The 57,671-nt window shown below is 40.9% G+C and carries 53 protein-coding genes and 7 tRNA genes (1 of these 60 running past the window's edge); 13 read left to right on the top strand and 47 right to left on the bottom strand.

All coding sequences use genetic code 11. From position 1 onward, the window contains the following. Positions 1-64 carry the 5' portion of a hypothetical protein gene (locus FC32_RS04060; RefSeq protein WP_025086690.1) on the bottom strand. Its footprint begins 182 nt before the window's first position, so only the first 64 of its 246 coding nucleotides appear in the window; its start codon is at positions 62-64; its stop codon lies off the left edge, out of view. Between the two features lie 476 nt (positions 65-540). Between FC32_RS04060 and abc-f the strand changes: the two genes are divergently transcribed. Continuing rightward, positions 541-2,004, top strand: a complete 1,464-nt coding sequence (abc-f, locus tag FC32_RS04055) for a ribosomal protection-like ABC-F family protein (protein ID WP_056957283.1) — start codon at positions 541-543, stop codon at positions 2,002-2,004. Positions 2,005-2,135: 131 nt separating this feature from the next. Further along, complete coding sequence (locus FC32_RS10525) at positions 2,136-2,336, top strand: hypothetical protein (RefSeq protein ID WP_155891429.1); 201 nt, start codon at positions 2,136-2,138, stop codon at positions 2,334-2,336. A 7-nt stretch (positions 2,337-2,343) separates the two neighbouring features. Here the strand turns inward: FC32_RS10525 and FC32_RS04050 are convergent, their stop codons facing one another. Next, positions 2,344-3,540: an MFS transporter gene (locus tag FC32_RS04050; RefSeq protein WP_025086689.1), complete on the bottom strand. Its 1,197-nt coding sequence runs from the start codon at positions 3,538-3,540 to the stop codon at positions 2,344-2,346. 155 nt (positions 3,541-3,695) lie between these two features. On the opposite strand from FC32_RS04050, the gene FC32_RS04045 reads away from it, so the two are divergent. Beyond that, positions 3,696-4,076: a VOC family protein gene (locus tag FC32_RS04045; protein ID WP_025086688.1), complete on the top strand. Its 381-nt coding sequence runs from the start codon at positions 3,696-3,698 to the stop codon at positions 4,074-4,076. Positions 4,077-4,157: 81 nt separating this feature from the next. Here FC32_RS04045 and FC32_RS04040 read toward each other — a convergent pair whose 3' ends face one another. The 23 genes from FC32_RS04040 to FC32_RS03935 form a co-directional block, all read right to left on the bottom strand. Further along, positions 4,158-6,638 carry an ATP-dependent Clp protease ATP-binding subunit gene (locus tag FC32_RS04040; protein ID WP_025086687.1) on the bottom strand — a complete coding sequence of 827 codons (2,481 nt, stop codon included), beginning with the start codon at positions 6,636-6,638 and terminating at the stop codon, positions 4,158-4,160. Positions 6,639-6,656: 18 nt separating this feature from the next. Beyond that, positions 6,657-7,127, bottom strand: a complete 471-nt coding sequence (locus FC32_RS04035; protein WP_025086686.1) for a CtsR family transcriptional regulator — start codon at positions 7,125-7,127, stop codon at positions 6,657-6,659. 175 nt (positions 7,128-7,302) lie between these two features. Beyond that, positions 7,303-7,376, bottom strand: a tRNA-Pro gene (locus FC32_RS04030). Positions 7,377-7,430: 54 nt separating this feature from the next. Next, positions 7,431-8,405 carry a Gfo/Idh/MocA family protein gene (locus FC32_RS04025; protein WP_025086685.1) on the bottom strand — a complete coding sequence of 325 codons (975 nt, stop codon included), beginning with the start codon at positions 8,403-8,405 and terminating at the stop codon, positions 7,431-7,433. Positions 8,406-8,478: 73 nt separating this feature from the next. Next, the gene (locus FC32_RS04020; RefSeq protein WP_025086684.1) at positions 8,479-8,859 is read right to left on the bottom strand and encodes a hypothetical protein; all 381 of its coding nucleotides are present in this window, start codon (positions 8,857-8,859) and stop codon (positions 8,479-8,481) included. 71 nt (positions 8,860-8,930) lie between these two features. Beyond that, positions 8,931-10,445, bottom strand: a complete 1,515-nt coding sequence (locus tag FC32_RS04015) for an FGGY-family carbohydrate kinase (RefSeq protein ID WP_035459572.1) — start codon at positions 10,443-10,445, stop codon at positions 8,931-8,933. A 9-nt stretch (positions 10,446-10,454) separates the two neighbouring features. Continuing rightward, on the bottom strand, positions 10,455-11,459 hold the full coding sequence (locus FC32_RS04010) for a hypothetical protein (protein ID WP_025086683.1): 1,005 nt from the start codon (positions 11,457-11,459) through the stop codon (positions 10,455-10,457). 64 nt (positions 11,460-11,523) lie between these two features. Next, positions 11,524-12,480 (bottom strand): NAD(P)-dependent oxidoreductase, encoded by a 957-nt coding sequence (locus FC32_RS04005; RefSeq protein ID WP_025086682.1) that lies wholly within the window; start codon positions 12,478-12,480, stop codon positions 11,524-11,526. Positions 12,481-12,498: 18 nt separating this feature from the next. Next, positions 12,499-13,488 (bottom strand): amidohydrolase family protein, encoded by a 990-nt coding sequence (locus FC32_RS04000; RefSeq protein ID WP_025086681.1) that lies wholly within the window; start codon positions 13,486-13,488, stop codon positions 12,499-12,501. A gap of 17 nt (positions 13,489-13,505) precedes the next feature. Beyond that, complete coding sequence (locus FC32_RS03995; RefSeq protein WP_056957282.1) at positions 13,506-14,960, bottom strand: PTS galactitol transporter subunit IIC; 1,455 nt, start codon at positions 14,958-14,960, stop codon at positions 13,506-13,508. After that, entirely contained in the window at positions 14,941-15,699 is a 759-nt protein-coding gene (locus FC32_RS03990; protein WP_035459568.1) for a hypothetical protein, read from the bottom strand. Before FC32_RS03990 ends, FC32_RS03995 begins: the two co-directional genes overlap by 20 nt. 196 nt (positions 15,700-15,895) lie before the next feature. Next, positions 15,896-16,900, bottom strand: a complete 1,005-nt coding sequence (locus FC32_RS03985; protein ID WP_025086680.1) for a LacI family DNA-binding transcriptional regulator — start codon at positions 16,898-16,900, stop codon at positions 15,896-15,898. A gap of 79 nt (positions 16,901-16,979) precedes the next feature. Further along, positions 16,980-17,468, bottom strand: coding sequence for a nucleoside 2-deoxyribosyltransferase (locus tag FC32_RS03980; protein ID WP_025086679.1), 489 nt, complete (start codon positions 17,466-17,468; stop codon positions 16,980-16,982). Positions 17,469-17,595: 127 nt separating this feature from the next. Then, the gene (locus FC32_RS10900; protein WP_156399005.1) at positions 17,596-17,766 is read right to left on the bottom strand and encodes a hypothetical protein; all 171 of its coding nucleotides are present in this window, start codon (positions 17,764-17,766) and stop codon (positions 17,596-17,598) included. 24 nt (positions 17,767-17,790) lie between these two features. Further along, positions 17,791-18,477 (bottom strand): DUF805 domain-containing protein, encoded by a 687-nt coding sequence (locus FC32_RS03975; RefSeq protein ID WP_025086678.1) that lies wholly within the window; start codon positions 18,475-18,477, stop codon positions 17,791-17,793. 408 nt (positions 18,478-18,885) lie between these two features. Next, complete coding sequence (gene glmS, locus FC32_RS03970; RefSeq protein ID WP_025086677.1) at positions 18,886-20,703, bottom strand: glutamine--fructose-6-phosphate transaminase (isomerizing); 1,818 nt, start codon at positions 20,701-20,703, stop codon at positions 18,886-18,888. A 192-nt stretch (positions 20,704-20,895) separates the two neighbouring features. Continuing rightward, entirely contained in the window at positions 20,896-22,047 is a 1,152-nt protein-coding gene (gene nagA / locus FC32_RS03965) for an N-acetylglucosamine-6-phosphate deacetylase (protein WP_056957281.1), read from the bottom strand. A 15-nt stretch (positions 22,048-22,062) separates the two neighbouring features. After that, positions 22,063-23,229: an AgaS family sugar isomerase gene (locus FC32_RS03960; RefSeq protein ID WP_025086676.1), complete on the bottom strand. Its 1,167-nt coding sequence runs from the start codon at positions 23,227-23,229 to the stop codon at positions 22,063-22,065. A gap of 16 nt (positions 23,230-23,245) precedes the next feature. Continuing rightward, positions 23,246-23,635 carry a PTS sugar transporter subunit IIA gene (locus FC32_RS03955; protein ID WP_025086675.1) on the bottom strand — a complete coding sequence of 130 codons (390 nt, stop codon included), beginning with the start codon at positions 23,633-23,635 and terminating at the stop codon, positions 23,246-23,248. A gap of 63 nt (positions 23,636-23,698) precedes the next feature. Next, a complete protein-coding gene (locus FC32_RS03950) occupies positions 23,699-24,526 on the bottom strand; it encodes a PTS system mannose/fructose/sorbose family transporter subunit IID (RefSeq protein ID WP_025086674.1) in 828 nt (275 codons plus the stop codon). Continuing rightward, the gene (locus FC32_RS03945) at positions 24,513-25,415 is read right to left on the bottom strand and encodes a PTS mannose/fructose/sorbose/N-acetylgalactosamine transporter subunit IIC (protein ID WP_056957280.1); all 903 of its coding nucleotides are present in this window, start codon (positions 25,413-25,415) and stop codon (positions 24,513-24,515) included. Before FC32_RS03945 ends, FC32_RS03950 begins: the two co-directional genes overlap by 14 nt. Before the next feature lie 7 nt (positions 25,416-25,422). Continuing rightward, a complete protein-coding gene (locus tag FC32_RS03940; protein ID WP_025086673.1) occupies positions 25,423-25,908 on the bottom strand; it encodes a PTS sugar transporter subunit IIB in 486 nt (161 codons plus the stop codon). Then, a complete protein-coding gene (locus FC32_RS03935) occupies positions 25,905-27,698 on the bottom strand; it encodes a glycoside hydrolase family 35 protein (protein WP_056957279.1) in 1,794 nt (597 codons plus the stop codon). The genes FC32_RS03940 and FC32_RS03935 overlap by 4 nt, the downstream gene beginning before the upstream one ends. A 296-nt stretch (positions 27,699-27,994) precedes the next feature. On the opposite strand from FC32_RS03935, the gene FC32_RS03930 reads away from it, so the two are divergent. The 3 genes from FC32_RS03930 (at position 27,995) to lacD (ending at position 30,491) form a co-directional block, all read left to right on the top strand. Next, a complete protein-coding gene (locus FC32_RS03930) occupies positions 27,995-28,717 on the top strand; it encodes a GntR family transcriptional regulator (RefSeq protein WP_025086672.1) in 723 nt (240 codons plus the stop codon). Positions 28,718-28,719: 2 nt separating this feature from the next. Further along, a complete protein-coding gene (locus tag FC32_RS03925) occupies positions 28,720-29,424 on the top strand; it encodes a GntR family transcriptional regulator (RefSeq protein ID WP_025086671.1) in 705 nt (234 codons plus the stop codon). An 89-nt stretch (positions 29,425-29,513) separates the two neighbouring features. Further along, the gene (lacD, locus tag FC32_RS03920; protein ID WP_025086670.1) at positions 29,514-30,491 is read left to right on the top strand and encodes a tagatose-bisphosphate aldolase; all 978 of its coding nucleotides are present in this window, start codon (positions 29,514-29,516) and stop codon (positions 30,489-30,491) included. A 155-nt stretch (positions 30,492-30,646) separates the two neighbouring features. Here lacD and adhE read toward each other — a convergent pair whose 3' ends face one another. The 9 genes from adhE to FC32_RS03880 form a co-directional block, all read right to left on the bottom strand. Beyond that, positions 30,647-33,337 (bottom strand): bifunctional acetaldehyde-CoA/alcohol dehydrogenase, encoded by a 2,691-nt coding sequence (gene adhE, locus FC32_RS03915; RefSeq protein ID WP_056957278.1) that lies wholly within the window; start codon positions 33,335-33,337, stop codon positions 30,647-30,649. A gap of 410 nt (positions 33,338-33,747) precedes the next feature. After that, positions 33,748-34,014 (bottom strand): hypothetical protein, encoded by a 267-nt coding sequence (locus tag FC32_RS10955; RefSeq protein ID WP_235722457.1) that lies wholly within the window; start codon positions 34,012-34,014, stop codon positions 33,748-33,750. Beyond that, entirely contained in the window at positions 34,014-34,985 is a 972-nt protein-coding gene (locus FC32_RS03910; RefSeq protein ID WP_235722454.1) for a hypothetical protein, read from the bottom strand. Before FC32_RS03910 ends, FC32_RS10955 begins: the two co-directional genes overlap by 1 nt. A gap of 176 nt (positions 34,986-35,161) precedes the next feature. Further along, the gene (locus FC32_RS03905; protein WP_025086669.1) at positions 35,162-35,377 is read right to left on the bottom strand and encodes a heavy-metal-associated domain-containing protein; all 216 of its coding nucleotides are present in this window, start codon (positions 35,375-35,377) and stop codon (positions 35,162-35,164) included. A 20-nt stretch (positions 35,378-35,397) separates the two neighbouring features. After that, the gene (locus FC32_RS03900; RefSeq protein ID WP_056957277.1) at positions 35,398-37,626 is read right to left on the bottom strand and encodes a heavy metal translocating P-type ATPase; all 2,229 of its coding nucleotides are present in this window, start codon (positions 37,624-37,626) and stop codon (positions 35,398-35,400) included. Positions 37,627-37,706: 80 nt separating this feature from the next. Next, positions 37,707-38,129 carry a hypothetical protein gene (locus tag FC32_RS03895; protein ID WP_025086668.1) on the bottom strand — a complete coding sequence of 141 codons (423 nt, stop codon included), beginning with the start codon at positions 38,127-38,129 and terminating at the stop codon, positions 37,707-37,709. Positions 38,130-38,186: 57 nt separating this feature from the next. After that, positions 38,187-39,002 carry a sugar-phosphatase gene (gene yidA / locus FC32_RS03890; protein ID WP_025086667.1) on the bottom strand — a complete coding sequence of 272 codons (816 nt, stop codon included), beginning with the start codon at positions 39,000-39,002 and terminating at the stop codon, positions 38,187-38,189. Positions 39,003-39,195: 193 nt separating this feature from the next. Further along, positions 39,196-40,047, bottom strand: coding sequence for a mucin-binding protein (locus FC32_RS03885; RefSeq protein ID WP_056957276.1), 852 nt, complete (start codon positions 40,045-40,047; stop codon positions 39,196-39,198). A gap of 495 nt (positions 40,048-40,542) precedes the next feature. Further along, entirely contained in the window at positions 40,543-40,938 is a 396-nt protein-coding gene (locus FC32_RS03880) for a hypothetical protein (protein WP_025088025.1), read from the bottom strand. 241 nt (positions 40,939-41,179) lie between these two features. On the opposite strand from FC32_RS03880, the gene FC32_RS03875 reads away from it, so the two are divergent. Both FC32_RS03875 and FC32_RS03870 read left to right on the top strand, forming a co-directional pair. After that, positions 41,180-42,178, top strand: a complete 999-nt coding sequence (locus FC32_RS03875) for a LacI family DNA-binding transcriptional regulator (protein ID WP_035460296.1) — start codon at positions 41,180-41,182, stop codon at positions 42,176-42,178. 220 nt (positions 42,179-42,398) lie between these two features. Next, positions 42,399-44,297 (top strand): sugar MFS transporter, encoded by a 1,899-nt coding sequence (locus FC32_RS03870; RefSeq protein ID WP_056957275.1) that lies wholly within the window; start codon positions 42,399-42,401, stop codon positions 44,295-44,297. Positions 44,298-44,356: 59 nt separating this feature from the next. Here FC32_RS03870 and FC32_RS03865 read toward each other — a convergent pair whose 3' ends face one another. Continuing rightward, entirely contained in the window at positions 44,357-46,276 is a 1,920-nt protein-coding gene (locus FC32_RS03865; protein ID WP_025088024.1) for a PTS sugar transporter subunit IIABC, read from the bottom strand. A gap of 205 nt (positions 46,277-46,481) precedes the next feature. On the opposite strand from FC32_RS03865, the gene treR reads away from it, so the two are divergent. Further along, on the top strand, positions 46,482-47,180 hold the full coding sequence (treR, locus tag FC32_RS03860; RefSeq protein ID WP_035460298.1) for a trehalose operon repressor: 699 nt from the start codon (positions 46,482-46,484) through the stop codon (positions 47,178-47,180). Positions 47,181-47,200: 20 nt separating this feature from the next. Next, positions 47,201-48,862, top strand: coding sequence for an alpha,alpha-phosphotrehalase (gene treC / locus FC32_RS03855; RefSeq protein WP_025088022.1), 1,662 nt, complete (start codon positions 47,201-47,203; stop codon positions 48,860-48,862). A gap of 50 nt (positions 48,863-48,912) precedes the next feature. On the opposite strand, the gene FC32_RS03850 is transcribed toward treC, so the two are convergent. Next, positions 48,913-50,241, bottom strand: coding sequence for a ClC family H(+)/Cl(-) exchange transporter (locus FC32_RS03850; RefSeq protein WP_025088021.1), 1,329 nt, complete (start codon positions 50,239-50,241; stop codon positions 48,913-48,915). Positions 50,242-50,529: 288 nt separating this feature from the next. Between FC32_RS03850 and FC32_RS03845 the strand changes: the two genes are divergently transcribed. Then, positions 50,530-50,709: a hypothetical protein gene (locus tag FC32_RS03845; RefSeq protein WP_025088020.1), complete on the top strand. Its 180-nt coding sequence runs from the start codon at positions 50,530-50,532 to the stop codon at positions 50,707-50,709. Positions 50,710-50,778: 69 nt separating this feature from the next. On the opposite strand, the gene trxB is transcribed toward FC32_RS03845, so the two are convergent. The 3 genes from trxB to FC32_RS03830 all read right to left on the bottom strand — a co-directional run bounded on the left by trxB (position 50,779) and on the right by FC32_RS03830 (position 52,777). Then, positions 50,779-51,705, bottom strand: coding sequence for a thioredoxin-disulfide reductase (gene trxB / locus FC32_RS03840; RefSeq protein ID WP_056957274.1), 927 nt, complete (start codon positions 51,703-51,705; stop codon positions 50,779-50,781). A 15-nt stretch (positions 51,706-51,720) separates the two neighbouring features. Beyond that, entirely contained in the window at positions 51,721-52,035 is a 315-nt protein-coding gene (trxA, locus tag FC32_RS03835; protein WP_025088019.1) for a thioredoxin, read from the bottom strand. Positions 52,036-52,135: 100 nt separating this feature from the next. Beyond that, positions 52,136-52,777 (bottom strand): ArsR/SmtB family transcription factor, encoded by a 642-nt coding sequence (locus tag FC32_RS03830; RefSeq protein WP_025088018.1) that lies wholly within the window; start codon positions 52,775-52,777, stop codon positions 52,136-52,138. Positions 52,778-52,978: 201 nt separating this feature from the next. Here FC32_RS03830 and FC32_RS03825 point away from each other — a divergent pair, with 201 nt between their 5' ends. Next, positions 52,979-54,307: a glutamate--cysteine ligase gene (locus FC32_RS03825; protein WP_025088017.1), complete on the top strand. Its 1,329-nt coding sequence runs from the start codon at positions 52,979-52,981 to the stop codon at positions 54,305-54,307. Between the two features lie 26 nt (positions 54,308-54,333). Further along, positions 54,334-55,701: a glutamate--cysteine ligase gene (locus FC32_RS03820; protein WP_056957273.1), complete on the top strand. Its 1,368-nt coding sequence runs from the start codon at positions 54,334-54,336 to the stop codon at positions 55,699-55,701. A 64-nt stretch (positions 55,702-55,765) separates the two neighbouring features. Here the strand turns inward: FC32_RS03820 and FC32_RS03815 are convergent, their stop codons facing one another. The 8 genes from FC32_RS03815 to FC32_RS03780 form a co-directional block, all read right to left on the bottom strand. Then, positions 55,766-56,509, bottom strand: a complete 744-nt coding sequence (locus tag FC32_RS03815) for a gamma-glutamyl-gamma-aminobutyrate hydrolase family protein (RefSeq protein ID WP_025088016.1) — start codon at positions 56,507-56,509, stop codon at positions 55,766-55,768. A gap of 73 nt (positions 56,510-56,582) precedes the next feature. Beyond that, positions 56,583-56,798, bottom strand: a complete 216-nt coding sequence (locus FC32_RS03810; protein WP_025088015.1) for a hypothetical protein — start codon at positions 56,796-56,798, stop codon at positions 56,583-56,585. Between the two features lie 273 nt (positions 56,799-57,071). Further along, positions 57,072-57,145 (bottom strand) — tRNA-Pro (locus tag FC32_RS03805). An 8-nt stretch (positions 57,146-57,153) separates the two neighbouring features. Continuing rightward, positions 57,154-57,227, bottom strand: a tRNA-Arg gene (locus tag FC32_RS03800). Between the two features lie 21 nt (positions 57,228-57,248). After that, positions 57,249-57,334, bottom strand: a tRNA-Leu gene (locus FC32_RS03795). 23 nt (positions 57,335-57,357) lie between these two features. Then, positions 57,358-57,429 (bottom strand) — tRNA-Gly (locus FC32_RS03790). Between the two features lie 5 nt (positions 57,430-57,434). Next, positions 57,435-57,510 (bottom strand) — tRNA-Thr (locus FC32_RS03785). A 7-nt stretch (positions 57,511-57,517) separates the two neighbouring features. Continuing rightward, a tRNA-Leu gene (locus tag FC32_RS03780) sits at positions 57,518-57,602 on the bottom strand. Positions 57,603-57,671: the final 69 nt, after the last annotated feature.

Genomic DNA, 57,671 nt, shown 5'->3' with positions numbered 1-57,671 from the left:
TATTAACCGCGGTTTCCCCCAGCATATCTCGAAATAGCTGATAAGTATCATTGTATTTTTCCATTACTATAATTCCTTTAATATAATTGCATCAACAAGCAAATATTATCTCATTCAACAGTTCACCTTATTATAATTTTCTTGTTATTGTTATTTCAAATGACAATTTCATCGTACAATTCAACGAATAAAATTCAAATAAACCTTTTTAAAGCAACAATTTAATCCGTCATTTCCTAAAAAAATGGCAACAACTATATGTCTAAAAATAAAGTTTACTATAGCAGTAAAGTACTTTATCCTAAAAAATTATTGACAATAATAAAAATTACTGCTAATCTCAAATTAATCTTATTTACGAACGGAGGCGTCGCCATTGAAATTCTAAATTCTGCACAACACAAGTTTAACAACTCTGGGAACAAACAGGGTCGGTTTCACTTGGGCAGAATTTAGGTTTTTAGGCTGATGCGCATTGACTCAGTCTGCCCTTGTGCAGACTTTTTTTGTTCCCAAAAAACACTAAGGGGGCAGAAATTTATGACTAATATTTCACTAAAAAATCTTACTTTTGCTTATCCAGGACAAGCACCACTCTTTGAAAATGCCAATTTTGAACTCGATACAACTTGGCGCTTAGGTTTATTAGGACGCAACGGACGGGGAAAAACGACTCTATTTAACATCTTACAAAATAAACTTTCCTATACTGGGCAACTCAATTTGCCTGTTGCGCTAGGATATTTCCCGCAACCGATTGCCGATAAACAACAATTAGCGCTTTATTGCTTAGCCGAAACAGGAACGTTTGAAACTTGGGAATTAAAACGCGAACTTAAGTTATTCGGTCTCTCAGAAGACCTTCTCTGGCGTCCATTTGAAACTTTAAGTAGCGGCGAACAGACTAAACTCATGCTGTGTGCGCTCTTTTGCCAAACAGACCGCTTTTTACTGCTCGATGAACCAACTAATCATCTTGATCAAGCAGGTAGACAAGAATTATGTGATTATCTCAACCAAAAGAAGCAAGGCTTTATCGTAACTAGCCACGACCGAAACTTTTTAAATCAACTGATCGACCATACTTTAGTGATCGAAAAAGCCCAGATCATTTTAGAAAAAGGTGATTTTAGTTCTTATGAGCAACAAAAAAAGCGCCGTGATCAAACCGATCAAGCGCAAAATGAAAAGACCAGACACGAATTGCACCGCCTAAAACAAGCAGCCTTAGTCAAGGAAAACTGGGCTAACCAAGCAGAAAAACAAAAGCAAAATAACGCTCACGCTGACAAAGGCTTTATCGGACACCGTGCTGCCAAAGTGATGAAGCGTAAAACAGCCTTGAGCAATCGTGCCCAAGAACAACTGCGAAAAAAAGAACAACAGCTCGCCAACCTTGAGACCCGTGAAGCGTTGAGCCTAAATTACCAGCCAACTCACCGACAACTGTTAGTGCAAGCAAAAAATTTCAGTTTGGCCTATGAAAAAGAACTCTTTTCTCAGCTGAACTTTGACATTAACGCACACGAGATCGTTGTAGTAAAAGGCAAAAATGGTAGTGGTAAATCAAGCATTTTACAAGCACTCTTGGATAAAAGCACCGCTACTAAAAATGGAAAACTCACGCTTAACACTCCAAATTTCAGTGTGATCGACCAAGATTTCACCACCGAAACAGGGACGCTCAAAGAATTTGCGCAAAAACGCCAACTTGACTACACGCTCCTATTAACTTTGCTCAAGAAATTAGGGCTTGAGCGTCACAGTTTTTCCACGCGAATCGAGCACATGAGCTTAGGCCAACAAAAGAAAGTTCAGTTAGCTGCTAGCCTAGCAACCCCAGCGGAACTTTATCTTTGGGACGAACCGTTAAATTATTTAGACATTTATAACCAAGATCAATTGATCGAACTTTTACACCACGTTCATCCCGCGATGCTGATCATCGAACACGACCAAAATTTCATCAACCAAATTGCTGATAAAGTCATTGAATTAGCCTAAAAAATCCCGCTAGCCAACAAAGCTAGTGGGATTTTTGTGTCCACAACCTAAGTCATTTATACTTTTATTGTATAATTACCCTATAAAACATACCTCCCCGAGCTAATTTTGGACATAGGAAGGTGATCTTAATGTTAGGATTTGTTTTCGTCAAATTATTGTTCGCGACGCTTTTCATCTCAAATATCATTTGGTGTCTCTATTTCATCTACCAATTTTTTTACGTTCGCCACAAATATCGCTTCTTACTACCGCTGACCTTTATTCCCATAATTTTATTATCTGCTCTTGCAGTGTTCTTTGTGATCCACGTTGGCGTTAATACCCCGTGAGCGATTCTCACTCTAAGTCTAAGTCTGAACTGATCTGCTTTGAAAGCAAGACAACCATCGTTACTAATGCCAGTAAAACCGCACTGCCTAAAAGGATCGAACTAAGACCGCACAGTGAGATCAAATATGGAAAACCTAACAACCCCACCGGCTGGGTCGCATTCAACAGCGCATAATAGCTGTTTGAAACCGTGGCGACCTGGTCTTTTTTGATTTTTGTCTGTAAAATGATCCGGGTTGAAATATTATATAAGGGGATCGCAAAGCCTAATAATACAATACCACCATAGACTAACCATTTTACCGTAGACCCAATCAAGCTAAATGCCACTGGAACTAAGACCGAGGCAGCACTAATATACTCATGAATTTTTAAACGCACATCCACAACACGATAAAAAAGCGAGCCCAGTAAAAAACCACTAACAAATAACGTGTTAAACACCCCCAGTAATTTTAAATCGTAAAACACATTATGCGCCAATTCAGCAAAATACACGCTTTGAGGTGCCAAAACGATATTAAAAAGCAACGCCAAATAAAAAACAGGCGCTAAGTAACAATTTTTGCGCAATAATTGTTTGACGACTTTAACTCCATTCCACAATGAACCAAAACTTTCAACTGACTGAGATTCATTTAGAACTTTAGGCTCAACTTTTAAAGCCAAAAATAGAGTTAGTCCCAACAAATATAGCCCTAGATCAAGAGCTAAAAAGATCCCTAAATTAACAACCCACATTGCTAATGTCACGATCAAACCAGAAAATAGGTTAGCACTCGTAACCGCTGTGCTTAACGAAGCATTTAACTTACTCAGTTCTGCACGCGCAAATAGCTCCACCAATAGTCTGGTCAAAATTGGTAAATAATAGCTACTTGCGATTTCATAGCCCAATGACCAAATTACTAACCACCAAAAGTGCTTGAATTCTAAGATCACACTGCCAGTCACGATCAGCATGAAAAAAGCTGTCCATCCCATGGAAAGCAACAATAATCTTTTTAAATTTTTAGTTTGATCAACTTGGTTTCCAATATAAATTGCCAGTAAAACACGGGGCACAAACAGGCAAAATGAATAGATCCCCACATAATTAGCGGACACAAACCATTTAGTGATCAATGTTAGTAAGGCAATATTTGACATTCCCCCACCAAAACTTAAGATAAACTGCGTTAGTAAAATGATTTTACGGTTCATAAGTGCACCTCCCCTTTGTTTGCACTTAATTGTAGTTTTTTATGGCTAAATTACAACTCAACAAATATTCTAAAATCATTAAAACAAAAATTCTCTTCACTTGCCCCACCCTACTACTTATCAAGTATAGTAATTGTAGGAAGGAATGATGCTAAATGAAAATCGAACATGTGGCGCTTTGGGAAAAAGATCTCGAAAAAATGAAAGAATTTTATGAGACTTACTTCAACGTGACTAGCATCAAACGCTATCACAATCCAAAAACTGGTTTTTACTCTTATTTTGTCACTTTCGATTCTGGTAGTCGCTTAGAATTGATGGCAAAACAACATCTCAGTCCACGTATCGCCGACAGTCTTGGCTATGCTCATTTGGCAATCGCAGTCGGGACTAAGGAGGCTGTTAACGCCTACGTTGAAAAATTTTTAGCTGCTGGCTTTCCCCTGTTAAGTGGGCCACGTACGACTGGTGATGGCTACTATGAGGCCGTTATCCAAGACCCTGAAGGCAATTTACTTGAACTTACCACCGATTAAAAATATCCATAAAAAAACAAGCCCCCGTGAATCCCAAACGACTCACGGGGGCTTGTTTAGCTCATAGTCTCATTAAACTGCCTAATTTTTTACTTTCTCAGTGGTTGGCTCTTTGATCGACAAAGTGATCTTGCCTTTCTTAGCTCCAACCGTGACCGTGGCACCGGTGACGATCTTGCCTTCTAGTAAGGCTTCACTCAACCGGTCTTCGATCTCATTTTGCAAAGCACGTCTGATCGGACGCGCACCGTATTCAGGATCAAAACCAGCTTTGGCGACCACATCGATCGCGGCTGGCGTGATTTTTAGTTTCACGTTGCGTTCAGCCACACGGGAAATGATCTCTTTAGCCATCAACTTCACGATTTGGTGTAACTCTTCTTTTTCAAGTGAGTGGAAAATCACAACTTCATCAATCCGGTTCAAAAATTCGGGACGGAAGTTTTTCTTCAAAGCTTCTCTGATCTTAGCAGACATAGCTGCGTAATCATCTAAGGAATTGCCTGCACCAAAACCAACCGATTTTTCATCCCGCAAAGCAGTTGCGCCTAAGTTAGACGTCATGATGATGATCGTGTTTCTAAAGTTGACTTTACGTCCCTTAGAATCAGTCAAATACCCATCGTCTAAAACTTGCAACAAGATATTAAAGACATCCGGGTGAGCTTTTTCAACTTCGTCTAATAAGACGACTGAATAAGGCTTGTTGCGCACTTTTTCAGAAAGTTGCCCACCTTCATCGTAGCCCACATATCCTGGAGGAGCCCCCACTAAACGACTAGTGGAGTATTTTTCCATATATTCGCTCATGTCGACTCTGATCATGGCATCTTCTGAACCAAACATTGCTTCGGCTAAGGCCTTAGCTAATTCAGTTTTACCCACACCAGTAGGTCCTAAGAACATAAATGAGCCGATCGGACGCGTTGGATCACTTAAGCCACTGCGCGAACGACGAATTGCCTTAGCGATCGAGCTGATAGCTTCATCTTGGCCCACGACTCGTTGGTGCAAGATCTTTTCTAAGCCGACCAAACGTTGACTTTCCGATTTAGTCAACTGTGTAACGGGTACCCCGGTCCATTCGGCGACTACACTTGCCACATCTTCTTCACTAACGATAGCTTGGTAATCTTGCTTTTCGTCACGGGCTTCTTGTTCACGGGTCAATTTAGCCACACGATCTTTTAGCTTCAAGACATCTTTGCGTAAGCGCGCTGCGTCATCAAAGTTTTCGTGCAAGATCTCTTCTTCATAGCTATCTGACACTTCTTGGAGTTGTTGTTTTGCCTTACCTAAACGACTGCTCTTTTCAGCATTGATGATCCGTAAACGAGCAGCTGCTTCGTCCATCAGATCAATTGCTTTATCCGGCAAGAAACGCTTGGTGATATAGCGTGAACTTAATTTTACCGAAGCTTCTAAGGCTTCATCACTGATCTTGACTTTGTGGTGTTTTTCGTAACGTGGACGCACACCTTTTAAGATCTCTAGCGTCTCAGCTTGATCTGGTTCTTCGACCATCACAGTTGCAAAGCGCCGTTCTAAAGCAGGGTCGGATTCAACGTATTTTTGATATTCATCTAACGTTGTAGCACCGATTACTTGCACTTCACCTCTCGCAAGCGCTGGTTTCAAAATATTTGAAGCATCGATCGCACCTTCTGCACCACCAGCCCCGATCAAAGTATGCATTTCGTCGATAAATAAGATGACCTTACCGTCACGATAGATCTCTTCTAAGATCCGTTTCAAACGGTCTTCAAATTCACCCCGGTATTTAGTCCCCGCAACAAGTGACCCCATATCAAGCATCATTAACCGCTTGTCTAACAAGTTTTCAGGCACATCGCCACGCACGATTGCTTGGGCTAAGCCTTCAGCAACTGCCGTTTTACCGACACCAGGTTCGCCCAGTAAGACTGGGTTGTTTTTGGTTCGGCGACTCAAAACTTGGATGACTCGTTTGACTTCACTTGTGCGCCCGATCACAGGGTCAGTATCTTCATTGCGCGCGATTGCTGTCATATCACGGGCTAAGCCGTCTAAGGTCTCTGTCTTGGAACGCTTGCTTTCTTCGTTTGCTCGTTTAGCTAAACGTTGACGTTGCCGATCTGTCATGCCTAATTGACGTAACAATAGTTGGCGTAAACGCCGTGTATCAATTTGTAAGCTATACAAGATCCGCGAAGATAAGATATTATCATCATTTAATAAAGCCAATAATAGATGCTCTGTGCCGATCTTAGATGAACCCATCATCATTGCTTGACCCAAAGCATCATTTAAAATTGCTTTAGCCTTAGGCGAGTATGGCAAATAGTTATCTGGCGCTTGGCGTCTTAACGTCCCATAACCCGCTAAACGTTCGATCTCTTCTTTAACATCGACACTGCTGACGAGCGCTTGGCGCAACACTTGTCCGGCCACGCCATTTTCTTCCATGACCAAGGCCAACAACAAATGTTCTGTGCCGATTGCTTGGTGTTTGAAATAATTTGCCTGTTCTTGTGCAAGTAAAAGCACTTGATTGGCACTAGGTGTGTAAGATGTTGAATCCATAAGATTCCCTTCTTTCTATTATTGATCAGCGCAACGCAAACGATTCAAAATACTACTCATGATCTTAGCTCGGATCAGATCCTCTAACTTGTTATCGGATAGTGCTAGCGTACTTCTCTCGATCGCGGCTGCCACTAAATGTGCTTCTTTATGTGTCAATAAGTCATTTTCATAGAGTGTCTGAATGATTTGAAATGCCTTAGTTTCACTAATACTATCACCCACATACTCGATCATCTCATCTAAAATATCGGGATCACTGATCAAATCGACTTTCGCAATTCGGATATAACCGCCTCCGCCCCGCTTGCTTTCGACTAAATAGCCGTTTTGGAGCGTAAATCGCGTCTTGATCACATAATTGATCTGGGAAGGAACACAATCAAATTGATCCGCAACCTCAGAACGTTTGATCTCGATTTGAGAAGCTTCAGCAAGTATGCTTTTTAAATATTGTTCGATTATATCGGAAATATTACGATTTTGCATAAAACTATCCTCAATTTGTTTGACTAACTTTGACTATTATTATAAACGCTCTACTCCATGATTGGCAATGAATTAGCGCAAATTTATCTCTTTAAACTTACTTAAAGATAGTAAAGATCTACCAGAAAACAAAAAGGGTCGCACATAACGCACGACCCTGAGTTGGTAATGATCATCGGGATGACAGGATTTGAACCTGCGACCCCCACGTCCCGAACGTGGTGCTCTACCAAACTGAGCTACATCCCGGAAACAATTACCATTATAATACTTATCTTACGATTCGCAAAGAAAAAAATCTAGCTAACGTTCTTCTGGGTATAATAAGCCCCATTGTTTTCTGATCGCAGTCATCATTTCCATTACATCCCACGTATAATCAAAGTGCATCACTTCAGGTTCACCTGCAAGCGCTTTTTGCATATCGTTTACTTCATAGCGTAAGGCTTGAGCTAAAGAACCTGCCTCGATCACTTCGACCGCGCCATCGGCAGTATAAGTGATCGTTGCCTTAGACCCACGCGGATAATCAAAGATCTCAATGTAGCCCTTATCAAAGGCGATCGTTGCTCGTTTAGGTTGCTTAGCGTGTAACGTCAAAGCCACAGTCGCCATCTCGCCCACATCATTTTGTAATAAGATCCCGGCTTGTTCATCGACCCCACTTGGTGCTAATTTAACTTGGGACATGATCTGAGTGGGCTTTTCTTGCATGAACCACCGCACTAACGACAAGGCATAAACCCCAATATCTAGCAACGCCCCACCAGCTAAGTTAGGGTTAAAGAATCGGTTCGTCATGTCATAGTCTTTGTAACTACCAAAGTTTAACTGCAACATCTTTAACGCCCCTAAACGTCCGCTTGAAATGATCTGGGACAATTCTTGATAGATCGGCATGTGATAAATCGTCATCGCTTCGGCTAAGACTACGTGGTTTTCTTGTGCCAGTTGCTTTGCTTCTGCTAGTTCAGCTGAATTTAAGGTGATCGCCTTTTCACATAAAACGTGCTTACCGGCTTTTAACGCTTGTCTTAAGTATTTGATATGCGTATTATGCGGTGTGGAAATATAAATAATATCCACCTCAGGATCTGAAAAGACATCTTCAATTTGGTCGTAGACTTTTTTGATCCCGTATTTTTGGGCAAACTCTACGGCTTTACTGTGGGTCCGGTTAGCCACACTATAAAGATTTTGCCCATTTTGTTGCATTGCTTGGGCTAATTCATTTGCAATAACGCCACATCCTAAAGTTGCCCAATGATAATTTTTCATTTTATTACCCCCAAAACTCACTTATTTACTTTCGATCGTATCAAAAACAAATTACTAAAACAAAACTTAGCTACTAAGTAACAGCTACCAAGATCACTAAAACTAATAATTGATGAAAGGTCACCCAGCAAAGAAGTGCAAAAATGCTCTTAGAAATAAGCCAATAAAAAGCTGTTTTACCGTACCACAACCGATATTGTGGACTAGTTAATTCATAATATAAACTCCAATAATTAAAAATCAAACCAAGCCCGAGCGCCATAACTATCAATTGCAAGCCCAAACCTAGGTCAAACGAATTTTGTAACAGAGCAGCCACACCCATCACGACTAACATCGTCCAAAAATTGCCCAGCATTAATATTGTCCCCAATTGTAACACAATAAATAACGCACAAAACAAATTGAGGCGACGCCAACTATTTTTTAGGTGTAAATTTACTAGTTCATCCACATACTACTCCCCCTTTTGCCCCAAAGTATACCACCGCAACTAAAAAAAGAGAGCGCAGATGCTCTCTTTAGCTAACGTTCATCAAATTTAGACCAAACTGGTTCTAATGCGGTCAATAAAGCTTGATAAATTTGATATTTTTTCGCATACAATGCATGTTGTTTTTGATTTGGTTCAAAGCGCTCTTTGACCGTGACCATGTGGGAACAGGCCGTTTTAAAATCAGGGTATAGCCCCAGTCCAACCGCACAGGTCAACGCCCCACCTAAGCCTCCTAGCTCACTGGCGGCCACCGTTTCAACGGGGAGCCCAAAAACATCGGCAAACATTTGGACCCATGCCTTTGAATTAGTGGCTCCACCAGAGATACGCACCACGGATGGCGCTGTTTTAGCGACACTTAATAATTCAGTCAGGTGTTGGTAATGTGCAAAGACGATCCCTTCATAGACAGCTCTGATCATCTCCGAACGTGTCGTTTTATTATCAAGTCCCAAAAAACTCGCCTTAGCATCCGTCGAGACATTACTGCCATAAAGAAATGGGAAATAAATGAGTTTGGTAAATGTCGCATCGCTATTTGCCAAAAAAACTTCTAAGTCATCATAGATCGTTTTGCCTTTATCCTTGGCTTGCGCGACTTCTTTTTCCAGCAACAATTTGATCATTAAGGCTAAATTACCTGCTGAAGTTGGACTAGATGCTTCAACGAGCCATTTATCAGTTGGAAAAAGAGAATTCATCAAACCACTTGCTAGAGGTGCTGTTTTTTCACTAGGAAAAGTATTGATATTCCACGTTCCTGCGATCACGCTAAACTTATCCTCAGCTAACACACCCGTGGCTAATGCGCACGCATCAATATCAAATAAACCACTAAATACCGGCGTCCCTGTCACTAAGCCTGTCATTTTTGCCACTTCAGGCGTGATTTTGCCCCGAACATCAGTCGCTTTGATCAATGGAGACATCTTAAGATACATCTCTTCGATCCCAAAAAATTCAAATAACTTTGAATCATAGTGTCCCGTTGCTAGATCAAGGAAATGATTCCCCGAAGCATCCCCGATTTCTTGTTTGATCTCACCCGTCAAAAAATATCCCATGAGATCCTTATTAGCTAAAACACTACCGATCTGGGCGTATTTTTTAGGGTCATGCTTTTTTAACCACGCTAATAACACCGGAGCTTGGCTTGCCATGACGTGTTGTTTAGCATGATCATAAACGGTAGCGACCTTTTTTTCAAATTCTACGGCTAAATCTTTAGCCCGACTATCCGCCGATAAGATCCCATTCATCATGATCTCGCCAGCTTGATCAAGCACATATAAGCCCTTGCCATGGCCCACCGTCACTACCGCACTGATCTGCTCACCAGTCAGCCCTGTCTTTTTTAGCGCTTGTTTGATATTAAGCAAAACATCTTGGCGTAATTGGACCAGATCAAGTTCATGAAAGCCTGGTTTGGGGCTGAGATCTTTGGTCGGAAAAGCTTGGCTGCCTAATTCATTGCCATGATGATCAAAAATGATGATCTTTGTATTAGTCCCACCATTATCAATACTAAGAAAATATTTTTCCATCTAACTCACCTACTCTGCTGGTTCGATCAGATACACGGCAACTTCATTTACTTCACGGTTAGCTGACAAAAGATACTGCTTATCGTCTTTAGCATAGACTAAAATATTACTTGGTCCAACATCTTGTTGGATCACTTGAAAACTCAGATCTTCAGCCGTGATCAACACTAAATCACGTTCACCTTGGCGCCAGCCAAAAATAAAGTACTCATTTTGACCTAATTTTCCACCCCATAAAGCATGCCCAAAAGGTGTTTGTCCTGCTTTTTTAGTCACCGTCTTAAAATCACTGGTGGTCAAGCGCAGATCAGGCCCGTGAAAGCCCTCGACCATGAGATATTCTTCCTTGCCATCCCCATTTAGATCGGCACTAACGATATCTGAGATCTCATGGTCCAAGAGTTGTTCTAATTGCCAAGACTCAGCTTTCGTCGGCCAAGTCAATTTAAAGAGCCCTTGAACTCCCGTGATCAGCGAATAACCATCCATGCGCTTATAACCATGATTTTTTTGTAACGCTAAGTCTAATGCTTCTTTAGTGATCTTTTCGGTCTTCGGATCATATTCGCCCACCCAGATTTTTCCCGGATCAGACCAATCATCTTCGCCTTGTTTACTATTTGCGATCGAACAACCTACATACCAATAGCCTTGGCCATCATCTTTTGGCAACAGATCAAACCGGTGAACGTAAGGAAAGTCCCCGAGCACGGTTTGGTGCCAACCAGCGCCAGTCCAGGTTTCTTTAACGATCCGGCAAGTCTTGGCATTAAAGCCCGGATAAAAGCGTTGCGTTGCCAAGAAATCTAAGGTTCCTGGGATCTGAACTAAAGTCATTGTGCCTCCGACGTCTTCCCACACGAGCTGCTTTTTAAAGTTGTCATCTAGATCGTAGGCATAACACGGTGCGTCTTCTTCGGATGCCACCACCAAAAAATCACGTCCCTGAGCTTTTAAGCGCATCACCGCATAACAGTGATCTAAATTATCGGTAAATATCTTCGTAAATTTCATAATTATTTCCCCCAATTACAAAAACCGCTAGCTGGCTCTAACGGCAACTAACGGTCAAACAAAACTACTTGTTTACTTGATTAAGTGCCTTACCGTCGACTAAATAAGAGATCAAGTTTTCACTTGCTTCTTTAGCGATCGCGGTGCGGGCTTCAAGCGTCCCCGTCCCCGCATGTGGCGCCATGATCACGTTATCTAATTTGCGTAAAGCTTCTGGAATATCTGGTTCAGTCTCAAACACATCTAAGCCAGCGCCGGCGATCTGATGTGTTGCTAGAGCTTCAATCAAGTCATTTTGGTTAACTAGCGCCCCTCTAGCAGCATTGACAAGATAAGCCGTATCTTTCATCTTGCTAAAGACTTCGGCATTGATGATCCCCGCAGTGCTTGGCAAAGCTGGGGCGTGAAGCGTCAAAACATCAGCGCTCGTGATCAAAGTATCAAAATCAACATAGCGCACTCCTAATTTTTGTTCCAAGGCTTCGTCTAAGCGGTGCACATCATTATAAATGACATCCATCCCAAAGACTTGGGCAAATTTTGCGACCTCAGAGCCGATTCGCCCAAAGCCATAAACACCTAAAGTCTTACCTTGTAAGCTCATCCCCATATATTCTTGTTCAGAAACATCGATCCAGTCACCTTCGCGCACGACTTTATCGTAAAAGTACAAACGTCTTGTCGCTGCTAATAACAAAGCAAAAGTCATTTCAGCAGTTGGCACGCGTACCCCTTGTGGACAGTTGGAAACAACGATCCCTTTTTGTTTAGCATACTCAATATCAATGTGGTCAAAACCGACCCCGTTAGCGGTAATGATCTTTAAGTTTTTGCCCGCATCGATCAATTCTTTGTCCGCTTTAGTGCCCATCAAAAGTAACCCATCATATTCTGCCAAATGTTCTAAGATCCATTCCCGCGTTTCGATCTCAGGGTCATAAAAAACGTCAAATGTTTCCCGTAATTTGGTTAGTCCTTGTTCTGGAATGATCCCGGTCACTAAAATATTTGCTTTACTCATTATAAATTACCCCTTTTCTCATTTATTATCTTGTAAAAATGCTACAGCTGGATCGACCGAATCCTTTAAAGCTTGTACATGATCAGGCTTAAAGTAGACTTTAAGTGCATTTTCATACATTACCTGTTCTAATTCTTCAGCCGTAAAGATCTCAGTCTCAGAAAGCCAAGTTGCCAGTTGTTCATAAGTGTTAAATGTCGCTGACCACGGTGAATCAGTTCCCCAAATGATCCGCTTTGCACCTAGGATATCTTTGGCTAACTTCACATCTTTTTGACACCGTGGATAAGGAAAGGCTTCACTTCTTTCCCCTTCAATATCTTGGATCGCCGAAATATCAGTATAAATATTTTCATATGGTGCAAATTGCGTCAAAACATTTTCCAACCGATCCAAATGATCAGCATTAGGAAATGACAAGTGACACACGACAAAATCTAACTTCGGATAACGTTTAGCTAGCGCAACAATCGCTTCTGGTTGATAACTTGTTTGGCTACTATCACCATAATCGACTGTGACGACAAAGCCTGGATAATCGGCTAGATAGTGCATGATCTGTGAAACCTTAGCATGTTCTGCCAAAGAAAATGGTTGGTGGAACCCGTGTAAGCCACCACCTTGGCTGATCTCAAACTTGATCGCTCTAAAGCCTAAGACTTCTACGTGACGCTTGACGATATCTAACGCAAAATCGGCAAACGGATCAACGGCAAAGGCTGCGCTAAACTTGTCTGGATATTGCTTTGCGACTTGGTAAGAATAATAGTTTTGGTAGCCATTAAGTGTGCCTTGAAGTAAGACCGCTTTTTCAATTTGGTTTTCTTTCATTACTTCCAAGTATTTTTCGACTAAAACATCATCTTCGCCCCAACCATCTGGGATCAATTTGATCACTTCACCGTTATCCCAGATCGCATAGCCAGCGCCTAAAGGTGTCAATCTTCCTTGGCATTTTGAGCCTGCCAAAGCCCGCACTAAATGTAAATGACCGTCGATTTTTTTCATTGTATCTTCCTCCATAACTAATATTCGATTTTATCTGAACTACCAGAAAAGCCAGCATTTTTATCCGCCATTTGCTTGAGATAAGTCCAAATTTGTGCCCGATAGCGCCGTAAGCCGAAAAGTAACCCTAAATAGATCACGATACATAAGCCGATCCACAATGGATTTTGCGTGATAAACGCGGCAAAGACGAGCGCGTTTAGGGGACGGGCAACTAAGTTAAAGCTCGTGATCAAGACCACGCCTGCCGGGATCGCTGCCCCATAATGCGAAACTGCTCCTGTATATATTGTACCAAGCCAACTGGATGCATATAACCCTAAAGTAAACCACACGATCCCATTAGCAATAACTTTTAAAATGTTACCGCGCGTTAAAGCCACGATTGATTCGACCATAAATGGTAAGGCGATCAAGTCAACGATCGGCAAAGTTTTGTTGCCCGGTAGTAAAAAGGCAATGACTACCATGATCGGGATCAAGATGACCCCCGAAATGATCGTTGCTGGTTCACCATAACCAACGCCATCATCAACGCCCAAGAACCAGCGCTTTTTGTCGTTTAATTCATCAGTAACTTCACCTTGTTCAGCTGCTTTAGTCTGCCGATTCTTATCGATCTCTTCGGCTAACGGGGTAAAGGCTTTGGCAAACACGCCCGTTACCAATGGGAAGATCGTCATCACGGCGGAAAGCTGGATCGCAAATTGTAGGATCTGCCCCCAAGCCTTGAGATCACCTAAATTGTTCAAATTTCCGATGATTCCAATAATCAAACCTAACAAAGCCCCTAATGTCGTTGGTTCACCGAAAACACCCAATTTATCTTTGAAGGCTGCAGGTGTCATTTTAACTTTGTTGAAGCCTAATAAATTCCATAGGGGATCTAAAATGAGTGCGGGGATAACTTGTTCGATGTTATGCAAAGACGAGACCGTCGCATTTTTAACCCCGTAATAATCAGACCATCGATCGGCTTGAACTTCTGCCAATAAAAGCGCATACAATAACATAAAAAATGATAAGCCTAGTGAAAGCCAGACGTTTTGGGTCACAAAGTAGGCTAACGTGCCCCATAACATAAAGCCAAAATTGTTCCATAAATTCGATGGCATAAAGATCTTGGTGATCCCTAAAGCAAAGATGATCAACTCAAACAATAAGCCAAAGACAAAAAACGTCAACCCGACCGAAGAACCAAACGTTGCTAACGATCCTGCTTGCCAACCGATATCGACCACAGGCAGATCAATCCCCGTATTATCGACCATTTGCTTAATGATCGTAGTTACGACCGGCGTGAACTGGGAAATGATCCAACCAAAGCCCGTCAACCCCACGCCAGCGTAAAAGGCACTCATCATTGCAGTTTTTGGTTTGACCTTTAAAAAGAGCGCAATGATAAAAATCATGACCGGAACGACAACCGACGCGCCAAACGCCGTAAAAAAACTATTTACTGCTTCTAACATTAGAGTCTCCCCCTTTTACTAAATTCAACTCATTAGCCAAGGTCGCTAAGTCACTTTCATATTCAAATCCCAGTTCACTTACCGCCTCAAACTGCGCTACTAACGCTCTCCAATCTAATTCTCCTGCTTCTAGCCCCGTAACTACTAACCCATTAGCTGTCCTTTTGAAATTTTTTAAGTGTAGATATTGCGTCACTAAGTTAAGCTCACTTATGGCTTTTTTGACCGAGACATCAAGCCAACTCCAATTAGCGATGTCAAAACAATAGCTGATATGCGCTAACTGCGCTTTTGTGATCAAGGCGAAAAATTCTGTTGTTTTGGCTAAATCACTATTTGCCTTAGTTTGGTCATTTTCAAGGCGTAACTCAAAACTACCGTCTAAAAATGGGGCTAACAATTCTGCTAATTCTACTGCGGTCAAATTACCAAAATCCCCTAAATTAAGCTTGATGTGCTTTGCTTTTAAAGTTCGCATTTCATTTAAATAGCGAGGAAATTTAGGATTTAATTTACCGGCAACAAACAAAGTATCATTTACGCTGTAGTACAATGCCAGTTTCGCATTTTTTGCTTGATCGGCAATTTGTGCCAATTCTGTAGTCCCACCTTGCAAAAATTCATTACGGATCTCTACGGCATCAAAGCCTAGCATTTTTGCTAGATCAATCATTTCTTTTTGCCCTTTGGTGGCTAACTGTGGTTTAAATGCGATCGTGTTTAAAATGTATGTGGTCATCTGCTCCACCTTTTTTCTAAAACAAGCCAATAACAAATGCATCATGATCATGAAAGGATAATTTTAGTTAAGCGCTTAACTAAAATTTACGCTTTAAGTTTAACATTTAGCAATGTAAGCGTCAACATTTTTAACTCAAATAATTGCCAATAAAAAAAGGCCACAGCTGATTTACTGTGACCTATAACGGTATTATTCAAAAGCTTTGTTTTAAAATTATCTCGGTCGGAACGATATATTTTTGTGGTAAAGCGCTTTTCTTGTCTAATAATTTGGCTAACAACAATTCTGCTGCCATGACTCCGATTTTTTTAGAATCTTGGCGAATGCAACTGATCTCGGGACGCATAATCTGCATCCAGTCAAATTCTTCGTAAGTTGCGACCCCATAATCACGTGGATATTGATAGGCTTTGAGTTGCATCGCTTTTAGCAACCGTAAAAACACCCGTGCGTTCATCGTAAAAAAGCCGATCTTTTTAGTGCCTTTTTGCGCCATTAAAGTCTCGATCTGTGCTTCAAATTGTTGATACGCTTCCTTTTGCCCTAAATGTGGCACGGTCAATAAGTGCTCACCTAAAGCGTAACCCGTAGCCTCTAAAAAGCCTTGATAGCGCATTTGTCGCGTACTTACCTCTTCTAAAGGCCAAGTCACAAAATACAATTCATCATAACCAGCTTGCACCATGTGCGTGACCATTTCTTTAACGGCTTGGCGATTATCGGTCACGATCGTATCAAACAATAGCTCTTTTGCCTGCCGGTCGACCATCACTAGTGCCTCATTTGTTAGAGATTTATAAATCGGACTATTGGGATCGACCGCATCAACGATCATCCCACTTACACTTTCAGTGCGCAAACTCAAAATATTATTGACCTCTTTTTTTTGATCATTATCCGCATTCGTAAAGATCATCTTGTAGCCGTGTTGCGTACAAACTTCCGAGATCCCTGACATTACGGGCGAAGTAAACGGATTGGTGATATCTGAGATCGATACCCCAATCGTTTTATTTTCATGTTTCGCCAAATTACGCGCCGTACTATTAGGACGATACCCCGTCTGATCGATGACTTTAGCCAAATGATCACGCGTTTTTTGCGACATTTTTTGATAATTACCATTTAAGTAGTTTGACACCGTTGCGATCGAATACCCCGAGATCTTCGCAATGTCATTGATAGTCAATTTTTCCACGCATTTTCCCCTCTTGCCTAATTGATCTTATTGCCCCATTATAACATTAATTAGTTGCCAGACACTAAAACGCTTTTGGTTAGTAAACTTCACATTCGTAGAAATTGTAGTATGGCTTATTAAAGTCAAAATCTGCTAATTCAGATACTTTGATCACTGTATCGGCAGCGCCCCAACTCATCAAATTGATTGGTTTACCGTAGTCTTCATCTGGGATCACGATCACAATGTATTTGCCTAAGGCCTTAGCTAAACCTAATTCGACCCCACAGCCGATATCTTCTTCATCGGGCAAATACGTACATAAAAAGAGGTCTGAGCTCTTGATGCCGACACAATCGCCGTTAAAAGTTGCCGTTTGCCATTCTTTATCGGCTAATAATTCAGGGTGTTCATCCACACGTAACCCTTTATATTGATGTTCTAATGGGACATAACTATTTTTATCATCGATCGTCTTATTTTGTTTGATTGCTGCCATCACTTGATCATAAGCAGCGGTTTGTTTTGGTGAAAACCAGCCGGCTGCAAAATATACGGTCTTTTGTCTAATATTTTCGTTACTCATTTGATTACCAACTTTCTTTTGATTTGACTAATAATAGTCTCTTAGTTTAATTATGCGCGCATTTTTTTGATTTACAAATTGTTCTCCAGCTAACAAAAGATCGTCCCAACTAATGGACGATCTTTTGTTAAGCTATCATAAAATGGTGGTTGGTTACGGCAGCGCGCAAACCGACCTTGCCACTGCTGATATCATTATTCAATGAAAGTAATAATTCACCGGCGAACATAACCAAAATCACCAGCAAAAGACATACTAAGATGAGTACAAATCCATCTCTTTTCATTTTCCGTTTCAAACTATCCCCTCAAAGTACTAATTTTTAATAGCCATAGTAGCTGCTTGTTGTACTATAGCTTTGAAGAAGTTGTTGGTACATCATGATTTGATAAGTGATCGTTTGGATCGTAAAGTAACTAACGATACTAAAGACCAAGCCCCCACATAATACAAGGGCGATCACTAAACCTTTATAGCCATAAACTCTCTTACCAAGTGCACTTTGCGTTTCAAAGCGGTAATAGTTACCTTCAAAGACTGATTTTTGGCACATGAACACGATAAACAAGATGTTAGCGATCGGCACTAATTGCAAGATCGTCCAACCACCGCTCATTCCGATGTCACGAGACCGACGTGCCCCAGCGGCTAAATTGATCAAGATCAAAGTGAGCAACGCTGTGAAAAAGGCATACCATGAAACATAACTTAAAATTTGCGAACTTAATTCTTCACCGTATGTATCTAAGATGTTAGCTAAAGAATCTAAACCAAAGACGATTGCGGAAACGACCGCAAATAATAGGATACTTCCTAATTCACCATACCAAAAATCGGCCCGGCTCATGCATTTGCCATAACGGAAAATATCTTTAAACATCAATTTAGTCGAATCAACTAAGTTTGGCTTGTTGTCAGAAACAACAACTTCAACTTCCAATGCTAACCCACAATTGTTACAAAAATTACTATTTTCGGGATTTTTTGCCCCACATTTTTTACAATCCATCGTTTATTTGCTATGTAAATGAGCGATCACACCTATCAAAAAGAACGATAGCAGCTCCTCTCTTAAATAATTTGCTATTTGCGTTTGCTGATCGCCAACAATAACTTTCAGCTCAAGGCCCATTTTTACTCTTTTTCTCAAGCTCAACGTTATTTGACCCTACGACCACACCAGATTTAACTAAAAATCAAGTACCTATTTTAGCATACATTTATTTTTTTTGACATACCCTAACTTGATTTATCACCTCAAAAAAGAAGCACTGCCCCCAAGTGTCAGTGCTTCCCCGTTTTCCCTCGTATCTAATTCTACCTTACTTTTGCGATTTGAACAAAAACTTACACTTATCAAAAGACCCCCGTTACTTGTAAAAAATCACAAATAACGAGGGTCTGTGCTTAGCTAAGCTTATTCAACTGTCACACTCTTAGCTAAGTTACGTGGCTTATCAACATCATAACCACGTTGCATACTTGCATAGTAAGCCAATAATTGGGTTGGCACAACCGAAACAAGTGGTGACAACAATGGATCGATATCTGGTAAGATGATTTGATCACCAGCTACTGCTAAGTCACGACTAGCGATGAATAAGACGTTAGCACCACGAGCAATAACTTCTTGGGCATTGCTTCGGGTATGAGCGGCCATCTTTGGATCGGTGATGATCGCCACAACTGGTGTACCGTCTTCGATCAAGGCGATCGTACCGTGTTTTAATTCACCTGACGCAAAACCTTCTGTTTGGATGTAAGAAACTTCTTTTAACTTCAAAGCAGCTTCTTGGGCCAAAGCGTAGTCGACCCCACGGCCAATGTAAAAGGCATTGCGGGTTGTTGCTAAAAGATCTTTAGCAATTTGTTCGATCTTGCCCTTTTCATCAACTAATTCTTGCATCCCATTAGCAACTTTCGTCAATTCCTTAGCAACATCGAATTCTTTAGCACGCTCGATGTTTTTAGCTTCACCGTAAGCTTTAACTAAAATAGCTTCTAAAGCGATCTGTGCGGTATAAGCCTTAGTAGAAGCAACCGCAATTTCTGGACCAGCATGTAACAACAAGGTGTGGGTTGCTTCACGCGAAAGAGTCGAGTTAGGCACATTTGTGATCGTCAAGCTTGGGTAACCCCATTTATTTACTTGCGTCAATACTTGGCGACTATCAGCTGTTTCACCACTTTGAGTCAAGAAAATAAAGAATGGTTTTTCCGATAACAATGGTGGGTTATAAGCAAATTCAGAAGCCACATGTACTTCGGTTGGAATATTAGCTAATTTTTCAAATAATTCCTTACCGACAAGCCCTGCATGGTAACTTGTTCCGGCAGCCACGATGTAAAGGCGGTCTGCTTGGGAAAGATCATCCAATAAAGCTTGATCGATCTTAACTGTGCCATCTTCGTTGAAGTATTCTTGGACTAATTTACGCATTACCCCAGGTTGTTCATCGATCTCTTTTAACATGTAATGAGCGTAAGCACCTTTTTGCACTGCTTCTGGGTCAGTGTCGACATGGAAAGGTTCACGTTTGATCTCATTGTCATCTTGGTCTAAGATCTTGATGCTTTGTGGTTCAACGATCACAACTTCACCGTCAGTTAATTCGATAAAGTCATGTGTTTGGTTGAGCATTGCAAGTGCATCGGAACAAACCACGTTAAAGCCATCACCGACCCCGATCAACAATGGGCTCTTGTTTTTAGCGACAAATAACTTGCTAGGATCTTCTTTGTCCATCAACAAGAAAGCATAAGATGAGCTTTCATCAACTAAACTCAAAACTTTTCTAAAGGCTGCAAACGTATCAAGCCCTTCAGCAGCAAATTTGCCCACTAATTGGACGATGATCTCAGTATCGGTATCACTCTTAAGTTCAACGTCAGCTAAATATTTTTCTCTTAGTCCACTGAAGTTACCGATCACACCGTTGTGAACTAAGAAAAAGCGGCCATCAGCGGAAACATGTGGGTGAGCATTAGTTACACTTGGTACCCCGTGAGTTGCCCAACGTGTATGTCCGATCCCCGTAGAGCCCTTGACTTCTGGTCCCACTAAAGCACGTAAGTCAGCGATCCGTCCTTTTTCTTTTACTAAAAAGCCATCACCGTGTTGATCATTAACATAGATCCCTGCTGAGTCATAGCCCCGATATTCAAGTTGTTGTAAACCATCTAATAAGATGTCTGTTGCATTTTGGTTGCCTGTAACACCAACGATACCACACATAATAAAATACCTCTCATTTTTAAATTGGTATATACCTTAAAATTATCTTAATTTTTATATAAAAGTCACTATATCAGTAACACGACTAAATATATCGCACAATTTTTTAGCTGTCAACCAAAAAACTCAAAATTGGTATACCCAATGAAAAAAGAACACTTCGCTCAATGAACAAAGTGCTCTTTTGCCAAATTATTTTTGGTATACTAGCTCGCCGTCAATGTAAGTTTCACTCAATTCAAGCGCTGGATCGATCACGATAAAATCGGCAGCTAGACCAGTTTCGATCTTGCCACAAACATCAGCGATCCCCGCACTTTGCGCTGGGATTTGTGTCGCCATCATTAAGGCATCAGGTAAACTGCAGATCCCCCAGTTAACTAAATTTTGCACCGCACTAAAAAGTTCTAAGACACTCCCAGCTAGACTGCCGCCATTTTGCAACCGGGCTGCGCCGTCTTTAACATCAACTAAAAACTCACCTAACTTATATTGCCCTGCCGGCATCCCACCAGCTTGCATACAATCGGTCACTAAAGCGAGTTTAGCCGATGTTTTGGCGTTAACTAAAGCTTGGATCGCTCCCGGATGGATGTGATGTCCGTCACAGATCATTTCGGCATACGCCTTGGTACTAAAGAGCGCCCCGACCATCCCTGGAGCCCGGTGCTGTAGTCCACTCATCCCGTTATACGCATGGACAAAGAAACTAGCACCATGATCAAGGGCGGCTAAGGCTTGTTCATAAGTGGCATCACTATGCCCTAAACCGACTTTGACACCAGCCGCCACTGCTTTTGGGATAAAATCTAGCGCACCTGCTTTTTCAGGGGCAAGAGCGATCTTTTTGATCATCCCGCCAGAAGCTGCCTGTAGTTCTAGTAATTCATCAATGTCTGCGGGGCGCATATAGCGTGGATCTTGCGCACCTTTATGCGGGATCGTGAAGTACGGTCCTTCTAAATAGATTCCTTGGATCTTGGCACCTTTGATGTGGGCATGATTTTGCCCGATCAATTGACAAACTTGTTTTAGTTTTTCTTTTGAGGCAGTTAACGTTGTCGGTAAAAATGAGGTGACACCACACGCCAACAAACCTTGGGCGATCTTAGACAAACCATTTAAATCGCCATCCATCACATCGTGTCCCAAATAACCATGAATGTGGGTATCGACCAAACCTGGTGCAATCAACATTTCGCCTTTGTCGATCACTTTGGCATCTTTTGGCAACTTCTTTACTGCCAAATAGTTACCAAATTTGCCATCTTTGATCTCTAAAAAGCCCCCATTTTTCAAACCACTTTTAGTTAAAAAACTCTTTGCTTTTAGATAATAGTGCATTCTTGTTTACCTCGTTCAATTGAATTCGTGGATCACAACACCTTCGACTACCCGGTTAACCGTTCCAGTCGGCGAAGGGGTGTCCGGGGTATTTTTGAGCTTAACCGCCGTTAACAACGCCACTGTCTGGGCGACCATCACATCTGGTAACGCTAAATAACCAGCTGGCAATAATTCATCACTTGTCAAAGCGATTTTTGTTCCCGCAAATGGGATATCAGCTAATTGCCCGACTGCAACAGTCTTTTTAGCGATCTGATCATGGAAGATCTCGTTTAAAACATCTAGATCGTATTGTTTAGTATAGGCATCGTTACCTACAAAACCAAGGACTAGCGTTTTATCCGTGATAAATGATTTTGGCCCATGTCTAAAGCCCATCGAAGAATCAAAACTAGTGGCGATCTGGCCATGGGTCAATTCTAAGATCTTTAGTTGCGCTTCGCGAGCAAGCCCACTTAAACTACCCGAACCAAGATAAACGATTCGCTCAAAATCTAGGTCGACTAGGTCTTTTATTTTTGCTTCATTAGTAAGCACTTCACGCCCCAAGCTCGCACATTTAGCAACATATGCTAATTTTTGTGCTGGTGTAGTTTGATCAAAGAACAACAAGCCCGCTAAGACCATGCACGAAAATGAACCAGTCATCGCAAACCCTTTGTCATTTGAACATTGGGGCATCAAAACGACTAAGCTGTCGGGATCACTATTGCCAAATTTAGCTAACTCACCTTCAGGCGCACAGGTGATGATCAAATGTTTGATATTTTTGACTAACCGCGTTGCCAATTGCACCGTTGCTTTACTTTCAGGACTATTCCCACTGCGCGCAAACGAAACAAGGAGCGTCGGTTCGTTTGGCAATAAATAATCTTTCGGACTGGCAACGATATCGGTCGTTGCTAAACTCTCAAAGCTAAATAGGCTTGAGTCACCGACTTGGCGCAAATATGGCACTAGCGTATCGCCCACATATTGTGAGGTGCCTGCTCCCGTAAAAATGACCCGTAGTTTTTGATTTTCTTTGAGCACAAAGCTGGTGATAAATTCAGCTAATTTAGCTTGATATTGTTGATAGATCAAGGCTGTTTCTTCCCAAAGTTCTGGCTGTTGAGCGATCTCTTTTGTCGTGATCAAAGCGCCTAATTTTTTTAATTGTGCCTCACTTGTTGTAAACATTACCTTCACTTCCCATCTACATTAGCGCCTTTAGGGCATCGTTAACATCAGTCACACCATTTTTCGCATCGTTCACTAAGTCGGCTTCACTGCCTAACATCGAAGCATTCAAATAGCCGATGACCATTGCCATATTCATGCCAGCATATAACCGATAATCTTTGCCCGCCATGATCTCTTTAGCAATAACGTTACATGGCGTACCACCGTAAAGATCGGCTAAAACGGTAAAGTCAGTTAAGCCTGCCACCGTTTGTTCAAATTTAGCCAAAAACTCGGCTTGGCCTTCATTTGGCAATAAAGCAACCGTATAAATATCATCTTGTGGTCCCATGATCATCTCAACACTTTTTTTCAATTCTACACACATTTCACCGTGACTGATCAAAATTAATGGTTTCATTATAAATTTCATCCTTTCTTGCTAGAAACAAACCATAGTAACATTTACCATGGTCCGTTTGATACGTTATTTTGAAATAACTCCAAGTGCCGACAATGCGATCGAAATAAACAATACGATAAAGATCGCCTTAGTCGACGTCATACTTTTCTTACCTAACATCCAGTAGATCCCTAAAACGATAACTGCTGGTAATAACCGTGGTAACAACATGTCTAAGTTATTTTGTAAATCAACTTTCACGTCCCCGATCATTGGCGCCCAAGCAATCTTAACGTTGATCATCGTTGCTACCAACGCACCGACCATGAAGACCCCGAGTTGGGTTGCTGCAGCGGTCAAAGCATTCAAGCGGTGCTGCATTGTAGTCACTAACTGTGTTCCTTCGCGGTAAGCAAATTTTAATTGACTCCAACGAAAGATCATGATTGCGATACAGGCGATCACCCAGATCAAAACGCCTAATGGATTGCCTTTTACCGCCATATCAGCTGCAATTGCCCCAAAGATCGCTGGGACTAACGCGCCAAAGATCGCATCCCCGATCGCGGCAAAAGGTCCCATCAAACCTGTTTTGATCCCATTGACAGTTTCAGCCGATTTTTCGCCTTCCTCTTCTTCTAACGCCAAATCGATCCCCGTTACGATCGTGTTAAAAAAGTTTGACGTGTTGAAAAATTGGGCGTGTAATTTCATCATCCGTTTTAACTCAGGGGTATCATCACCATAGAGCTTGCGCAATTGAGGCAAGATCGTATATAGATAACCTGAACCTTGCATGCGTTCGTAGTTCCAACCTAATTGAAAACCAAAGAGACTACGCCGATTGATCTGTTTAAAGTCTGCAGCGGTCAATTTATAACCGGTTGTCTTTGTTTTATTAGAGTTCGTCATCTTCAATTTCCCCCTCACTGTTATTATTTACGGCTGCACTTTCAGCGGGTGCTTTTGGTGCTTGTTCTTTTTCGGTATTGTTCTTGTATGAAATATAGGCTAAAGCTAAGCCGATCAAAGCGATCGCTAACATTGGTAAACTGTTGAAGTTAGCCACTAAGGTCTTATCTAAGCCCATGACACTGGTACCAAGTGTTTGAATGTTGCCAAAGATCGTTGTCAAAATTGCGGTGATCACAAAACCTAAAATAAGATAGGCAAAGTTTTTCTTCACTGGCAAGTAGCGTAATAAGATCGCAAAACCAACTGCTGGTAAAACTGCCCCAGCAACTGATAAACCATCACCTAACCACTTAAGATCGCCATTTAAATAACCAACGACTTTCGAAACCAAACCACCGCCAAATGCTAAAGCTAAAAAGACTGGTAACATCCGAGAAAGTGACCAAGAGATTGCTCCCATCAAGAAGTGACGTTCGATTTTTTTGTATTGGAAGTTTTCGATGTCTTTATCGATCTTGTGTGCAAAGTAGGTGTTGGCAAAACGCCCTAAAATATCGGTTTGGATCATTAACGCCGCTACTGGCACCGCGATTGCTGCCATCGCTTGTTTAGGATCCATCCCCACTGAGACTGCAAAGGCGGTCGCTAAGACAGTTCCTGAGTTCGCGTCAATTCTGGAAGCGCCGCCAAAAGTTCCGACACCTAAGATCGTTAACTGCATCATCCCACCGATGTATAAACCTGTTTTTAAATCACCCATAATAAGTCCTGAAATAAAACCCGCAAATACTGCGGAACCGGCGGATGAGTTGATTTGCAATTCATCTAAGATCTGATAGCCTGCATATAACGTTAATAGTAAAATTTGCCACCATGCGATCGTCATTTTAAATTCACCCCTTCTTGTCTAAGAGACTCATAAAGTCTTCGGCAGAATCAGCCGGAACCATTTGGTGGACCAAACGGACTCCACGTGCTTGTAATTCTTTAAATTCAGCAATATCTTCTTTTTCGACATTGACCGAGCGTGTGACCGCTATGGTCGTATCGGTCTGAGACATGTTACCAACGTTGATCTCTTCAATCGGCACACCTTTTTTGACCAATTCCAACAAATAGTGCGGTTTCTTAGCAACGATCAATAAACGTTGCGATTCATAGCGTTTTGCTAAAATATTTTCGGCGGCGAGTTCATAAGGTAAAACACTTAATTTGACGCCGGCCGGAGTTGCTAATTTCAACCCACTTTTTTCGATCGCACTTTTGGAAACTTCATCATCGACGACCATGATCCGAGTAATATTTAACTTTGTTGTCCACAAATTGGCTACTTGACCATGGATCAAGCGCCCATCGATCCTTACTCCAATAATCATTATTGTTCACTCCTTAATTGCTTATAAATTGGTTCTTTAACTAAATCTATCGTGTCACAATATTTACCTTCAGTCTCAAAGATAACGATTTCATTTTTACCTACTTCAAAAAATGAGGCGGGACAAAAGAGCGCTAATTGCGGTCCCACTTGCCAAAAACGCCCTAAATTATGTCCGTTTAATAACGCTACACCTTTACCAAAATGAGTCAGGTCTAGGTAACAATCACCGGTTTTAGCTAAGTCAAAAGTATATTTATAAAAGCTTGGTGTCTGTTGCAAATAAGGTCGCTTATAATCAAGTTGTGCGAGCTTACTTAAGTCAAGTGCATATTGTTGCCAATCACTAACAAAGTGGAGATCGACCATTACCCCAGTTCGGATCCCTTTTTGTTGTGTTTGCGCCGTTAATTTGCTCCCATAATTGACTCGTCCCATGTTTTCGACCAAAATGTCGAGCTGGTTATATTTTTGTGGTAATTTGACCTCGATCGGCGCTCCGATCTCTTCTTGGTATTGCGTCTTTTCATGTTGTTCTTCCACATAAACTTGGACCCGATCACGGGCATCGATCACGCGCAATTTTTCAGTTGCTAACGTATCACGTTCAATGTGAGTCCGATACAACAAATAACCGTAAAATTGTCCAACTGTTTCCATTGTTTGCGGATATTGACTATCCGTGCGACTAGTTACATGATGTAAATTCCCAAATAAACTAGTCTTGTGTGAGAGCGGGATTTGTAAGCGCTCTATTTTTTGGCTATAAAGCGGGGTCGCTTGTTTTAACTCAGGGTACAACTCATGGATCAAATCTTGGATCATAAAATACGTTGGTGTAGGATCACCGACTTCATTTAGTGGTGCGCCATAATCATAGGCTGTGATCTGTGATAGATCATGTTCCAAACGCGCCGAACAACCATTCATAAACCCAAAGTTCGTGCCGCCATGAAACATATAGAGATTTACGCCCTCGCCTAATAACAAGACTTCCCGTAAAGCATCTAATAGCTCAGCTTGATCACGCTTGACCACCGGTTTACCCCAGCGACTAAACCACCCATCCCAAAATTCCATACAAAGTAAGGGTTGTTTTACGCCTAATTCAGCTTGATAAGCTCTCATTTGTGCAAAGTTTTCTTTTGCGTGTGAGCCAAAATTTCCTGTGGCTAAAACATTATCTTCTAACAAGCTCCCTGCCCGTAAAGTAGCGCGCCAGGCACCATCAGCTGTAAATAATGGAACATCTACCCCCAACTTTTCCATTAAAGCTTTGATACTACGCAAGTACGCTTTATCTTCACCATATGAACCATATTCATTTTCGATCTGCATCATCATGATTGGTCCACCATGTGAGCGTTGCAAAGGAACTAGGATTTTAAATAATTCGCGGTAGTAACACTCAACGCAGGCTAAATAGGTCGGATCATTAGCACGTAATCTCACGCCCTGTAAATTTAAAAGCCATGCTGGCAAACCGCCAAATTCCCATTCCGCACAAATATAAGGCGAAGGTCTAACAATAACATTTAAGCCTAATTCTTGTGCTAATTTTATAAAGGCCCCTAGATCTAGTTGCCCAGTAAAATCAAATTCACCTGCCCTTGGTTCATGCAGATTCCACGCCGTATAGGTCTCAACCGTGTTAAAACCTAGCGCCTTCAAATTGAATAAAGAACGACGCCAGTTCGCGCGGGGAACCCTGAAGTAATGGATCGCACCTGAAAGAAGCTTAAATTCTTGCCCATCTAAATACAGCTTATCTTCCTGTACCTTTAAATTATCCATTTTCATTACCTCATAGATTTAGTATGTTAATATATTAAGTTACGCTAGTGTTTCATAAGTTTCTTAAAACATCGGCTTCAGCCATAAAAGGTATATACCCATAAATGATGCCCTCACACTGATGTATGCGCTATCATTTACACTTCTGATTTTAGCCGATTTCACTTCAAAGTTAAACTCTTTCGCAGTTATTTTCACTACTAATTTCCAAACCATTTAGGTTATAATCAAGATGAAGCGCTATCATAACAAGATTTTTTTCACATACAATTTTCAAAACGAAGAGGAGGTTTTTTATGTCGGTTCGTCCTAAATATTCACAGATCGCTGATCAATTGATCCAGCTGATCGTATCTGAAAAACAACAACTCAATACTCGTTTTTTTACAGAAAATGAGCTTTCTAAGAAATATAACGTTAGTCGCTCAACGATTCGCGCTGCTTTAAGTGAGTTAGAAGACCTTAAATTCATCACTAAAGCTAAAAACACTGGTTACTATGTTTCTTATGAACCAGCCAAGTTTGATTTCGCTAAATTTTACAGCTTCAGTAAAGTCGCACATAAAGAAAATCTAGCGCCAACTTCTGAACTCTTGATGTTTGCTAAAACAACGCCTAACTACTATATCGCCCAAAAATTAGGGCTTAAACAAGATGAACTGGTTTATCGGATCGAACGGTTACGCATGCTCAATTTTCAGCCGATCTTATTTGAAAAAACATTTTTACCAGCCAAACGTTTCCCTAAGTTGCGACGTAATGAGCTGTTAAAAAATTCACTCTATGATCTTTTGAGCACCAAATATGCGCTCAAGATCAAAGATGGCGAAGAAGAGTTCTTTGCGAGTTTGATCAACGCACGCGAATCGGAATTACTGGATCTAAAAGTCGGTACTCCTTGTTTAAAGATTCAACGGCGAACTTTTGATGTCGATCATATTCCCTTTGAATTCACCATCACCACCGCCCCTTCACGTTACTTTTCGTATAAGGTCCCTTTGGCCAACAACGAGGTGTGAGTATGAAGATTCCCAAACATCAACAAATCAAAAATCATTTAAAAAATGAAATTCTTTCAGGCAAATTTGAAAACGGTGAAAAATTTTACAGTGAAGCCGAATTAACTAAAAAATACCATGTGAGTTCGATCACGGTGATCCATGCCTTAAAAGAGCTCGTCGCCGATGGTTATCTCGTACGCTACCAAGGGCGGGGAACTTATGTTGCGCGGGCTCGTAAGTTAAAAGTGCTTAAATTCAGTGATTTGATGAGTGCGCAACTTAAACAGCCAAAAACAAAGGTCTTGAGCATCATCAAAGCTCATGACCCCAAGATCTTAACTAAGCTCGGACTTGAACCGTTCGAATCATATTATGCGATCACCCGCTTGCGCCAAACAGAACAAACACCTTATCTTTACCAATGCACTTATATGCCCGAACGCTTCATCACCCACCCGCTTGAACTTCGGTATTATACTTCGATCTACCAACGGATCAAAGAAGAATTTAAGATCAATCTCACGGTCGAACATTATACTGAAACTAACCAAGTCGCCTTGCCAACTCCGCTCCATGTTGCCAAACTTTTAAATATTTCTGAGCAAACGCCAACTATCAAACAAGAACGAACAACAACGCTTTCTTTGAGCGACCAAATCGTCGAATACGTCTGTTCTTATGAACGCTGGGAATATTTCCATATCCAATTTGAATCGATCGATTGATGAGTTATGGATTGACTATTTTGTATGAACGTGCTAATTTAAACTTGTAAAAACACAAACAAACATTCATAAACAAAGGAGCACTTATCATGGTCAATAAAACCCAAGCTTTACAACGGATGCTCAATGAAGATGGCGTGATCGCTGCATTAGCGATCGACCAACGCGGTTCATTAAAGAAAATGTTAGCTCAAAATACCGATCAGCAAATCACCGATCAAGATATCTGTGAATTTAAAACTGTTATCTCCCAAGAAATGACAGCGTATTCATCAGCGATTTTACTCGACCCTGAATACGGACTCGCCGCTGCCAAAGTGCGTGATCGCAACTGCGGTTTACTGTTAGCCTATGAAAAAACTGGCTATGATGTCTCAGAACCCGGGCGGATGCCTGACCTTTTGCCAACTTGCTCGGTCAAAAGATTAAAAGAAGCGGGTGCCGATGCAATCAAGTTTATGCTTTATTACGATGTTGACGAACCACAACGGATCAATAATCAAAAACAAGCCTTTGTGGAACGGATTGGTAGCGAATGTAGTGCTGAAGGCTTGCCATTTTTCTTAGAGTTAATGTCTTATGACGCTAAGATCGACGATACTAAGAGTAAGGAATACGCTGCGATCAAACCACACAAAGTGATCGAAATGATGAGTGAATTTTCTTTACCGCGCTACAATGTTGATGTTTTAAAAGTTGAAGTTCCGGTTAACATGGACTACGTAGCTGGTTTTGGCACTGAATCGATCTACACCAAAGCAGAAGCTGCCACCTATTTTAAGGAACAAACAAAAGCTGCTAATGGCGTGCCATTCATCTTTTTGAGTGCTGGTGTGTCGGCTAGAATGTTCCAGGATACGCTCTATTTTGCTCACGAAGCAGGCTCTACGTTTAATGGTGTCTTATGTGGACGTGCGACTTGGAAAGATAGTGTTGTTCCCTTTGCAAAAGACGGCAAAAACGCCGCTAAACTTTGGTGTGATACCCAAGGGCGCCAAAATATCGCAGAGTTAAATGCAGTCCTTAAGAAAACTGCTACACCACTTTCGATCCCTACTCTTCTCTAAATAACCACATACTAAAAAGCCCTAGAATTCGTTTCTAGGGCTTTTTAACATTCATATCATTTTATTTATTCCAAATTGTTACTGTCACTGAACGTCCCATTTCTTCTTTACCAAAAAAGCCACTAGGGCATAATCCTAGTGACTGTTAATTTAATTTAAAATTGTTCCCACAATAATTCGCGAATTTCTTCTAAGAATGGTTGGCGTGGGTTTGCTGGAGTACATTGGTCGTTATAAACAAGATCGACCATGTCATCTAAGGCACCTTCAAATTGTTCTTTTGTTACCCCATTAGCCGATAATTTTGGCTCAACCTCAAGGGCTTTGAACAATTCTGAGATCTTAGCGCATAAAGCTTCCACTAATTGTGCATCATCGTTACCTGGTAAACCTAACGCACGTGCGATATCAGCGTAATCTTTTTGCGCCCGGTAAACTTCATAACGTGGGTAAACTGAACGTTTTACCTTGCCAGAAGTTCCGTTGAAACGGATCACTGGTTGCATCGCGATCGCAATACACAAACCGTGTGGTAAGCCAAATTCCCCACCTGTCTTATGTGCAAGGGAGTGGTTGATCCCTAAGAAGGCATTGGCAAAGGCCATCCCCCCAAGTGTTGCGGCATAATGCATGTTTTCGCGGGCTTTTTCGCCTGCAAGTGTAGGGTTCTTTGGATCATAGTTGTAAGATTCAACTAAGTTTTCAAAGACCAATTTGATCGCTTCTAACGCCCATGGACGTGTGAAATCTGAAGCCATCACGGAAACATAAGCTTCAAGGGCATGAGAAAGTGTATCGATCCCAGAAAGGGCGACTGTTCGTTTTGGCACCGTCATGACAAATTCTGGATCAACGATCGCTACTTGTGGTGTCAATTCGTAATCAGCCAACGGATATTTCACGTGTGTCTTATCGTCGGTAATAACCGCAAATGGCGTTACTTCAGAACCAGTCCCTGAGGTAGTTGGGATCGCAAAGAGTTTTGTTTCAGTCGCGTGATGGAATTTCACGATCCGTTTACGGATATCAACGAATTTTTGTTGTAATAAGGTAAAGAGCTCACTCACCTTTTCATAGCTATCCAAGAAATCTGGTGCTTGATCTAAGGAGTATTCATAGATATAGCGCGCGATCTTAGCCGCATCTAAGGCAGAACCTCCACCGATCGCAATGACTGTATCTGGTTTAAATTCTGCCATTTGACGTGCGATCTCGATCGTTTGACCTAAAGTTGGGTCAGGACGTACCGTACCGTAAAGTGACGTTTTTACTGGTGTGTGGCGAATTGCTAATTGATCATAGATCTTATCAACAAAGCCAAATTGAACCATGCCTGGGTCGGCTACGATAAAGGCACGCTTGATATCTTCTGTTTCATCTTGCAAGTATGAGATTGCATTATTTTCGTAGTAGATCTTTTCTGGTAAACGAACCCATTGTGGACGATTACGCCGTTTCGCAACGGTCTTGATGTTTAAAAGATCTCCAGTAGATAAGTTATGTGACAATGAATTTTTCCCCCATGATCCCGTACCAAGTGTCAAACTAGGACGTAAAGCATCAGTATAAATATCACCGATCCCACCGATCGAATCGGGTTGGTTGACTAAAATACGAGCAGATTTTGTTTTATCGCCAAATTCTTCAATGAATGGATCTGCTTGCGAACCGATCTGGATCGCAGCATTGTGACCCGCACCTTGATAATCAAGTAAGGCGCCCACGATCTTGATCGCATCGTTACGATCTTTGGCCTTATAAACTGACAAGAGTGGTGAAAGTTTTTCAGAAGAAAGTTTTTCGCCAATGTTTTTTGGATCTAATTCAAATAACATCACGTCTTTATCTTCTGGTAAATAAACGCCCGCTTGTTCTGCGATCCAGCGGGCTGATTTACCTGCAACTGGACCGTTAACACCATGATTGTCATTAAAGACAAAGTTTTCTAACTTAGCATAATCTTCTTTTGGCACTAAATATGCACCTTTGGCTTGCATCTTTTGTAGCCAAGCATCATAAACTGGTGCTTCTACTACCGCAGAGTTTTCGGTCGCACAGATCATCCCGTTATCAAAGCGTTTTGACAACAAGAGATCTTCAACTGCACGATCTAAATGTGCGGTATGATCAACAAACACAGCCCCGTTACCAGCACCTACCCCCATTGATGGGTTACCGGAACGTAAAGCAGCGTTGACCATGCCAGGACCACCAGTAGCTAGGATCGAAGCGATCTGTGGATTTTGGATCAAAGCAGTCGTGTTTTCAAGCGAAGGTGTTTCGACCCATTGAATGATGTCTTTTGGTGCCCCTGCAGCTACAGCAGCATCTGAAATGATCTGCGCAGCATGAACTGAACATTTTTGGGCTTGAGGATGGAAAGCAAACACGATCGCATTACGCGTCTTAAGTGCCATCAAAGCCTTAAACATCGTTGTTGAAGTTGGATTTGTCGTTGGCACGATCCCAGCCAAAACGCCCAAAGGTGCAGCAATCTTAACTTGCCCTTTGATTTTGTCTTCGGAGATCACACCCACTGTTTTTTCATCTTTGATCAAGTTATAGATGTTTTCGGTGGCAAAACGGTTTTTCGTATCTTTATCTTCCACGATCCCACGATTTGTTTCGGCGACCGCTTCATGTGCAAGCATCAAGGAAGCTTCTGAACCAGCTAAGGCTGCGGCTGCCACGATCTTATCAACTTGTTCTTGGGTATACGAAGCGTAAGCAGCTTCTGCTTTGACCGCTTTATCGATCAACTTTCCCGTATATTCACGGGCTGCTTGCATCTTTGCTTCTTTTTCTTCTGGTGTTAAAACTTTTTTCTTTGGCTTTTCTTTGCTCATATTCACTCATACCTCCATAAATACAATCTACATCCAGTGATCCACTTCCAGTCGCCTTTAGTGAATTACTTCACTAATTATATTACCGCTTACAGATAACGATTTCAATTTATTTTATCTATTTTTAATATTTTTTTACAATGGGCTTAGTTTCTTAAGAAATAATAAAATATACTTTTTCTAACGATTTTTTCCTTGTAATAAAAGGTTTTTTAGGCTTAAACGAACAATATTCTTTGTTTTTCCCATCAAAATAATAAATTTTTATTTTTGAAAATTTATTTTAAAAGTAAATCGAAATAAATTATGCTACTCGCTCGTATTTGTGATTTTTTTCACAAAAATATCAATTTTTATTTTAACAAAAAACTTGATCGCAGAAAATTTCCTTGATCAAGTTCTTAAGCTCTTTATATGATGGCTGAACGTTGCGCACTGACAGTCTGGTCGACAAAGGCGGGCAGGCCCTCAAAAGCACGGTAGATCGCTTGTTCAACTTGCAGACCCGTTAAGTTTTTAGCGATCGCAAAACCTTTAAACTGCTCTTTGATCTTAGCCAATGCATAACTCGTATTGTGCTTACTTTGATTTTGGACCATTACTACATAGTCAGCTTGCGAAAGTCGTCTTGAAAAATAAACTTCGGGATTACGTCGATGATAAAAGGCGTCGACCATTAATAAATCCCCCCGTGAGCTTGAACGATCGCAGCGTATTTATCATGGTAAAGTTCTCTTCCGACCACGATCCCGACCGTTGCACCAGCAAGATCAAACTCGATCGTCGGCTGATATTTGACTTTGGTCAGCCCGGTTTTCTTTAGTGGCGTTGCAGGGATCCGGTTAACGGTCTGCTTAGGATAGATCCATGCTAAGGCAAGATCTTCATTTTGTCGTTGCCCGACTTTATCTTTATACCAGCGCAAACGTACGACACTACCTACTTGTGCCTTGCTATGCGGTGTGAGCTGATAACTAAAGGGCTTTTCATCTACTAGTAATGGATTACCGGCAACATCTTTTTGGACGACTAATCTTTGATTTTCATCTAGTTCCACTACACCTTGATCAAATGTCACAGTATTTTGGTGGTATTCGTTTTCAGGTTGGTGAATGACTTTTATGATACGCGGTGTTTTAGTGTGTGAATTAGACACAACTAAGGCATCCCCATTTTTAGGTTTAAATTGGTTACGGACAAATTCATTAAATTTAAGCTCATGTTTTTGCTTGTTATAAGCTTTAAACCCTTTGCGTCTGGTCGACACCCGATAGACCATGACTAACTCAAAAAGTTGGTCATAAATTTTAGGATCACGCTTGATCCAGTTAGTTAAAGCTTCATTTTCCCCTCGAGTTGATAAAAGCGTCTGCAAAGTTTGTAACGTGCGATCGATCTTTACTTTTTCCGTTTTTATCGGCGGAGTAGTCGGCTTTAACACCTGTTTATCGGGGACTTGCTCTGCTGTTTGAGGTTCTGTTTTTTTAGCTGTTATCTCAGTAGTATCATTCGTTGGAACTGGCGGCACCTCTTTTACTTGGGCAATTTTTAAAATCACTTTGATCGCCTTAGCAGTCAAACATAATTCATTTTGTGAAGCCCCAGTCATTTCCAGTAGTTCTTTTACTTCAGTACGATAATCATACATTTTCCCCACCATTTAGCTATAAAAAACAATAGCTTCCTTTCTTTTTTTGCTTACCCCATTTCCATAATTGCCTGACAGTTCCCACTGCTGTCACCATCATTTTACGCTTGTTTACACGCTAGTAATATTAAAAAAAATAGAGCTCAAGTTTTTTAGCCTTGAGCTCTATAGTCAAATTACTTTTCGCTGTCGATCACCGATTTAGTTACCGAATATGGTGTACCTTCTAAAGTATCATTTAAATGATCAATCGTTTCATCACCGATGTATTCTGCTGTTTTCTTTTTAAGATCAACCTTAACGTTTTTCACTAAACGGCTCAAACTTTCTTCGACCTTTTTCGCACAACCTTCGCACTTCATACCTTCAACTTTAACTGTATGTTTTTCCATGATAGATCTTCCTTTCATATTTAAAATTTGACCCGGTTCAACCGTAACGCATTTAACACAACTGAAACCGAACTTAAACTCATGCAGGCCGCTGCGATCATTGGGTCTAATAGCGGTCCACCAAAGAAAGTTAAAACACCTAAAGCCACAGGGATCCCTAAACAGTTATAGAAAAATGCCCAAAAAAGATTTTCCTTGATGTTTAGCATCGTCTTTTGACTGAGCTTAAGTGCCTTGACTAACGAACTTAAATCCGAATTCATCAACACGATATCGGCCGAATCGATCGCAACATCGGTCCCGTTACCGATTGCTACTCCGACATCGGCCAAAGCCAACGCTGGTGCATCATTGATCCCGTCGCCGACCATTGCGACGTGTTTTCCTTTTTCTTGTAGTTCTTGAATAACTTGTGCCTTATCTTGGGGCAAAACTTCGCTGATCACATTTTTGATCCCGACTTGTTGTGCGATCGCCGTTGCCGTTTTAGTATTATCTCCAGTTAACATTATCGTTTCTAATCCTAAAGAATGCAACTGTTGTACTGCTTCACGGCTGTCAGCTTTTAGTGGATCTTGGACCGCGATCACCCCAAGCATCTGTGCTTTTACACCTAAAAACATCACCGTTTTTCCCGCAGCTTTTAATTGTTCTGCCTGCAAAAAAAGCTCCGATTCCGTTGTTACCGCTTGATGCATCAATTTTTCATTGCCTAAAAAATACATTTTACCGTCGATCTCACCTTGGATCCCAAAGCCCGGTAAAGTTTCAAAATTTTTAACAACAAAGTTTGCTTGCTCTTTTGCTGCCACTAAGATCGCATGTGCTAGTGGATGCTTAGCGTAAAATTCCAAGCTCGCAGCAAAACGCAAAACTTCCGTTGTTTTGATCCCAGCAGCGCCTAAAACATCGGTAACACTAGGCTTTCCTTGCGTTAAAGTCCCGGTTTTATCTAAAACGACGGTCTGGATCTGAGCTGCTTGTTCTAGTGCAGTCCCATTTTTAAATAAGATCCCTTCACTGGCACCCTTACCAGTTCCGACCATGATCGCCGTGGGGGTGGCTAAGCCAAGCGCACACGGACAAGCAATCACTAAAACCGACACAAAGATCGTTAAGCTAAAACTCAACGAGCTCCCCGTTAGATACCACGCTAACGCTCCGATAAAAGCGATCACCATGATAACTGGCACAAAATACCCCGAGATCTTATCCGCTAAACGAGCGATCGGTGCCTTAGAGCCTTGCGCTTGAGCGACCAAGTTAACGATCTGCGCCAATGCGGTCTGACTCCCTACACGCGTTGATTCACAGGTGATCTGCCCATTTTGACTGACCGTTCCAGCAACCACTTGATCACCTACTGTTTTAGTAAGTGGTAAGCTCTCACCTGTTAACATTGATTCATCTACACTCGTTTGCCCCGAAAGGACCTTGCCGTCAACTGGAATACTTTGACCAGCTTGCACTAAAAACTTATCGCCAACTTTAAGGTCACTGACCGAGACTTCTTTTGTCTTACCATCGGCTAGCACTAATAAAGCCTTTTTAGGCACTAAATTCAACAACGAGGTCAAAGCAAAATTAGTCTTTTGCTTGGAGCTATCTTCCAAGTATTTACCTAACATCACTAACGCAATGATCATCCCCGCTGCTTCATAATATAGCGAATAATGAACACCTGTAAGCCACGTATTTACCGTATTGACCACACTATAGATCAAAGCTGCTCCACTTCCGACCAGTACTAAAGAATCCATGTTGGGGTGCCGTTTATAAAGAGCTTTCGCCCCAGTTATCAAATAACTGCGCCCAAACCACAAGATCGGCAAAACTAAGAGAAGCTGGATGAGCGCCCCACTTTTAGGCGCATGCATGCTATCTAAAAAATGTGGCACTGGTAAACCTAACATCGAGCCCATTGCCACTAACATCAAAAGCACCGCAAAAACTAGTGCCCAGATCATGGCAGTGCGTTTTTGTTGTAGTCTTTTAGCCGTCGCTTGTTCTTTGGCTGCAACTTGAGCCTGACTGAGCGCTTGACTGACTTTGGCGTCATAGCCTGCGTCTTTGACGGCTTGGATAATGTCTGTTGCAGTTAATTTTTCTGCATGGCTAACTTTCATACTTTCTGTTGCTAAATTAACAGCGGCATCTTCGACCCCATCAAGATTTGAGACCGCCTTTTCGATCGTCTGCGCACAGCTAGCACAGACCATCCCTTCAATACTGAAATCGTCTTTTTGCATCGCCTTCACCTTCTAAGGATGTTTGTTTACATTTGTAGTTTAACACACTTAGTTACGCCTGTTAACTACAAAGCTTTGGTTTACCATCCGTAATATAACGTGGTGATGATCGCGATCGTAGGATAAGAGATAAAGCCTAATGCTCCAAAAATGGCGAAACGATATAAGTTTTTGCCCCACTCTGGGAAACGTGCTAAAAACTTAGCCGTAGCTACGCGATATAACAACATGATAAAGAGTGTCGTGACCACTAAAGCCCCACCAATACTTGTTACTAACGTAAATAACGTATAGGCTTTACTCGTTGCTTCCCCCGCAGACAATAGCCACAGTGTCGAGCCTGTATAGATCAATAAAAACAAAATCTGTAAAGTTGCCGAAACTTGGCTGATCTCACGCGCATGACGCGTATTTTTAGCTAAATATTTCATTGCCAACCAATACAATAATCCCATCAAAAACACATACCACCGGTGCGTGAAAAATGTTACGATAATTCCCATAATAAAATAACTACTATATGAGCCTAACTCGATATAGCTTTTCCTTTCTTAAAAATCTTATTTCAAAACATACTTTTCGATCGCTTCGCCAACACCATCATGATTATTATCAGTCGTGACTGCCTGGGCTAATTGTTTGATCTGTTCATTTGCGTTGCCCATTGCGACTCCAAAGCCTGCCAACTCAAACATGGTCAAATCGTTATTTTCATCCCCTAAGACCATGATCTCAGCTGGTTTGATGCCCAAATGTTTGCCTAATTCGATCACGGCATCACCTTTATTAGCTTTAGGTGCCATCATTTCAAAGAACCATGGCGCACTCAAAACAACGTAATATTCACCTAAAAGTTCTTCATCAAGTGCAGCTAATGTGGCTTGAATGATCTCAGGTTCATCGACCCACATATATTTAGCTGCAGCAGGTAATTCAGCGATTTCTGCTGGTGTCCGATAATGGAGTGGCATTTTGGTATAAAAAGCATCTACCACAGTATATGGACTAATATCTCTAAACGTCGTATAAACATGCGAATCAGGCATCACGATCTGTCCTTTGATCTTTAGTTCGTGACTTAAAGCATCTAGCGCGACTACCTGTTTCTTAGTGAGTAAATTTTCAAACACAACTTTCCCATTGCCAGTAACTTGCGCCTTTGCCCCATTAAACGTGATCGCATAATCTTGTTCACTGACTAGCTCTAACTCTTTTAAATATCGTTCAACGCCAGAAAGTGGACGACCCGTGCATAAAACAACGTAAAGGCCTTTTTTTCTAGCCTCCATAATTTTTTGCCGTGTTTTTGCGCCAATTTCTTTTTGATCATTGACTAAAGTTCCGTCAATGTCGATCGCGATCATCTTAATACTCATTTTCTTCCCTAACTATTTATCAAAAATAGTTTTCCTTTCCTAAAATCCTTAGCGATATTCTTAATACCACCCTACAGTTTCAAAAACTAGTATATCATTTTTAGCGCACATTACTTAATGATATACTGCTAAAATCAAGTCTATCTATGGATACAAAAAACGACCTCCACCTAATGTGCAAGTCGTTTAAAAATTAACTACAATTTTTACAATATTTGATCGTAATATCACGCAACGGATCATGTGGCACGATCGTTTCGTTTTCCACCGTGCGATGATAACCCTTGATCTTAGGCAAAAGTGTTTCCGCCGCCTTAGTTGCATCTTGTTGATCATTGCGATAAGGGATCTTTTTTAAGAGATCACCACTTTGATTGATCGCAACGATCTGTCCAATTTGTTGATAGGTGATATTTTGTTCTTTAACTTCTAATTCTGTTTGAACTATTCCTGGAGTTTCTGCAATATACCCCGGGATCACTGGGCTTTTTTCAGTAGCATAACTCAGTTTTTCGGGAATTTTTGAATACTCAAGGATCTTACCACTGATAATGTCGATCTTACGGCAAATATTCCACAATACTTTTTGGCGTCTTGCCCGACGTAAAGCACGTCCCTTAGGATCAACAAACTTAGTCGTTAAATAAGTTTTTGTGGTCGTTTGTTCATGCTTAGTCGCACTATATTCAGCTACTAAAGCAGATTCTCTTTCAGATTTAAGTCCGAAAAATTCATAATCGACCTGAGCCTTAGTAAATTTTAAGGGGACATAGACGACCCCATCTGTTACTGGAGATGCAAGATCTGAAGCTGTTTTGCCTAGATGATTTCCTGCCATATCTTGTAACTTTAGCTCAGAGATCGTATCATCACCGGTAAACTGCAAAGTTTGTCCAGTTCGGCGATAAAGCCCTCCAAAAAGCAGCTCGATTCGCTCATAAGTTTTTCGCTGTTCACTGGTAACGATATCTTCACTGACCAATTTTTGCTCATCTTTTGAATAAAGTTTTCGGGGAGAACTCAAATCGGCAGCATCAACAAACACCAACTTTACTTTATTATCAGCTAGCCGATCATATTTAATTGCTATTCCATCAATAAAAATACCGAATCACTCTCCTAAATTACTAAAAAACAAAATCCATAAAAACACGCTTAAAGCAACACCGTCTCCTTTAACTGAGTAGGAAAGCAAGGCAAAACACCCCATCTGTTTACTTTAGATGAGGCTTCATCTCCCAAAAACAAATAACCCGAAACGCTGTTGATCTGAATTTTTATGCTGTTTGAATAGCATAAAAACATTCAAATCAATATTTATTACTATAATACTATTTTTTATGCATAAATTTACTAATTTTTCACTATAAATACATAGTTGTTTTTAATTTTATTTTTTTAATTAATATTTTGAAAAATATATCTCCGCTAAAAAGGGCTTCCATTGTTTCTTGATGCGCTTTCTAATTATAAAATTCACACCAAAAGGTTATTATTCTCTTTTGTTACTCACACTCAGCCTTTATTTAGAGCACATCTATTAAGCACAGCGCATAATCGTCAAATGCAACATAAAATCATTATACTTATCATCAGCCATATCTCTGCCGACTACAGTTACCGTACGTACGGCTAGCTCTTCATTTTCATCATAAAGATCGGTACTATCGACTCTGATATCTAGTTCTACCGGCTCTTCGATCTGCAAATATAATTCGGTCTCATCATAATCACATTGATAAAACCCACGGATCGGTGGTAAAGTTTCCTTACTGTGACGTTCACCTACAAATGATTCTTTTTTAGAATGACCGTCACGTAGGGTCATTTTTACGTTAAATTCTGTCATCGTAGACATTTCAGCAAAAACGTAATACCCATAAGGAACACTCAATTTAACTGTCTTATCATCTTCTTTCAACAAGATTTCACTCATCTTCATTGCCTCCGTAAATAATATTTTTTAACCAATAACTTAAATTAATTTAACAACTATAATTTTATAATCAGCCCATTTTAAGGGTCAACTAAAAACAGTCATAACTAATTGCTGTTAAACAAAAAATAAGATTATTTATGAAAAAGTTAAGCAAAAAATTATATATGATACAACTAATTAGTAAAATATCAGACCATCATGTAAAATAAAGACATAACTCTAACAAAGGAAGATCCACATGGTAACGATCAAACAAATCGCACAAGAATCAGGTTTTTCACCTGCTACTGTATCGCGACTCTTAAATGACGACCCGACACTTTCCGTTACCCCCGCGACTCGCAATAAAATCCTTACAGTTGCGCAACACTTGGGCTATGGTAAACGGCATAACAAACTTCTGTTGGACCACAAAATTGCGCTTTTGCTCAGTTTTACCGCTGAAGAAGAACTTCAAGATATCTATTTCAACACACTCAAAGAAACGTTACTCTCTTTAGGTGAAGATGCTAATTTTGAGCTAACTTGCTTTGAACAACTTGACGAATTGATCACACAAGGTAAAAAATTTGAGGGATTCATTGGCATCGGAGCTCAACCTCTACCAGCCGATAAATTACAACAATTAGCTAAAGTTTTACCTTTGGGCGTCTTTTTAGACATTGACCCGGCACCTAAACTTTTTGATTCAGTCCAGCCAGATCTTTCGCAAACGATCTTGGATGCTTTAGAACGTCTGATTGTAGCTAAAAAACAAAAAATCGGCTTTATTGGTGGGGAAGGCTTTATCATGGGAACTCAGCAATATCCCCAAGATCCACGGGCTTTTGCTTTTGAAAATTGGGCAAAACGACTCGGTGTCTTCTCAGAAAAATTTTATTTTGTTAAAGGACCCTTTACGACCGCTAACGGTTATGAATTGGGTAAAGAGATCCTTAAAACCCTTAAAGGTGAGCTTCCCGAAGCTTTCATTGTCGCTGCTGATCCGTTGGCAATCGGAGTGTTACAAGCTTTTAACGCCGCTGGGATCATGGTTCCTAAAGATATCGCTTTGATCAGTATCAACAATATTGAGATCTCTAAATACGTTTCTCCCCCACTGACAACTTACAACATTGATCAAACACAATTATGCCAAACAGCGATCAATTTATTAGTTGATGCCTTAGAGCGACCAACGCGGGCTAAGATCCACGCTTTCATTGACACCGAACTAGTCAAACGTAAAAGCTTTTAGTTATTCTCCCTAACAATGCAGAGATTAGCTTAATTGACATTTACCACAAACAAGCTCTATTTCAGCTTATTTCACCGCAGATTTTACCGATCTGCGGTTTTTATTTACTGAAAATTTAGTAATTTTATTTACTTATTAAGTAAATAGTTGTATCATTAGACCTGAATTCAACAGCTAACTGAAAGATGCAAGTTAACTTGCATTCAGGGGGATTATTATTATGCAAAAAACACATGCACATTCTTGGATTTCTAAATTTGCTTTTGCCATGGGTAATTTAGGCCATGCTGCCTTTTACGGGGTCTTAAGCAATTACTTTATCGTTTTTGTCACTGCAGGATTATTCAGTAAACTTTCATCCAAAATAGCCGGACAGTTGATCGGCTTAGTCACCAGCTTGATCGTTATCATCCGCGTCTTTGAGATCTTTATTGATCCGCTCTTAGGTAATATCGTGGATAACACTAAGACCCGTTGGGGAAAATTTAAACCATGGATTTTGCTGGGTAATGTTGTCAGCGCTATCATCATGATCATCTTATTTACCGGGATCTTTGGATTAGTAAACGTTAATTGGATCGCTTTTGCAATTTTATTTGTGATCTTATTTGTCTTACTAGATGTCTTTTATTCATTTTCCGATGTGTCTTATTGGGGCATGGTCCCTGCTTTGAGTGAAGACAGTAAAGAACGTGGGATCTACACGTCTCTAGGCTCGTTTAGTGGGGCGATCGGTTGGAATGGTTTAACGATCATCGTTGTTCCGATCGTGACTTACTTTACTTTTATAAAAACTGGCAAACATACCCAAGGTGCCTTTGGCTGGCTCGTCTTTGCGGGGATCATCTCCCTTTTAGCCGTGATTTGTGCGGTGATCGTAGTCAAAGGGACAAATGAAAAGGATAACTTGATCCGTTCTGCCGCCAAACAAAAGACGACCTTTAAAGATGTCTTTTTAGGGCTAGCCAAAAATGACCAGATCTTATGGGCAAGTTTAGCTTATTTTATGTATTCGTTAGCTAATGTTGTCACTAATGGGGTCTTTTATTATTTCTTTAAGTTCATTTTAGGCAAGCCCCAATATTTTAGTATCGCCGGATTGATCGCCATTTTAGTCGGCTTTTTTACCGCTCCGATCTATCCGATCTTAAATAAATTCATCCCACGTAAATGGCTCTTTTGTTTTGGACAATGCTGTATGATCAGCTCATATTTCATTTTTATTTTTGCGCGGGAAAATATCTTTTTATTGATCCTTGGTTTGATCTTATTCAATATCACTTTCGCTCAACTTGTAACCGTTTTGACGTTGACTGATGCGATCGAATACGGACAATTAAAGACCGGTGAACGTAACGAAGCAGTCGTCTTAGCTGTCCGTCCGATGATCGATAAATTGACAGGCGCATTTGCCAACGGCTTAGTCGGTTATATTGCTTTAGCAGCTGGCATGACTGGTTCGGCTACTGCTGCCAACATGACCGCTAAAGATATCAAAGTTTTTGAAAGTTTGGCCTTCTACATACCTTTAGTGCTTGCCGTATTAGCCTTAGTGATCTTTTTAACTAAAGTCAAACTTTCTGAAAAGAAACATGCGACGATCGTGGAAGAACTAAAAGATAAACTTGCAGCTGGGAAAACAGCCGTGGCGATCACCGATCCCGGTAAGAAAATTACATTATTAGCACCAGTTTCTGGTTTTGTTAAAGCCCTTCCTAACGAGCAATTGCCTGATTTCAAGGCAACAGGCTTTACGATCAAGCCAACTGAAAATAAAATCTACGCTCCGTTTGATGGTCAAGTTCACTTCACCTTCTCAACTAAACACGTCTTGGGATTAGTCGCCAACGACGGTTTAGAAGTCGTCATCCATGTGGGCATTGATACCGTAAAATTACGTGGTAATGGTTTTATTACGCATTATGCTGACGGACAGCATTTTAAAGCGGGACAATTACTGTTAGAATTTGATCCTGAAGTCCTTAAACAAGCTGGTCTATCAGATTCCGTGATCGTCTTTTTCACTCAACCACGAAATATCGCCAACTTGAAATTAAACGTCGACCAACAGCTCAAACATGGTGAAGTTGTTGCTAACGTTACTTTAAAATCAAACTAACCTAAAAGAACCACCCTTGACGTTAAAATGTCAAAGGTGGTTCTTTTTTTAGTTATTTTTTAGCTTGGACGTTTTTTCTTTTCAACTTTTTTGCCCATTTCCATCTCATCGTTGTAGCCCCAGAACCAAGTTACTAAGAAACTGATCACTAAGGCAGCTACACTAGAGAATAAGAAGGCATAAAAACTAGTTAATTCTGTTGGTTGTGCCGGGTTGAAAAATGATGGGAATCCGATCAAAGAGCCAGTAAAACCAAACATCGTTCCGTGCATCAAACCGGTGATAAAGCCCCCTACTGCTGAACCGATCAAGCCGGAAATAAAGACTTTACGGTAGCGCAAGTTGATCCCATAGATCGCAGGTTCTGTTACCCCACAAAAAGCAGAGATTGCAGCGGCGATCCCTAATGATTTCATGTCATTTTTACGTGACTTGATCGCAACCGCTAAAACAGCGGCACCTTGTGAAACCATCGTAACTGAGATAATCGCATTTAATGAACTTTGGCCACTAGCCGAGAGCTGTTGTGCGACCAATGGTACCACACCCCAGTGGAGCCCGAAAATAACGAGCAACTGATAGAACCCACCAATGAGCAAACCACCAGCCCAGCCAGAAACATGAACTAACCAGTTGATGAAATCAGCGATCCCATTAGCAGCACCTTGGATGATCGGACCAGTGATCACTAAGGTTACAACTGAAACAACTAGAACCGTAATAAGTGGATTAAAGATCATTTGCAGATAGTTAGGCAAGACTTTCTTCAACCAATCCCCTAATTTCTTAGCCAGATAGGCAGCTAAGATCATTGGGAAGATCGAATACGTATAGTTTAAGAACTGGAATTCAAAGCCACCGATACTAAACATGTCTTTGAAATTTTTTCCCCAATCAACTAATTGTGGATAAGTCAAGACGCCCCCGATCACCGCCGTAACGATTGGATCGCCCCCTAAACGTTTAGCCGCCGAAAAACCAACTAAAATCGGTAAGAAATAAAAGGCAGCGTCAGCGATCGAGCTTACCGTGATATAGGCAGTATCTTTGACATCAAGCAAACCACCCAACTGTGGCAAGGTCAATAACGCAAGTAAACCTTTGATGATCCCGGCAGCTGCGATCACACCCACAACTGGACTCATTGAACCGGTAATGATCCCGATCAAACTGCTAAATGCGCGACTGACTGGATTACGGTCATCATCTTCTGGCGCTGTTTGTGGTGTATCTTGTTCGCTTAGAGCTGGCATTTTTTTCATGACTGCATCAAAGACATTCGTAACCTCATTGCCGATCACGACTTGATATTGCCCCGAAGCATGCATAACATCGATCACACCGTCAGTATTTCGCAAAACATCATCATTAGCAAGTTTTTCATCTTTCAAGTAGAAGCGCAAACGAGTAATACAATGAATTAAATTATTGACGTTTTCTTTTCCCCCGACATTTTCGATGATGACATCGGCTAAAGCATCATAGTTGAGTTTGCCATTTTTCTTTAGTGCTGCTTTAACATAAGCTGTCGCAACGGTTTGTCCCGCTACAACTTCTAACTCTTCTACATCTAAACCAGCTAATTTGTCGGCTGAATTAGTGATCAAAACCATGATCGTTGTTTGCAAGCCTGCTAACTTAATGTTTTCTAGTGCCATATTGGCGATCTTTTGACCGGCTGTAACTTGTTGTCCGACTTCGATCGCTAGTTCAAAAGGTTCACCGTGAAGTCCTACCGTATCGATCCCCATATGGATCAAAACTTCAAGTCCTTCTTTAGTCACGATTCCGATCGCATGTTTTGATTCAGCGATCATCGTGATCTCACCCGCTACGGGAGCAACAATTTCTTCGCCTACTGGTTCTAGGCCAAAACCTTGTCCCATCATCCCGGTCGAAAATACTTCATCTTGTACTTTATCAAGGGCAATTGCTTGGCCGGCAGCAGGTGCCCCTAACACAACCTTATTTGTTGCCATTATTTTTCCCTCCGTTTTTAAAACGCTTTCGTTTTTTTCTGCATTTAATATACATGATGTCTATACATGTTGTCAACACTTTTTTGCAAACATTTACAACGTTGATATTAAAGTAAATAAATCTTTTTGTACATGTATAGACATCTGTGTTACAATAGAGAAAACGTTAACTAAAGGATGTGATAATTTGGGCTTAAAACATGAGATGATCGCACAAGATCTCGCCGAAAAGATCAAACACCAACAATTCTTGCCAGGCGATTTTTTACCTAGTGAAAAGCAACTCTGCGAACTCTACGGGACATCACGTGAAACTACCCGCAAGGCACTTAATCATCTGGCAGAATTAGGCTTGATCCAAAAATTAAAAGGCAAAGGTTCTTTAGTCTTAGATATCCAAAAATATACGTTCCCGATCTCGGGGATCACTAGTTTCCAAGAATTAAATGACTCACTTGGGTTACACGCTCAAACTAAGGTGCTCCAACAAAAAACAGGCGCTGCACCTAAATATTTCGGGCAAACACCGATCGAAGCCAAAAAAGCGATCTTTATCGAACGGTTGCGCATCATTGATCAACAGCCAGCCGTTTTAGATCAAGACTATCTGTTAGATCCACCGATCACGGTTTTACCAAAAGACGTGGCGCAACATTCGCTCTACGCTTATTTAGAAAATGAGTTAGGCTTGGAGATTGACTACGCTACTAAGGAGATCACGGTTGAACAAGTTGAACCTGCGATCGCCGAAAAATTAGCACTAAAGGCTAATGAGCCTGCCGTTGTAGTCCGCAGTTTATCTTATCTTGCGGACACAACGCCTTTTCAACTCACAACTTCATATCATCGCCCTGACAAATTCAAATTCATTGACTTTGCGCGGCGCAAAAAACTAAACCACTGACCTAAGGAGGCAAAAGAGACATGCAAACACAATTAGGAAAAAAAGTTATTTATCAAATCTATCCCAAATCATTTTATGATTCTAATGGCGATGGCTTTGGTGATCTACGGGGGATCATTGAAAAAATCCCTTATTTAGCTAAGTTAAATATCGACATGATCTGGTTTAATCCGTTTTATGTCTCCCCCCAAAACGATAATGGCTATGATATTGCCGATTATCGCCAAATTGATCCCCGCTTTGGGACGATGGCTGATTTTGAAGAGCTCGTTGCGAAATTAAAAGCCGTTAACATCGAAGTCATGCTTGATATGGTCTTAAACCATTGTTCCACTGAACATGAATGGTTTAAAAAAGCACTAACTGGCGATGAAAAATATCAAAAATATTTCTACTTACGCCCCGCTAAAGCTGATGGCTCCTTACCGACAAACTGGCAATCAAAATTCGGTGGGCCTGCCTGGGAAAAATTTGGCGACACTGATCTTTATTACCTTCACTTGTTCGACAAAACCCAAGCTGATCTTGACTGGCATAATCCCGATGTTCGTCAAGAAGCGTTTGAGATCGTTAATTTTTGGCGTCAAAAAGGCGTCAAAGGGTTCCGCTTCGATGTGTTAAACGTGATCGGTAAAGATGAAAACTTGGTCGATTCAAGCGATCCAAACCAAGAAAAAATGCTTTATACTGATACACCGGTAGTTCACCAATATATCAAAGAATTAAATGAAAAAACCTTTGGCCAAGATAAAGAGATCGTTACCGTGGGTGAAATGTCTTCCACTAGTTTTCCGGCCTCGATCAAATACTCCGATCCAAAAGAACATGAATTAGCGATGGTCTTTACTTTCCATCACCTAAAAGTCGACTATCGTGACGGCAAAAAGTGGACGAAGATGCCGTTTGATTTTATGGCACTTAAGAAATGTCTCAGTGATTGGCAAATTCAAATGGATCAAGGGGGCGGATGGAACGCCTTATTTTGGAACAACCATGATCAACCATTTGCCTTAAATCGTTTCGGTGATCCCCAAAACTACCGCATCAAATCGGCGCAAATGCTGGCTTCAACGATCCATTTCTTACGAGGTACACCATTTATTTATATGGGCGAAGAGTTAGGGATGATCGATCCAACCTATACTTCGATCGCTGACTATGTCGATGTTGAAGCTAAAAACGCCTACGATGCTCTCTTAAAACAAGGCATGTCACCAACCGAGGCCTTTGAGATCATTACTACCAAAGCACGTGACAATTCTCGGACGCCAATGCACTGGGATGCTACCGAATTTGCGGGCTTTTCAGACGTTAAACCGTGGTTGATGCCGACCGGGCAAGCACAGATCAATGTTGTAGAAGAATTAGCTAATGGCCAGATCTTTAACTTCTACCAAAAACTGATCGCACTGCGTAAACAAGAACCTTTGATCTCTGATGGGCATTTCAAAGAATTATTTGCTAGTCATCCCCAAGTCTTTGCTTATGAACGTTACTTAACTGACAGCCCCGAAAAATTATTTGTTTTCAATAATTTCTACGACAAAAAAGTTACCCTTGAACTCCCTGAAAAAATCGGTGCAGGGGCAGTTTTATGTTCTAACTACGAACGGACTTACGACCAATTACCTAAAGAACTCACGCTCGAGCCATACGAAACACTAGCATTTAAAACAAAATAGCAAAAAAGCATTACCCTACGCTTAAAATCAGTGTAAGGTAATGCTTTTTGTTAGTTTTCAAAAGTCATTTCTTCACGTAAAGCCGTGTAAATTGGTCGTCCACCAAACCATTCGTTGACCACATAAGCGACAAACGTTACTAACACAAGGGGAAAGACTTGGGCTAATGACCCTGCCATTTCCGTTAATAAAACGATCGCCGTAAACGGTGCTTTTTCGATCGCCCCAAAATAAGCAGCCATTGAGATCAAAACGACCCCTAAATATTGGCTTTGTTCGATCACACCAAATTGAAGCAAGCTTATCCCAGCAATACAACCAATGATCGCACCTAAAGAAAGAATCGGCATAAAGATCCCGCCAGGAACCGAAGCACCATAAGAGATCATCGAAAAAACAAACCGGATCACAAAGAACAGCACGAGTAATTTTAAGAGTTGGAGCCAATCTTTGCTACCTAAACTTAAATCGATCACATAATTGATAAAGTCATGACTACCGCCTAAAAGTTTCGCATTCCACAACCCAAGTGGGATCGTCAAGAGTAGCGGTACAATGCTGTGATAAACTTTAGGAATCGCCTTTAGTTTACTGTAAAAGAATTTTAAATCTAAAATCGTGTATTGATAACCAAAGGCTAAAATGCCGATCACACACCCCAACGCAATAAAGACAAATAAATTAGCCTGCGTAAATGAAGGTGTGATCTTAAGGTACATACTTGGCTTAGCACCTAAAGTCACCAAAGTTACAAAATCAGCTGCCAAGGCTGCAGCTAAGGCCGTGATCCAGATCTTAGTTTTAAATGAAGTGGTCACTTCTTCTAGCAAAAATAACACCCCAGCTAAAGGAGCACTAAAAGCAGCCGAAAGTCCAGCAGCGATCCCAGCAGCCATCAAGATTTTTTGGTCATCTTCGCTCGTTTTAAAAGCATCTCTGGCGAATCCTTGACCAATACAAGCGCCCATTTGGATACATGGACCTTCGCGCCCTAAAAGCAACCCTGGACAGATCGCCAAGAGGCCACCAACAAATTTGCGCCATAAGATCTGCCAACAGTTCATCTTATTTTCACCGGTTAAAACCGCCTCGATCTGCGGTACCCCTGAACCGACTAAATTTGTCAGATCATATTTTAAGATTTTTCCTAAAAGCCAGCAAACGCCAACTAATAACAACGCATAAAAAATTATGTACAGGGGATGTTTGGCAAGATATGGGTATAAAACGAATAAAAATTGTAAAGTATGATCGATCAACCAGCGAAATAAACTGACCACGATCCCCGTCACCAATCCAATGAAGACTCCTTGAAATACCAGTTTTAAAAACCGCGGAGCAAAAGGACGATTAAGAACATCACGTGCACGTTTGACCAAAATTACACATCCTTATATCTAAAAATCTTTAATAATCATACCATTTTTCTTGCACTTATCACTAGAGTTAAATTTCACTTTAATCTTTATTTAGAGTCTTCATTTTTATAAATGGTGCCCTATTCCACTTACTACCGCTTTAGTCCCCTAACTAAATTAAAAGGCAAAAACAATTTTTTTCGATTCTATAATTTTTATAGACAGTCCTTTTTTCAATATGCGATAATTTTTAACGTTGTGTTACTTTTAGTAACCAGGAATAAAAAAAGAGAGAAACGATTTTTCAACATGAAACAAACAACCATCTTTTTGAGCTATCTAATTGCGCTCTTGGTCGTTTTAGCCCTTGCTTACTGTGCGTATTATTCTTATACTCACACTGGTTCCACGCAAGTGTCTGAAAGTGAGTTATCCGACAGTGCTTTTGATACTAAAGAAGATACAGATTATATTAGTGAATTCGATTGAGCTATTATTATACATAAAAAAACGGTACTAAGGAACTTTTCCGTTAGTACCGTTTTTATTTGAACTTAATTATTTATGACTTTCAATATAGTTAAAGGCTTCTTGGCCAGCGATCCCGCCATCGCCTACTGCGGTCGTAATTTGACGCAAAAGTTTTTGGCGAACATCACCGATCGCAAAGACACCTGGGATCGATGTTTCCATCTTATCATTAGTGATGATCCAGCCTTTTTCATCAGTGATTCCTAAATCTTTAAATGGTTCTGTCATTGGGATCGAACCAACATAAATAAAGACACCATCCGCAGCAAGCGTTGAATCTTCACCGGTCTTCTTGTTGTGCAACTTGACCCCTGTTACTTTTTGTTCATCTCCTAAGATCTCTTCTACTGTTGTATCCCAGACAAAGTCGATCTTATCGTTTTTAAAGGCACGATCTTGTAAGATCTTTTGTGCACGTAAAGTATCACGGCGGTGTACGTCGGTAACTTTATCGGCCAAATTAGCTAAATAAATCCCTTCTTCGACCGCAGAGTCACCCCCACCGATCACAACTACATCACGATTCTTGTAAAAGGCACCATCGCAGACCGCGCAATAAGAAACACCTCGGCCACCATATTCTTCTTCGCCTTTAACACCTAATTTGCGACTTTGTGAGCCCGTAGCGATGATCACGACTGGTGCTTCGAGGTCATCACTGTCTGTTTTAACGAGCTTTGTGCCATCTTCTTTGACTTCAAGGCCTTCAACGTTACCATAAACGAATTCAGCCCCAAAGTTAGTGGCACTCTTATACATTTCTTCGGAAAGATCAGGACCCGTGATCATCTTAAACCCAGGATAGTTTTCGATCTCGGCTGTATTGTTCATATTACCGCCATAGATTCCGCGATCAAGCATTGCTACTTTTAAATTAGCGCGTGAAGCGTAAAGCGCTGCGGTCATTCCCCCAGGGCCAGCACCGATTACAACTACATCATATTTCTTTGTCATCTTTTTTCCACCTCATTAAGCAAGATATTTTGCTAAAGCTTCCTTAAGTTGTTCTTTCATGTGAACACCAACTAATGTTTCGACCACTTGACCATCCTTTTTGATCATTAAAGTTGGGATCGACATGATTTGGAATTCTTGCGCTGTTTTTGGATTCTCATCTACGTCTAATTTACCAAAAGTAACTTGATCGCCCATCTCTTGAGCTAATTGTTCAATGATCGGCCCTTGCATCCGACATGGACCACACCAAGTAGCCCAAAAATCGATCAACACTACACCTTCAGCTGTCGCACTTGCAAAATTTTTATCTGTAAATTCTTTAACCATTTTTTTACCTCACATCTCCGTTGAACACACTTCTATTCAACTGATTAATTGAATAAGTAAACTATATCACGCTTTTCGATTTTGCGCAACACTTTAATACTTACTTTTTATCAGTTACCCAATCGTAATAACTATAATCTAAACTATACGCCTTATATCCCTTTTTTTTAAGTAATTTAGTCGCAACTTTAGCATAACTACACATTTTCCCGCGACAATAAACAATGATCACTTGATCATTTGGTAAAACTGTAAAATGTTCTTCTAATTGAGCGATCGGGATATTCAACGCTCCTTGAATGTGGCCGGCTTGATATTCATCTTGGGGACGCACATCTAAAAATAAAGCATTTTTATTAGCTTGCAACGCTTTAGCTTTAGTTAATGTTAATTCTGCTTGAAACAGATCAGCTTGGAGTTCTTTTATCTCAGCCAAACGTTCCTCGCCTACTGTTTTTAAACTATCAGCTAAGGTAGCTACATTTTTTGAAGCTAATGAGTAAACTACAAAATTTCCGTTTTTACGGCGTCTTACTAAATTAGCACCGTATAAAACTTGTAGATGCTTTGACGTATTAGCGATACTCATCTGGGTCTCGTGCGCTAGATTTTCAACTGTTTTTTCACACTGCGTCAAAAGTTCCAACAATTCTAATCTACGACTACTCGATAAACACTTACCGATCTTAGCAAGTTCTCCATAAAGTTGTTCACTATACTTGCGTGCATTTATTGTTTCCATCGTTTACCTCCCAGCTAATCAACTGTTCATTTGAATAGTTTAAGCTATTTTTTTATTAACGTCAAACTAAAACTTCTAAAAAAAACCAAAAATAACAATAAAATCCGTTTTATATTTTTTTAAATATAGTATAATGTGTCTAACATAATTTTTAATAACACAAGATCACTTACTAGGCTACTCTTACAAGGGGGACGTGCTATGTTTAGCAAATTAGGAGATTCCATTATTCAGCAAAATAAAGTAGCCACTCTGTTTGATTTTAATATCGGGCTTGAAGTTGAGATGCATCGGATCGCACAAGATGGCAAGTTTAGTCGTGCACCATACCCAAAACAACTGGGTAATGCCCAGTTCAATCCATGGATCACAACTGATTTTTTAGAGACGATGTCTGAAGTAGTGACACCTCAAACAACTGATCCAAAAAAAGCCTTACGATATCTCGCTAGTATCAATGGACTACTACGGACAAGTTTACAAGCGTCCGAACTACTTTGGCCCTTGTCGATGCCACCAGCTTTACCTGCCGATACGAGCGAATTAACACTTTCAAAACGTGGCCCACAAATGGAGGCCTATTTTCAAACTTGGATCGCTAAACACCGCTTTGCACAGGGGACTCCGTGCGGTGTTCATATCAATTTAAGTTTAAATGATTCTTTGTGTGAGTTGATCAAAAGACATTTTCCAAACGAAATGTTGATTAAAAACTATGCTTATGAAACTTTAGCCCAAGGATTCATTAGTTATCAGTGGTTGTTGACTTATTTATTCGGAGCTAGTCCGCTAGCCGAAAAAAACTATTTTGCACCCACTACCAAGCCGCCGCATCCATTTCGCAGCATTCGCCAAAGTGACTTAGGTTTTGGCACAAAATTTTCGGGGGATTATTCAAGTGTTGCAGCTTATGTCGAGCGGTTAGATATGGGGATCGCTACTGGTCAATTGATCGAGGATCATGATTTTCATGGACCAATTAGATTTAAAGGGCCAAAAACTTTGGCTGATCTCAAACGTGTGGGGGCTCAATATCTCGAATTGCGGATGCTTGACTTAGATCCAACTAGCCCACAAGGGATCAAATTAGATACCTTGCGTTTCATCATCCTTTTAGCGGGGTACTTTTTACTAATGCCCCCGCTAAAAAAATCTGAACTTGAACGTACTTTAAAACAAGCAGAACAGTTCAATCAAGCTGTCGCTAAAGAAGATCCACTAGACAAATGTAGCTATCAAGCAGAAGCATTAGATTTTTTTGAAAGTTTACACCACTTTGTAACTACACTTAGGCTAAATAAAAGTTATGACACTCTTTTAGAGCGATTAAGGCAACGCATTTTAATGCCTCGATCGACTCCAAGTGCTCAAATGCTCCAATATGTTCAAGCTGATTCACTGCAAACTTATGCACTCAAACTTGCCCGAACATATCAAAAACAAATAGTAGCTATTGAAAACTTTGAAATGTTTGATACTAGAACTTACACTGCAGCTGAATTAAGTACTGCACTTGACGCATTGAGCTGACCAAAAGAATAAAGGGGGATACTGTTATGTTTAGTAAAATCGGAAAATTGATCTTTGAAAATGAAGCTGTTGCTAAAACGTCAGATTTTACGATGGGGATCGAAGTCGAAATGCATCGGATCGATGATCTAGGAAACTTAAGTCAGGAACCTTATCCTGCAAGTATCGGTGATGAAAAAACAAATAACTGGATCACGACTGACTTTACCGAAACGATGTCTGAGATCGTGACTCCACCGGCAGCCTATTCCTTGGACGCGATGCATTACCTCTATGGGATCAATAACGTTTTACGTTCTTCTTTGGCCCCAGGTGAATTGTTGTGGCCCTTATCGATGCCACCAAAGTTGCCCAAAGATACTAGTCATATTCGCTTAGCCCAATGGGGACCAGAAAAAGAGGCTTACTTGAAAGAATGGGCTAGACGTCATCGTTTTGCCGAGGGTATGCCTTGTGGGATCCATATCAATTTAAGTGTCGATCAGCATATCATCGAGCTTGTTTTGAAAAATTTCCCCGATCGCTTTAAAACTGAACTTGAAGCTAAAAATTATCTCTATGAGATTTTAGCTCAAGGTTTTGTACGTTATCGTTGGTTGATCACTTATCTTTTTGGTGCTAGTCCGATCGCTGAAGAAAATTATTTTGACAATGATTTCAAACTCGAGCATCCAGTACGTAGTGTTCGCCAAAGTTCTGTTGGTTTTGGCAATAAATTTGCTGGTGATTATACCAATGTCCAAGCATATGTAGACCGAATAACTCGTGGTGTCAAAGAAAAGATCTTGATCAAAGACTATGAGTTCCATGGTCCTGTACGGTTTAAGGGAAATCCGGTGTTACAAGAATTACCTAAAACTGGAGCCGAATATATCGAATTGCGTATGCTTGACCTAGATCCAAGTAGTTCAGTCGGGATCAGAACTGATACTTTACGATTTATTCGTCTTTTAGCTAGTTATTTGATCATGAGTCCAGCTTTAAAACCAGGTGAAGTAAACCGCGTTTTAAAACAAGCCGATCAAATGAATGAAGAAGTTGCGACCGAACATCCATTAAGTACATGTAAATATCAAAATAAGGCGCGGGCCTTGATCAGAAGTCTTGAACTTTATGCTAACCAGATCCAATTAGGACCCGAATACCAAGAAATTTTGGACGATTTAGAGGACCGGGTCGAAAATGCAAAAACAACGCCTAGTGCCCGGTTACTTGCATATATCAAAGATGATTCGTTAGAAGAATATGCCTTAAGACGCGCCCGACGTTACCAAAGAGCAGCCCAAGAATCCATCTTAAAATTTGACGGTTTTGAAGATCGGCAATACAGCGCTAAGGAGTTAAAACAAGCTCTATTTCGGGGTAATTGGGATCCCAATTTAGGTCGTAGATAAAGAATTCCCGCTAAGTAGTTCTCGTAATTGACACAATTACAAGAAGCTCCTTAGCGGGAGTTCTTTATTGTCGGCGACTTTTTTTAGCAACGGCATTGGCTCGTTTGATCAAGTCAGCAAAAATATTTTGTGAATTTTCGTAATGTTTATACATATTTTCTGGATGCCATTGTAACGCCAAAATTTGATCACTATCAATCGACTCAAGTGCCTCGACCACACCATCATCGGCTTTAGCAACGACTTTTAAACTAGGTGCAGCCTGCTTTAAAGCTTGATGGTGTCTAGAATTGATATATGGACGCGCACCAACTAATTGATATAGGCGCGAATCTGTAGTTACATTGGCGTGATGCGAAGGTAAATTTCCGGGTGCATCTTGATCGTGTTTAACGTAAATATCTTTATTTTCAGATAAATCTTGATAGAGATTTCCCCCTAAACCAACATTTATCAATTGCATTCCCCGACAAATACCCAAAATGGCTTTCCCCTCTGCAACAGCTCGTTGCAACAAAGCCATCTCAAAAAGATCGCGCTTGCGATAAGTCATTCCTAACTTTAAATGTGGTTCTTCACCATAAAAAGTCGGATCAACATCAAAGCCTCCTGCAAAAACGATCCCGTCAAATAAGTCGATGTAATCATCCACAAATTTAGGATCGACACTTGGCAAGATCACTGGTGCGCCCCCTGATTTAACGATCGCTTCGATCGCAGGTCTAGGCGCATACGGCGCATTTCTTTCATTGATTATGTTGGTAGCTTCGATCAAGGTATCGGCCGGAATTGCAATTCGTGGTCGCATAAGATCCCCTCCCCTAAAAATTGTACTACTTGAAAAATACCACACTTACAATTTTAAGTAAAGATGAAAAGTATTACCACCGAGAAATATTTAAATTTCCATTGTACCTTGGAATGGCATGAGCAAATGGTAAATAAGCCAATTTGTATTCAATATAACCTAAGTCACGAACGTTACATGTGCCATTACGATTCAAAGCTCTTAAGGCTTGTTTTACTTCATATTCATTTAAACTTGGACTACTAGCTAAAACTTGTTCGATCTTACCTAATTCCTCAGTGGTAAACATGATAGTTACCCCCTAATCTTGTTCTGATGCCAAAGTAAACGTTATCGTAAAAATTTGTACTTAGATTATACCATTTTGCTGAGCTAGTTAGTATTAATTTGTCTAGCTAAAAAAGTAGTGTTCAATTTCTAGTACGCGTACCAATTTTTTGCGTAAAAAAACACTCCCTACATTTTGTAAGCAGTGTCGTAAGAATATCCATCTCACAGTTGCCGGACACCCATATAAAAAAGGACCGTTCAGCCTTTTGAACGATCCTTAAGCAATAAAAAATCGGGAAAACAGGATTCGAACCTGCGACCCCCTGGTCCCAAACCAGGTGCTCTACCAAGCTGAGCTATTTCCCGATAAAAAATGCACCCAGCAGGAGTCGAACCTGCAACCTTCTGATTCGTAGTCAGACACTCTATCCAGTTGCGCTATGGGTGCATAATAAAATATTTAGTTAAATGCCGAGGACCGGAATCGAACCGGTACGGTGATCACTCACCGCAGGATTTTAAGTCCTGTGCGTCTGCCAGTTCCGCCACCCCGGCATGATCATCATTTATGCTGATCAAGCGGAAGACGGGATTCGAACCCGCGACCCCCACCATGGCAAGGTGGTGTTCTACCACTGAACTACTTCCGCATAAATGGTGCCGACTAGAGGATTCGAACCTCCGACCCTCTGATTACAAATCAGATGCTCTGCCAGCTGAGCTAAGTCGGCATAAAAATGGTGCGGGTGAAGGGACTTGAACCCCCACGTCATAAGACACTAGAACCTAAATCTAGCGCGTCTGCCAATTCCGCCACACCCGCAAAATCGACGTAAATGAGTCGTGACAGGCTCGAACTGTCGACCCTCTGATTAAAAGTCAGATGCTCTAC

Source organism: Ligilactobacillus apodemi DSM 16634 = JCM 16172 (genome assembly GCF_001434405.1).
Lineage (GTDB): Bacteria > Bacillota > Bacilli > Lactobacillales > Lactobacillaceae > Ligilactobacillus > Ligilactobacillus apodemi.
This window is presented reverse-complemented; position numbering and strand designations above follow the sequence as displayed.

Bases quoted from the DNA above. Each gene is read 5' to 3' on its own strand.
- abc-f (WP_056957283.1), top strand. From the start codon at position 541: ATGACTAATATTTCACTAAAAAATCTTACTTTTGCTTATCCAGGACAA.
- FC32_RS10525 (WP_155891429.1), top strand. From the start codon at position 2,136: ATGTTAGGATTTGTTTTCGTCAAATTATTGTTCGCGACGCTTTTCATC.
- FC32_RS04050 (WP_025086689.1), bottom strand. From the start codon at position 3,540: ATGAACCGTAAAATCATTTTACTAACGCAGTTTATCTTAAGTTTTGGT.
- FC32_RS04045 (WP_025086688.1), top strand. From the start codon at position 3,696: ATGAAAATCGAACATGTGGCGCTTTGGGAAAAAGATCTCGAAAAAATG.
- FC32_RS04040 (WP_025086687.1), bottom strand. From the start codon at position 6,638: ATGGATTCAACATCTTACACACCTAGTGCCAATCAAGTGCTTTTACTT.
- FC32_RS04035 (WP_025086686.1), bottom strand. From the start codon at position 7,127: ATGCAAAATCGTAATATTTCCGATATAATCGAACAATATTTAAAAAGC.
- FC32_RS04025 (WP_025086685.1), bottom strand. From the start codon at position 8,405: ATGAAAAATTATCATTGGGCAACTTTAGGATGTGGCGTTATTGCAAAT.
- FC32_RS04015 (WP_035459572.1), bottom strand. From the start codon at position 10,445: ATGGAAAAATATTTTCTTAGTATTGATAATGGTGGGACTAATACAAAG.
- FC32_RS04010 (WP_025086683.1), bottom strand. From the start codon at position 11,459: ATGAAATTTACGAAGATATTTACCGATAATTTAGATCACTGTTATGCG.
- FC32_RS04005 (WP_025086682.1), bottom strand. From the start codon at position 12,480: ATGAGTAAAGCAAATATTTTAGTGACCGGGATCATTCCAGAACAAGGA.
- FC32_RS04000 (WP_025086681.1), bottom strand. From the start codon at position 13,488: ATGAAAAAAATCGACGGTCATTTACATTTAGTGCGGGCTTTGGCAGGC.
- FC32_RS03995 (WP_056957282.1), bottom strand. From the start codon at position 14,960: ATGTTAGAAGCAGTAAATAGTTTTTTTACGGCGTTTGGCGCGTCGGTT.
- FC32_RS03990 (WP_035459568.1), bottom strand. From the start codon at position 15,699: ATGACCACATACATTTTAAACACGATCGCATTTAAACCACAGTTAGCC.
- FC32_RS03980 (WP_025086679.1), bottom strand. From the start codon at position 17,468: ATGAGTAACGAAAATATTAGACAAAAGACCGTATATTTTGCAGCCGGC.
- FC32_RS03975 (WP_025086678.1), bottom strand. From the start codon at position 18,477: ATGGATTGTAAAAAATGTGGGGCAAAAAATCCCGAAAATAGTAATTTT.
- glmS (WP_025086677.1), bottom strand. From the start codon at position 20,703: ATGTGTGGTATCGTTGGTGTTACAGGCAACCAAAATGCAACAGACATC.
- nagA (WP_056957281.1), bottom strand. From the start codon at position 22,047: ATGCACTATTATCTAAAAGCAAAGAGTTTTTTAACTAAAAGTGGTTTG.
- FC32_RS03960 (WP_025086676.1), bottom strand. From the start codon at position 23,229: ATGTTTACAACAAGTGAGGCACAATTAAAAAAATTAGGCGCTTTGATC.
- FC32_RS03950 (WP_025086674.1), bottom strand. From the start codon at position 24,526: ATGACGAACTCTAATAAAACAAAGACAACCGGTTATAAATTGACCGCT.
- FC32_RS03945 (WP_056957280.1), bottom strand. From the start codon at position 25,415: ATGACGATCGCATGGTGGCAAATTTTACTATTAACGTTATATGCAGGC.
- FC32_RS03935 (WP_056957279.1), bottom strand. From the start codon at position 27,698: ATGGATAATTTAAAGGTACAGGAAGATAAGCTGTATTTAGATGGGCAA.
- FC32_RS03930 (WP_025086672.1), top strand. From the start codon at position 27,995: ATGTCGGTTCGTCCTAAATATTCACAGATCGCTGATCAATTGATCCAG.
- FC32_RS03925 (WP_025086671.1), top strand. From the start codon at position 28,720: ATGAAGATTCCCAAACATCAACAAATCAAAAATCATTTAAAAAATGAA.
- lacD (WP_025086670.1), top strand. From the start codon at position 29,514: ATGGTCAATAAAACCCAAGCTTTACAACGGATGCTCAATGAAGATGGC.
- adhE (WP_056957278.1), bottom strand. From the start codon at position 33,337: ATGAGCAAAGAAAAGCCAAAGAAAAAAGTTTTAACACCAGAAGAAAAA.
- FC32_RS10955 (WP_235722457.1), bottom strand. From the start codon at position 34,014: ATGGTCGACGCCTTTTATCATCGACGTAATCCCGAAGTTTATTTTTCA.
- FC32_RS03910 (WP_235722454.1), bottom strand. From the start codon at position 34,985: ATGTATGATTATCGTACTGAAGTAAAAGAACTACTGGAAATGACTGGG.
- FC32_RS03905 (WP_025086669.1), bottom strand. From the start codon at position 35,377: ATGGAAAAACATACAGTTAAAGTTGAAGGTATGAAGTGCGAAGGTTGT.
- FC32_RS03900 (WP_056957277.1), bottom strand. From the start codon at position 37,626: ATGCAAAAAGACGATTTCAGTATTGAAGGGATGGTCTGTGCTAGCTGT.
- FC32_RS03895 (WP_025086668.1), bottom strand. From the start codon at position 38,129: ATGGGAATTATCGTAACATTTTTCACGCACCGGTGGTATGTGTTTTTG.
- yidA (WP_025086667.1), bottom strand. From the start codon at position 39,002: ATGAGTATTAAGATGATCGCGATCGACATTGACGGAACTTTAGTCAAT.
- FC32_RS03880 (WP_025088025.1), bottom strand. From the start codon at position 40,938: ATGAGTGAAATCTTGTTGAAAGAAGATGATAAGACAGTTAAATTGAGT.
- FC32_RS03875 (WP_035460296.1), top strand. From the start codon at position 41,180: ATGGTAACGATCAAACAAATCGCACAAGAATCAGGTTTTTCACCTGCT.
- FC32_RS03870 (WP_056957275.1), top strand. From the start codon at position 42,399: ATGCAAAAAACACATGCACATTCTTGGATTTCTAAATTTGCTTTTGCC.
- FC32_RS03865 (WP_025088024.1), bottom strand. From the start codon at position 46,276: ATGGCAACAAATAAGGTTGTGTTAGGGGCACCTGCTGCCGGCCAAGCA.
- treR (WP_035460298.1), top strand. From the start codon at position 46,482: ATGATCGCACAAGATCTCGCCGAAAAGATCAAACACCAACAATTCTTG.
- treC (WP_025088022.1), top strand. From the start codon at position 47,201: ATGCAAACACAATTAGGAAAAAAAGTTATTTATCAAATCTATCCCAAA.
- FC32_RS03845 (WP_025088020.1), top strand. From the start codon at position 50,530: ATGAAACAAACAACCATCTTTTTGAGCTATCTAATTGCGCTCTTGGTC.
- trxB (WP_056957274.1), bottom strand. From the start codon at position 51,705: ATGACAAAGAAATATGATGTAGTTGTAATCGGTGCTGGCCCTGGGGGA.
- trxA (WP_025088019.1), bottom strand. From the start codon at position 52,035: ATGGTTAAAGAATTTACAGATAAAAATTTTGCAAGTGCGACAGCTGAA.
- FC32_RS03830 (WP_025088018.1), bottom strand. From the start codon at position 52,777: ATGGAAACAATAAATGCACGCAAGTATAGTGAACAACTTTATGGAGAA.
- FC32_RS03825 (WP_025088017.1), top strand. From the start codon at position 52,979: ATGTTTAGCAAATTAGGAGATTCCATTATTCAGCAAAATAAAGTAGCC.
- FC32_RS03820 (WP_056957273.1), top strand. From the start codon at position 54,334: ATGTTTAGTAAAATCGGAAAATTGATCTTTGAAAATGAAGCTGTTGCT.
- FC32_RS03815 (WP_025088016.1), bottom strand. From the start codon at position 56,509: ATGCGACCACGAATTGCAATTCCGGCCGATACCTTGATCGAAGCTACC.
- FC32_RS03810 (WP_025088015.1), bottom strand. From the start codon at position 56,798: ATGTTTACCACTGAGGAATTAGGTAAGATCGAACAAGTTTTAGCTAGT.